Genomic DNA, 45,003 nt, shown 5'->3' on the forward strand with positions numbered 1-45,003 from the left:
TTTCGAACTGCTCAGCCGCGACCGGCGCGTGCCGAACCGCCTGGCGATTTCGCGCATGGAGGCGCTGTGCCGCGCCGTCGCCGACGATCCGCGGGTGACCAGCGGCGGGATCGCCAGCCTGCCGGCGCCCCCGGCGCGGCCGGTGCGCATTCATGTTCCCGCGCCCCGACCGTTCCGCACCCTGCGCCGCGTGATCGAGCAGGGGTACGGTCATCTGGCCCACGAAGTGCGTTATGTCCGCGATGTGGTTGCGGTCACGGTCAATTCGTCGCGCTGGGGCAAGATCGCCAGCGGTATATTACTGGTCCTGGCTTGACCCCGAGAACGCGCCGTCGCCGGGTCCGTGGCCCAGCGCAAGATAATCGTCCGACTGCATTTCGGACAGACGGCTCGCAGTGCGCTCGAACTCGAATGCCCCGTCACCCGCCACATACAGATCGTCGGGCATCGCCGCCGCGCTGGCCAGCAGCTTGGCCTTATATTCGTAGAGCGCATCGACGAGCGTCACAAAACGCGCGGCTTCATTGCGATTTTCCGGCCCCATGCGCGGGATGCCGACGATGATGACGGTGTGAAAATGGCGCGCGATCGCCAGATAGTCCGACGCACCGCGCGCTTCGGCGCACAGCCGCTTGAACGAAAAGACCGCGACGCCTTTCAGCGCTTTCGGGACATGCAGCGTCCGCCCGCCGCCCAGGTCGAGATCGAGCGAGGGTACGTGCGCGCGGTCCTCGGGCGGATAGTCGGTGAGGCGAAAGAACGCCGCCGACAACGCCGCGCTCGCTGCATCGTCGGCGGGAACGAACCAGCGCGCGCCGTCGCCCAGCCGGTCGCGGCGATAATCGGTCGGGCCGTTGAGTCCCATGACATCGAGTTTTGCCTCGACCAGCGCGATAAAGGGCAGGAAATGCTCGCGGTTGAGCCCGTCCTTGTACAGGTCGGACGGCGGCCGGTTCGACGTCGCGACCACGCACACCCCGCGGTCGATCAGCGCGGTGAACAGGCGCGAAAGGATCATCGCGTCGGCGCTGTTGTTCACCACCATCTCGTCGAACGCCAGGCAGCGCACGTCGGCGACCAGCGCGTCGGCGACCAGCGGGATCGGATCGCCCGCCTCGCTCTTGCGGACCTCGCGCATCCGCGCATGGACGTCGAGCATGAAGGCGTGGAAATGGACGCGGCGTTTGCGCGCGATCGATAGCTGGTCGTAAAACAGATCCATCAGCATCGACTTGCCGCGACCGACCGCGCCCCACAGATAAACCCCGCGCGGCGCATCGGGTTTGCGGCCGGTCAGCCGCCACAACAGGCTGCCGCGCGGCGGCACAGCTTCCAGTTCGGTTTGCAGGGCGTTCAAGCGCTCGGCAGCGGCACGCTGTTCGGGGTCGGGGCGGAGTTCGCCGCCCGCGACGAGTGCGTCATAAGCCGCCAGCACCGACATCAGCCGCGATCCTTGCTCGCCTTGCGAATGGTGCCGGCGAAGGACAGGACAATATGGCTGTCACGCTCACCCTGGACGACCAGCCCGCGCAGGAAGATCAGGCGTCCCGTTTCGCGCACCAGCTCGACGACCGCGTCCAGTGGTTCGCCGACGCGTCCCGCCCCGACGAACTGCGTCGATAGGTCGAGCGTCACCGAATGGCCGGCGTTCAGCGACCCGAACTGGTGCGACGCCGCGAACAACGCGATGTCGACGAGCGCGAGCGTCACCGCGCCATGGACATTGTCGCCCAGATTGCTGTGCTTGCGCTCGGGGATCATCCGCACCCGCGCACAGGGGCGACCATCGGGCGTCGGCGGTTCGACCCGCACCGTCAGCGGCTCGATAAAGCTGTTGAACCGCGTCGGGTCCTTCAGATCCCAGCTGAGCCAACCATCGCCCTGCGCCTCGGCACTGAAATGGTCGGCGCGGCGCGGCTCCTCGATCCCGTCGTTCACACCTGCCGCTCGGCCTCGAGCTTCTTGATCTCGGCGATCGCGCGCGCCGGGCTCAATCCCTTCGGGCAGGCGTTCGAGCAGTTCATGATCGTGTGACAACGATAGAGACGGAACGGATCTTCGAGCTCGTCGAGCCGTTCGCCGGTATATTCGTCGCGGCTGTCGGCGAGCCAGCGATAGGCCTGGAGCAGGATCGCGGGGCCCAGAAACTTGTCGCTGTTCCACCAATAACTGGGGCAGCTGGTCGAGCAGCAGGCGCACAGGATGCACTCGTAGAGGCCGTCGAGCTTTTCGCGTTCGGCGGGCGATTGCAGCCGTTCCTTGCCGCTCGGCGTCGTCGTCTTGGTTTTGAGCCACGGTTCGATCGACGCATATTGGGCGTAGAAATGGGTGAAGTCGGGGACCAGATCCTTGATCACGTCCATCGCGGGCAGCGGGGTGATCGTGATGTCACCCTTCAGATCTTCGATCGCGGTGGTGCAGGCGAGGCCGTTCTTGCCATTCATGTTCATCGAACAGCTGCCGCAAATCCCCTCGCGGCACGAACGGCGGAAGGTCAGCGACGCATCCTGCTCGCTTTTCATCTTGATGAGCGCATCGAGCACCATCGGACCGCATTTTTCCGTGTCGATCTCGAACGTGTCGAAGCGCGGGTTCTGACCACTGTCGGGATCGTAGCGATAGACTTTGAACCGTTTGACCGCCGCCGCGCCCTCGGCCTTGTGGACCTGGCCCGTCTTTTGCGGGCGGCTGTTCTTGGGCAGGCGGAATTCGGCCATGTCGCGGGCTCCCTGTGCAATTGCGGGCTGACTAGACCCGATTGGCGGCAACGACAAGGGGTGATGCGAAAGCCGCTGGCAGGGGCGCGGGCAAGGCGCTAGGGCCGCGGCGATGACCGAAAGCGCCGCCCAACCTGCTGTCACCAGCCGTCACGTTGCACGCGGGCTTGGCACCACGGTCCTCGCACGGCTGGGCGCGGTGGTCGAGATCGTTGCGCAGCCACTTTATGTGCTGATGTTCGGGCTCGCGGGATACGGCCTCTATGCCGTGCTGTGGGCTACGATCAACCTGCTCGAGAATATCTTCGACCTGGGCATGACCAGCGCGATGCAGCGCACGGTGCCGCAATCGGCGAGCGATGCCGAGGCCGCCGCGGCGCTGCGCACCGCGATGTTCTGGGGCGTCGGACCGTGCCTGATCGTCGCAGCGATCATAGCCCTGTTCGCCGCCGACCTCGCGCCGTTGCTGAACGTCGCCGAACGCGACCGGCCGCTCGTCATTCCCGCGATCCAGCTGTTCGTGTGGGCGCTGCCCTTGTGGGCGTTTGTCGAAATCGCGACGTCTGCAATGCGCGCGCGCATGGTGTTCGGCGCCGAAATCCGCCTGCGGATCGTGTGGGAGCAGATCATGCGACTGGTGTTCGCGGGGATGTTCTTTGCGGGCGGGCTGGGGCTGAAAGGCCTGTTCATCGCGCACCTCTGCTCGCTGGCGATTACCGCGATCCTGTGCGTTCGCCTGCTGCGCCGCTATTATGTATTCGGCGAACTGCTGCGCGGCGGCCGCGGCAGCGAAACGGCGCGCAACACCTTTTGGGCGGGACTGTCGATCCTGCCGTCGAACGTGATCGCGCGGCTGTTCGGCGACGCGCCGGCGCTGATCCTCAACCTGCTGCTGCCCGGCGCGGCGGGCGCGGCGGCGGCGGGCCTGTTCACGATCGCGCGCAAATTGTCGAGCGTCGTCCAGCTGGTCCGCATCGCCTTCGTCTATGTCATGGCGCCGCTGGCGGCGAGCGCCGAGCGCGAGGATCGCGCGCAAGTGGCCGACATCTATGCCTATGCCACGCGGTTGATCGCCGCGATCGCGCTGCCGCTCGCCGCGGTGCTGGCGGCGGGCAGCGCACCGCTGCTCAGCCTGTTCGGCGCCGAGGCCAGGGTTGCGCAGGCCGCGCTCGTCATCCTGCTGTTTGCGCGCGCTGTCGAAGCGGTGCTGGGCATCTCGCTGCCCGTGCTGCAAGTCGTCGCCGCTTTCCGTCACCAGCTGACCGCCAGCATCATCGGGGTGATCGTGGCCGTCGCGGCAGGCACCCTCATCGTCGGGCGGATGGACGCACTGACCGGTGTCACGCTGGCGATGTCGATCGGGCTGGTCGTCATGGGCGGCATTCCGATGGTGCAGCTGGCGTTGAACGAAAAACTCCACCCCTTTGACCGTCAGTTTCCGGCCGTGGCCATCAAGGGACTGGCGATCATGCTCGTCGCCGGCGGCGCCGCGCTGCTGGCGGGGCAATTGCCCGACGCGGTAGCGCTGCCGCTGATCGTGCTGCTCGCGGTCGGTGCGATCTGGTTGTCGCTGCGCTTTGCCCTGCCCCACGCCGACCGCACTTCGCTGGGCAAGATGGGGCGCAAGCTGCGGCTCGTCTGAAAGATTCGGTCTTATTTTGGCCGCAAAATTCGCTAGAGCGGTGCCACTTATCGTGATGCCGCACTGCGGCCAACAGGCGGAACCCATGTACCAGACCGAACTCGCGCGCAGCGGCAAGCGCCTCTTTTTCATTCGCGGCACCTATATCTATATCACCATCGCGATTTCGGTGCTGATTGCCTGGTGCAGCAAGGACTGGGGTCCGTTCCAATCGGCGTTCGGCGATTGCGCCTGGTTCTGGCTGTCGCTCGGCGTCGCCAGCGCCGGGGCGATCGTGCGCGTGTTCACCAGCGGCTGGGCCGCGCTCGGGACTTCAGGCCGCGCCAAGGTCGCCGCGGAGGCAAGCGAACTCAACACGACCGGGCCGTACAGCCTGGTGCGCAACCCCCTCTACGTCGGGCGCATCCTGAACTTCACCGGCATCGCGATGCTGTCGGGCAGCTGGGTGTTCGGCGCGATCGTTTTCCTGCTCGCGATCCTGATCTACGAACGCATTTCGATTTATGAGGAAGAATTTCTGCGCGAAAAATTCGGCGCGGCGCACGCCGAATGGGCGAAGGACGTTCCCGCGCTGCTTCCCCGCCTGCACGGCTGGGTGAAACCCAAATATCCCTTCTGGTGGAAGCGGATGATCTGGCGCGAACAGAACAAGCTGTTCCTGCTCGCCACCACCGTCTTCCTGACCTGGTTCGCGCGGCTCGACTTCAATTTCGACGCGCTGACCGCAGCGCAATGGAACTGGGTCTATGCCTATGCGGCGCTGGTCGTCGTCCGCTTTATCATCGGCGGGCTGAAAATGGCCGGCTTCTTCAAGGAATTGAGCTGAATTGATGGGGGGCGACCTCGCTCCCCTGATCGCAGTCGTCGGCAGCGACGGGTCGGGCAAGTCGACGCTGTCGGCGGACCTGCTCGCGCATATCCAGCAGAGCCGTGCGGCGGAGTCCGGCTACCTCGGTCTCGGTTCGGGCGAGCAGGGGCGGCGGATCGGACGCTGGCCGGTCATCGGCCCGCCGCTGCACCGCTTCCTCGACGGCATCGCCGACCGCTTGCGCGAGCCCGGCGAGCCGATCCCCGGCTATCTGGCCGCGCGCTATGCACTGAACAAGTCGCGGAAGCGCCGTGCCAGGTTCGACGCGCTCCTCGCGCAGCGGCGTGCAGGCAAGGTGATCGTTACCGACCGTTACCCCCAGGTCGAAGTCCCCGGCCTGCACGACGGACCGATCCTCGCGGGCATCGCGACCAGCCAGCGGCTCGCCGCGATGCAGGCCGCGGAATACGCGCTCTATGTGGAGATGGCGGCGTACCGACCGACGCTGGTGATTCGCCTGCACGTCGATGTCGATACCGTGATGGCGCGCAAGCCCGACCACGACCGTACGCTGATCACCCGCAAGGTCGAAACGGTGGCGCTGCTGCTGTTCAACGGCGCGCCGATCGTCGATATCGACGCGACGATGCCCTATGCCGAGGAGCTGGCGTTGGCGACCGCGGCCGTCGATAGAGCGTTGGCCTCCGCCTGACCCCCACCTCTCCGTTCGTGTCGAGCGAAGTCGAGACACGCTGGGTTCGTGCACGACTTCACGTGTCTCGACTTCGCTCGACACAAGCGGAAATTAGAGGCCGGTTTTGCTTGCCATAATCGTCTCAATCAGCGCGATATCGGCCGGTTTGTCGGCGTCGATGCACGCTTCGGGTTCGGACATTGGCACGACCGTCGCGGCAAGGCCGAAACGCCGGCCCGCGCGCGCGACCCCCTGTTGGATCGTGAACAGGCCGAGCAGCGCGCCGATCAGCAGCCACGGGCCGAAAGCGGCGACGATCTTCAGCCCCTTTTTGCGGTCGCGTTCGATCCGCCCCCAGAAATCGAGCAGCGGCAGCGCGCGCCGCCCGCGCAGGTAAAACAGATTGGCCCCCGACCACCAGCCGCCGCGGAACTTGAGCCAGGTGCGCCGCGATTGCGGATAGCGCGCGAACAGGACGTTCCGCTCGACCATCGCCACCGCGACGTCGCTTTGCTCTGCGCCAGCCAAGAACTCGGCGATCATCGTCGGCGTCAGCAACACATTGTCGGCGGTCGTGACCAGCACCGGCGCGTCATGCGGCGGGAGTGCGGCAGCGAGCGAGCTGCTGATGCCCCTTCCGGAATCGACAAAATGCAGATCGGCGAAGGCGGCAAGGCCCGACACGGCGGCGAGTTCGGCGCTGTTCTGCGCCAGCACCGTGATCGGCCCGACCTGCGACGAGGCGCGCAGCGCGCGTAAAACATGGACCAGCATCGGCTGGCCCACGACGGGGAGCAGCGCCTTGGTCGACACACCGCTGCCGCCAAGCAACGGATCGGGTCCGGGCCGGCTGCCGGCTAACACGATGGCGGGGATGCTGGCGGTCATCGCCAGCGCCCTACAGCGCCGGATCGCCGCGAACAAGGCGGGCGTATCGCGCGGAACGCGCCGCGCGCTGCCACCTTTTCGGCGTTCGTGCGTAGGACGGGCATGACCAGCTCGTTCACCCGCCCTGCCCTGATCTGCAACGTCCAGAGCGGCAGCCACGACGAAGCCATTCGCGCGCAGATTGAAACCGTCTGCCGCGACCATGGCGCGCCGCTTGCCGCGACCTTTGCCCTGCCTGACGACGATGTGCCGGATGCCGCGCAATTGGCCGCCGATGGCATCGACCTGTTGCTGGTGTGGACGGGCGACGGGACGATCAACGCCGCCGCGCGCAAGACGGCGGACTGGGATGGCGCGATCCTGCCGCTCCCCGGCGGCACGCTGAACCTGTTGTCAAAGGCGCTGCACGGCGACCGACCGGCGCCGGAGATTCTGGCCGACGCGCTGGCGGGCAAGGGACAGCGGCGACCGATACCGACGATCCGGTCGGATAAAAGCGAGGCGTTCATCACGGTGATCGCCGGGCCCGCCACACGCTGGGCCGAGGTGCGCGAAACGATGCGGCAGGACGGCCTGATCGAGGCGAGCCGGTCGGCACCCGACGCGCTCGACGAAATGATGAACGCGCCGGGGGTGCGCGTGGCCGGACACGACACGGCCTATCCGGCGGTGATCCTGACCCCCACGCACGGCGGTATCCGAGCCGACGGGATATTGACCGAAGGCACCGGCGACGTGCTGCGCCACGGGCTCGCCTGGCTCGGCGGCGATTTCCGCGACGGGCCGAGCGAGCCGATCACGGCGGGGGACATGGTGGTGCTGGAAAGCGACGCGCCAATCAGCCTGGAATATGACGGCGAACTGGACGAAACCGCCTCGCCCGTCACATTCACGCTCGCCTCAAGCGCGGTCGATTTCGTCGCGACGACATGACGCGGCTGTTCCATATCAGCGACCTGCATTTCGGGCTGGAGGATCGCACCGCGCTCGACTGGTTCAAGGGCTGCGTCCGCCGCGAACAGCCTGATGCCGTCCTGATCACCGGCGACCTGACCATGCGCGCGCGCAGCCATGAATTCGCGGCGGCGTGCGACTGGATCGAACGGCTCGACGTGCCGGTCACCGTCGAGGTCGGCAATCACGACCTGCCCTATTTCAATCCCTTCGCGCGCTTCTTCTGGCCTTACCGCCGCATCCGCCGGATCGAGCGGCTCGTCGAGCACGAACTCGATCTCGACCGGGTTGCGGTCGTGCCACTGAAAACCACGGCGCGCGCGCAGTGGCGGCTCGACTGGTCGAAGGGATGGGTGACCCGCCGCGCGCTCGCCAAAACCATAGCCGCGATCGACGCGCTGCCGCCGGGCAAACAGGTCATCGTCACCGCGCATCATCCGCTCGTCGAGGCGGGGACGAAGGGGCGCGCGCTGACCCGCGGCGGGCAACATGCGCTCGACACGCTGGCGTCGCGCGGCGTCGCGGCGGTGCTGACCGGCCATGTCCACGACGCCTTTGATCTTGTCGCGCGAACCGCGAACGGACCGGTGCGCATGATCGGTGCGGGAACCCTGTCACAGCGTATCCGGTCGACCCCGCCGAGCTTCAACGAACTGCGGATTGCAAGCGGCACGATCGCGCTGCGGGTGCGCAGCATCGCCGACGTGCCGACCCCGCAGATGCAGATTCCCGATGTTCCGCCCGACGCGCTGCCGCCGCGCGAGCCCGGCGAGCCGGTGGCCCCGATCCACGCCGTTCCGCCGGTCGATCCCCCGGTGCATTGACGGCGCGTCCGATCCCGTTAGGTTGCAAGAAAAAACGGGAAGAGGACAAAAGATGCTGACCAAGGGCGACGATTTCCCGCTGCACCAGAGCGCCGAGCCGATCGCCTTTGCCGGCACCGACCGCAATTTCTACGATCGCTATTTCTTCAACGGCTATGCGCCCGACGGGTCGGTATTCTTTGCCGCGGCGATGGGCTTTTATCCGCAGCTGGGGATCGTCGATGCCGCCTTTTGCGTGCTGATCGACGGGGTCCAGCATAATCTGCGCGCCAGCAGGCGGTCGGCGGGCGAGCGGCTAGATCTTGCCGTCGGTCCGATTTCGATCCGGATCGACGCGCCGCTGGAGCAGCTGACGCTGAAGATTTTGGCCAACGACGGCCCTTTATCAGGCGAGTTGCAGTTCACCGGGCGCCATTTTCCGATCGAAGAACCGCGCTTCACACGCCGCAACGGCACCCGGCTGTTCATGGACTATACGCGCATGACCCAGAACGGCCACTGGTCGGGCCGGCTGGCGGTGGGCGGCCAGCGGATCGAGGCGGGCGCCGACTGGGCGGGGACGCGCGACCGCAGCTGGGGGATACGCCCGGTCGGCGCCGCGGAACCGCAACCGCCGCCGGAGGGCAATTTTCACCAATTTTTCTGGCTGTGGACGCCGTGCAATTTTTCCGACCGCTCGCTGTTCTTTCACAGCAATGACGATGGCGCGGGCGACGCGTGGAACCGCCGCGCCGTCTTGGCCGACAGCAACGGCGGCGAGCGCCACTTCGCCGATCCGGTTTTTGCCGTTGAATGGCAGCCGGGCACGCGGCGGCTGCAGAAATTGACCGCCGACCTGGATCGCAGCACACGCCTGACCCTTACGCCTGCCGGACCGCTGTTCGCGATGAGCGGCCTCGGTTACACCCACCCGGTCTGGGGTCACGGCTTCGATCATGGCGGGCTGGAGGTTGCGCATGACCGCCTGTCCGAAGCCGAACGGGCGTGGGGCAATCCGCTGGCGATGCACGTGCAGGCGCTGGTCACTGCCGAACTCGTCGACGGCGACCGCCGCGACGTCGGTATCGGCGTCCTCGAACAATTGTTCGTCGGCCCGCACGCGCCAACCGGTCTCACCGGGCTCATGGACCCCGCCGCATGAGCTTTCCGACCTGGCCCGGGGCAATGACGGCCGAGTGGCTCGGCGCGGTTCTGGGGCACGCCGGGCGATTGCGCGGCTTTACGGCTGATCGCATCGGCACCGGCCAGATGTGCGACAGTTACCGCCTGACGCTCGACTGGGACGGCGGCGTCGATGCTCCGGCGTCCGTGGTCGCCAAATGTCCGAGCCATGACGCGGCCAGCCGCAACATCGCCAAGCTGACCGGCACCTATGTCAAGGAAGTCAGCTGGTACCGCGAGCTTGCTGCTGCCAGCGGGGTTCCGGCGCCGCACTGCTATCACTCCGAGATCGCCGACGATGACGTCGACTTCGTTTTGATCCTGTCCGACCTGACCCCGGCGCGGCAAGGCGACCAGCTGGCCGGTCTTGGCCTGGCGGGGCTCGCGCCGTGCATCGACGCGGCGGCGCGGTTGCACGCGCATTTGTGGAATGATCCGCGGCTGGCGGAGATCGCGTGGCTGGCGCGCGACAATGGCGATCTGGTACGGGCGCTTTTCCCGCAGCTGTATCAGGGATTTCGCGAGCGCTATGCCGCACGCCTCGCGCCCGAACTGCTCGACGTCGGTGCCGGGATGGTGGCGAAGCTCGACGCCTATCTGACGCGCGAGCCCGCGGCGCGGACGATCGTCCACGGCGACCTGCGCATCGACAACATCCTTTTCGCCCCCGATGGACATGCGTGCTGGCTGGTCGACTGGCAGACATTGGGCCGCGGCAGCGGCGCCACCGATCTGGCCTATCTCGTCGGCACCAGCATCGCCGACCCTTTCGAACGCGCCGCCGCCGACCGCCCGGCGTTCGACCATTGGATCGCGGCGTTGGCGGCACAGGGCATCGACCCCGACATCGCCGCGCTGTGGGACGATTATCGCGTCGGGGCGCTCAGCGGCTATTTCATGGCGGTTTTTGCATCGATGAACGTCGAACGCACCGACCGCGGCGACGAGATGTTTGCGGTGATGGCCGAGCGGCCAGCGCGGCAGGCGCTGGCGCTCGGGAGTCTGGATCTGCTCTGAACTTTGGCGATCAGGCCTCGATGCGGCGCTCGGCGAGTGCGGCGACAATGGCGTCGCAAAATGCCGGCAGATCGTCGGGACAGCGGCTGGTGATGATATTGCCGTCGACGACGACCGCCTCGTCGACGAAATCGGCGCCCGCATTGACCACGTCGGTCCGAATCGATTTGTAGCTGGTCAGGCGCTTGCCCCGGGCGAGCCCCGCTTCGATCAACAGCCACGGCGCGTGGCAGATAGCGGCAACCGGCTTGCCTGCTGCGGCGAAGTCGCGGATCAGTGCGACCGCGGCATCATCGACGCGCAGCAGATCCGGGTTGATCTGGCCACCGGGCAGCACGAGCGCGGCATAATCGTCGATCTTGACGTCGCCGATCTTCAGATCGACCTCGATCTCGTCGCCCCAATCGTCGCCGTCCCAGCCGGTAATGTCACCCAGTTGCAGCGACGCTATGTCGACGTCGGCGCCCGCGTCCTGCAGCCGCTCCAGCGGGACTTCGAGTTCGGACTGTTCGAAGCCGTCGGTGGCCATGATCAGGATGCGCTGCGATGCGAGCGGTTCGGTGTTGGCCATGAGATATTCCTTTCCAAGATGAATATCCTGAACGCTGCCGCCGCTGTGCTCGTTGCATCGTGCCGCGCGCGTTGCGGCACAGAAAAAGGGCGGCCCGTCGCCGGACCGCCCTCTCCCCCTTTTTTCGGGTCGTGATCAGAAGTGGAAGGTTACCGAACCGCGATAGCTCTGGTTCGACACATCCTTGCGACCGATCGTCGTGTCGGCGCCGATCGACAGATCGACATTGCCCGTCTTGAACGTGATCCCGCCGCCGACTTCGAACCAGTCCTTGTCGGTTCCGGCGAGGCCGAAGATGGCATTGGGTCCGGGGCCGCCGACGAAAGTGGCACCAAAAGACGCCGGGGCATCCTTGAACTCATGCACATAATCGGCGCTGAGGTGCGGCTGGAAGCTGCTCCCGCGCTTGCCCGACAGCGCAAGACCGGCACGCCCCTGGACGCTGTTGAAGCTCGACCGGTCGAGCCGAAGCGCCGGACCGCCACCATTTTCCTTGATGTCGGAAAAGCCGATGTGGCTCGCCCGCGCCGCAACGCGCGGCCCGAATTCGATCGACCCCAGATCGAAGTTCTTGGCCAGGCTGACCTCGCCGGTGACGATCAGCGACGTATCGTCGCCCGTCAGCGTAAAGGGCGTGCCCACCAGATCGGCGATCCGTGTGGTGCGCGAATCGAACGCGCCGGCGCTGAGCTGCGTCGACAGTTCGATGCCTCCGCCGAGGCCGGTCTTTCCGTACAGCGTTCCCTGATACAGGGTGCCACTGGCCTTTTGCCCGCCAACCGGCGTCGTGCCGTCGATATCGGTGTAGCTGAGCGAGAAGCCGAGTACGCCGTTGTCGCCCAGCGATTTTTCGATACCGCCCGCCAGATAGAAACCGTCGAACCGGTCGCGCCCGCCACCCGGCAGCGCGCTGGCCATCGGACGGCTGTCGCCGTCAAGATAGCCGCCCGCCAGGAAGGCGCTGGTGTCGTCGGGCAGGCGCCCCTGCTGCACCGTGACCGAATCGCTGTCCGACCGGACCTGCATCGACGCTGCGCCGACCGCGGTCATGTTGAGGTGCGCCAGTTGAACCGGTCGCCCGATCATCGCCAGCGTGCCGCCCATGTCGCCGCCGTCAAGCTGGAGCAGGCGATCGCGATAGAAGCGCGACATATTGTCCGCCGCCACCGTCGCGAGCGAGCCGCGCAGCGTTTCGGTGCGCGGCGCCCAGCTATCGAGCGTTGCGCGGATCGTCGCCGCACTCTGCAGGTCGAGCGGGCCATAGACGCCGGCCAGCGCCGCATTGCCGCGCGACTGGTCGAGCAGCTGGGCATAGGCGCCTTGGACCGCGGTTGGATCGACGACATTGCGGTAGAGGCCCGCCTGGATCTCCACCGACACGCTGTTGGGCCCGTATGTCAGCCGCGGCGTCAGAATCGCGGACAGCGAAGAGGCCGAGCCGAAAGTGCCGGTCACGCCGCCCGCAGCGGTCAGGAAGGTGAAACGGTCGCCCGCGGTGATCCGGTAGCCCGAGACCGGCGAGAACGACACTGCCCCGCCCAGCGTCGCGTTACCTGTCGAACTGCCGTTGGCAACCACCGCCAGCACGTCGGATGCGCCGCTCGGGCCGAGGTCGATGAACAGATTGCTGCCCGACGAGAGGACCAGATTGCCCGCGATCGTCAGCGTACCGGTCGTCGTCATCGTGCCGGGCGCGATGCTGCCCAGCACGCTGGTGAGAAACGGCGTGCGCACCGTGCCCGCACCGGTGAGCAGACCGGAGAGCAGGAGATAGTCGCCGGCGGTCTGGATCGTACCGTTGGTGTTAACGGTGCCGGTTAGCTGGCGAACCTCGATCAGGCTGTTGAGTGACGCGCCGCTTGCGACGTTCAGCTGCGATGTGGCGCCGGCAACAGTGAACCGGTCGACGGTGACCGACGAGTTCAAGGTGATGGCGCCCGTGTTGCGCAGCGTAACGTCGTAGTAGCGCCCCATCTCGCCGGTGGTGCGGACACCATCGACATTGTTCGGGACGAAGCCGGTCGCACCGGGCAGGCCATTGGCGATCGTCGGGGCAGGCCGCAGCGTGTCTGAATAGCCGGGGTCAGCCATCGCCGTTTCGGTCGGCGCCATGCCTTCGCCGGTGGCGAGGTCGATCACCAGCGGGCTGCTCGAATCGGTCGCGGTGTTGGGGACGCCGTTGCGAACCGCACCGGTCGCGATGTCGACGCACTCGTTGCTCGCCGGATTGGGCGAGGTACTGGGCGACTGGAAACACATTTCGCCGAATTGCGGACCATTGCCTGAATTGGTGCCGCCGAGGTTGGTCGGCAACCCGTTGACGAGCTGGCCGCCCGCAATGATATGATAGGCCGGATCCAGTTCGGTGATCCACGCCGTGCCATCTTCCCAGTTGCGATTGCCGGCCACTGCGGTGACGTAGCGATAGGGATTGTTGGCGACGATCCAGTCCCAATAGAGGAACAGCGGCTGGTAAAACGCCTGGGTGCCATAGCTGCCCTGTGGCTGGCCGGCGAAGAAGGTCGAGCCACCCGACAGCACCCCAATCACGACCGGTTTGGAAAATGTCTGGTCGAGGATCAGGGGACCACCCGAGTCGCCGGGGCCCGTGGTGCCTTCCCGCGGCAGGGCATTGTCACGGAATCCGTTGAAATCGCGGGCGTTGGCGGTCGCCGTTCCGCGCGCGGGATCGTCGAAATCGATGAAATAAAGCTGCTGCGGGCGCGACGGCGAGCCGGGCGTGCCGAACAGGAAGGTGTTACGGGTATTGAGCGAGACAAGCGCGCCCAGCATATTCTCGGCCACGCGGCGGCGGAAATCGCTGCCCGCGACGCCCGTCGACCCCACGCCATTGTTGCCATAACCGGCGATCGTCACATGGTAGCCGGTGCCGGTCGCCGGATTGATGCTGGTCGGCGTCGCCAGCGGCGAGAAGAGCAAGGCCCAGGTCGGGACATTGCCCGCCGGCGTGTCGAGCACTGCGGTCGCCACGTCCGCCTCGAGGAAACAGGATGTTGCCGATGTACACGACGCGGCCGCCCGCGACGCCGGATTCCAGAACACCTGATTGATGTTGTAAAGCGACTGCGCCTGGTTGCTCTGGAACCGGCCGGCACCACCGGCCGCCCCCAGCAACCAGCGCACCAGCTCGTCGGTCTCGCCCGGCGCGTTGGCGCGGGTGTTGGTTTCAAAGGCTACGGCGATGCCGACCCCGCCCGAACCCGCACCATAAGCCGTCGCCGCGCGCGTGTTGACACAGTGCGCGGCGAACAGGATCGTGCGCGGGTTGATCAACGTCCCGGTGCAAAGGCCTACCGACCCGCCGCCGGCATCGGTGACGACCTGGCCGATCCCGGTCACATTGGTGGGATCGCGTACGTCGGTCGGAGTGAAATTGTTGTTGATGACGATCTGCGGCGTATCGGTCGCGTCGCCCGGATCGATGAAACCCTCTCCCGTACCGGGCACGAAGCCGGCATTGTGCGCCATCTCGACCGCCCCGGTCGGCCGCGCGTCGTCATCCGGACCATAGAGGCCGGCATCTTGCGCCAGTGCCGGAACGGCCTGCGCCAGCCCGAAGAGACACACGGATGCAAGCAGTCCTCCGCGGCGCAAGCGCCGCGAATCCATCACAAAATTCATAACTACCCCCGTAGTATGTTGGGTGCGCCGCATCCGGGTCGGGGACTTGGCGCGTGGGGGTAGCTTAGCCAGTCGGCGGATTAAGACAATGGCCTATTTACCGTTGCTTAACTCTGTTCGTCGCGCCGGCACCGGAACGAGAAAGGGCGGCCCGTTGCCGGACCGCCCTTCCTTTTCCACCCGTCGGCGGAAAAAACTTAGCGCTTCGAGAACTGGAAGCTGCGGCGGGCTTTCGCCTTGCCGTACTTCTTGCGCTCGACCGCGCGGCTATCGCGGGTCAGGAAGCCGGCCGACTTCACCACGCCGCGCAACGCGGGTTCGAAACGGGTCAGCGCCTGCGCGATGCCGTGCAGCACGGCGCCCGCCTGGCCCGACAGGCCGCCGCCCTTGACGGTGGCAACAATGTCGTAGCTGCCGACGCGATCGGTCAGGCCGAACGGCTGGTTGATGACGAGGCGCAGCGTCGGGCGCGCGAAATAGACTTCCTGGTCGCGGCCGTTGATGGTGATCTTGCCCGTGCCGGGCTTGAGCCACACGCGGGCGACGGCGTCCTTGCGGCGGCCGGTTGCATAGGCGCGGCCCTGCTTGTCGACGATCTTTTCACGCAGCGGCGTGGTCGGCGCTGCAGGAGCGACGGTGCCTTCGACGGCGCCGCCGAGATCCTTGAGATCGGTCATGGTCTGTTCGTCAGCCATTATGCACCCACCTTGTTCTTGCGGTTCATCGACGCGACGTCGATCACTTCGGGGTTCTGCCCTTCATGCGGATGTTCGCTGCCGGCGAAGATACGCAGGTTGCGCATCTGCTGGCGGCCGAGCGGACCGCGCGGGATCATGCGTTCGACGGCCTTTTCGAGCACGCGCTCGGGGAAACGGCCTTCGAGGATTTTCGCCGGGCTGGTTTCCTTGATGCCGCCGGCATAGCCGGTGTGCTTGTAATAGCGCTTGTCGGCCATCTTCTTGCCGGTGAACGCCACCTTTTCGGCGTTGATGACGATGACATTGTCACCGCAATCGACGTGCGGGGTGAACGACGGCTTGTGCTTGCCGCGCAGGATGTTGGCGATGATCGTCGCGACGCGGCCCACAACCAGGCCTTCGGCGTCGATCAGCACCCATTTCTTTTCGACCGTGGCGGCGTTCGCCGAAACGGTCGTCTTGGTCAGCGCCTTCATGGCACGCTCCTTGACAGATATGGACCGGAGCAACAGCGCCCCGAAACAGTTGCGCCGCGTGTCCCTGGCGGACGCAGCGGCGCTTCGGAGCGGGCCAATGACGATTTGAAGCGCGAAAGTCAAGCGTATCGCGGCTTTGCTGACGGGTATTATGATACCTTGCCGATTTCCGGCGCCGGTTCGAGCACCCGCAAACGCTCTTCGGCCAGCATCGGTTCGCCGCCGGTCGTGGGCGTAACCCAGCTCTGCCGGCGCTCGCGCATGACCAGGCCCGTGGCCGTGTCGATCGTCCAGCGCTGGTCGATGCGGAGCGGGACGGAACCCGCGCGGCCGTCCCGTTCGACCCGGACCATGGTGCGCAGCGGTCCGTTCGCTGCCGCGTCCTCCGTCACGGCCTGGCCGATGATCGCGTTTGCCGGAACGAGCAGCGCGCGGACGTCGGCGGTTGCCAGCCGGTCGCGTTCAGCGTCCGGCAGCGCGGCGATCAAGGCGGCGAGGCGCCGCGCCTCTTCGCGGTTGCCGTTCGCCCCGACCGCCTCGACCCGTGCCGTTACGCGCACCCACACCCCTTCGGGATCGACAAGGTCAATACGGCTGCCGTCGACCGGCACCAGATAGGTAAGCCGTTCGCCGATCAGCGGTTGCAGCATCAGGGTCAGCGCGCGGGCGACCGCGGGCGGGGCGTCGGATTCGATCCGGTCGAGCACTGCCTCCAGCTGGTAGCCGCGCCCGAGCCGCTGCCATTGCAGCGTGTAGGCCAGGGTAAATATGACGGGAGACCCGTCACGACCGATTCGGCGGGTGGTAACCCGGTAGGTCATCGTGCGGCCGAGCGGCGGCGCGAATTTCACCGTTGCCACTGCCGTTGTCGGGGCATCGGCAAGCGGTTGCATGGACGGCGCAAAGAGCAGCAGCGCGGCGGCCACCGTAACCGGCAGGGTCATGCGGCGCGGCGTCCCAACCGGTGCAGCGCAGCGGCGACGATCGCGACGAGGATCGCGCCGACGACCTGATGCGCCACCGCAACCCACATCGACACGCCGGACAGCACCGTCCAGATGCCGAGCGCCATCTGGACAGCGACGACGGCGACCAGCAACCCGGCCTCGGTCCGTCCGCCGCGCCGCGCGACGCTGCGCGCGAGCAGCAACAACGCCAGCGCGGCCATCCACGACCACCAGCGGTGCAGAAAATGGATCAGGAACGGATCATGGGTCAATGCGAACCAGGCGCCGCCGTTCCAGTCGATCCCCTGCGGCACGAAATGATCGTTCATCAACGGCCAGCTGCTGGAGACATATCCCGCGTTGAGGCCGGCGACCCAGGCGCCGAGCAGCAACTGGACGAACAGGATCGCGATCACGGCAACGCCGCCACCGGTCAGCCGCGCCGGACGGGCAGTGGTGCCACGCGCCAGCCCGTCAAGATCGCGCGCGGTCCAGACCAGCCCTGCGAGCAGGAACAGCGCGGTCAGGAGATGCGCGGCGAGCCGGAAATGGCTGACGTCGGTACGATATTCGAGCCCCGAGGCGACCATCCACCAGCCGATCGCCCCTTGCAGTCCGACGAGCGACGTGATCGCCAGCAGGCGGCCGCCATAGCCCGCGGGGATCGCCCGGCGCCACGCATACCAGGCGAGCGGCACCACCATCGCCAAACCGACGACGCGGCCGAGGATGCGGTGCAGCCATTCCCAGAAGAAGATCGCCTTGAACCCGTCCAGCGACATGCCGCGGTTGATCTCCTTATATTCGGGGATCTGCTTGTATTTCTCGAACTCCTCGACCCAGTCGGCTTCGTTCAGCGGCGGCAGGACGCCCGAGACGGGCCGCCATTCGGTGATCGACAGCCCCGATTCGGTCAGCCGCGTGATCCCGCCGACCCCGACGACGACCACGACCAGCAACGCGACCGCCCACAGCCAGCGCGCGAGCGCGGCGGGGCGGGGTTGGCGGGCGGCAGGCGAGGACTGGGAGGCGGCGTTCGTCATCGCCCCGCCCTATCGGCGCTTGCCGGCCGATAGGCAAGAGGTCGGCAGCGGCGTCGGCGGGGAAATTCATGGCCGCGACAGCCGCGGGTTGTTAAGCGGCGGGCATGCTATCGCTCGCCCGCACCATCCTTGCCGCTTGCACCCTGTCGGCCGCCGCGCCAGCGAGCGCTGCCGCGGCGGCGCCCCAACCCTCCCTCTATGCGACGCTCGCTGCGCAGGAGGCGCGGGTCGCCGCGATCGGTTTCCGCCTGACCACCGAAAATGCCGGGTGGTGCGCGAAACAACAGCCGCAGTTCGGATGGGTGTGGGGCGACCCGCGGCTCTATGCGCCGGAGCGACGCGGCGAGGCGTTGGCGGCTTATGGCGCAAGCGTCGGAGATGCACCCTTCGTTGCCGCAGTGGCGCCGTCGTCGCCGGCCGCGGTTGCCGGGCTGGTGGTCGGGCAAGTGATCACAGCGCTGGACAGCAAGCCGGTTCCGTACGGCGCGGACGATCATCCCTTTGCCCGGATCACCGCGATCGAAACCGGGCTCGCCGCGCGGTCGCCGACGGCGCCGTTGTCGGTCGCATCCGGCGCGGGCGAACCGCTGACCGTCGTGCCGATGACGGGCTGCGTCAGCGATTTTCGGGTCGAGGCGGGTAACCGCGAAGGCGCGGTTGCCGACGGGCGGATGGTGCTGGTGCATCAGGGGTTGATTGCATTCGCGCCGGGCGACGACGAACTGGCCGCGGCGATCGCACACGAACTCGCGCACAACATCCTGCGCCACCGCGAACGGCTCGACGCCGCGGGGGTCGACCGCGGGCCGGGCAAACAGTTCGGCCGCAGCGCGCGGCTGTTCAAGCAGACCGAGATCGAGGCCGACCGGCTGTCGGTCTGGCTGCTCGCCGGGGCCGGCTATGATCCCGACGCCGCGGCGCGATTCTGGACGCGCTTCGGACAGCGCAAGGGGCGCCCGCTGTTCCCGCCCGGCACCCACCCCGGCTGGCGCGAGCGCGTCGCGACGCTGCAGGCCGAAGCGGCAGTGATTGCCGCCGCGCGGGCCAGCGGCGAAACGCTGCGCCCGCCGCTGGTCGATGCGCTGCCGCCCTTGGAATGAAGCGCCGCGACCCCTATCTGCACCGCAACGCTCACTCCGATCAAGGATCGACCCGATGACCCACGAAACCGCCATTTTCGCCGGAGGCTGCTTTTGGTGTACCGAAGCGGTGTTCAAATCGCTGGCCGGGGTCGAAGCGGTCGAAAGCGGCTATATCGGCGGCCATGTCGCCAATCCCACCTACAAGCAGGTGTGCAGCGGCGACACCGGCCATGCCGAGGCGATCCGCATCACCTTTGACCCGGCGGTGATCAGCCTGGACGACCTGCTTGACGTCCATTTCGCGACGCACGATCCGACGACGCTGAACCGCCAGGGCAACGACGTCGGCACCCAGTACCGCAGCGCGCTGTTCCCGCTGGATGCCGCGCAGGAAACGGCCGCGCGCGCGGCGATCGACCGCGCCGCCGCCGATTGGGCCGATCCGATCGTCACGACGATCGAAACCGCGGAGCAATGGTATCCGGCCGAGGATTATCATCAGGATTATTGGGACGGCGAAGGTCAGCGCAATCCCTATTGCATGGCGGTCATCCCGCCGAAGCTCGCCAAGTTGCGCAAGGGCTTCGCCGACCGGCTGCGCGAGGACTGAACCGCCCCGGCGGTGCCGGGCAACTGTTGCCCGATGGCCGCATGACGTCACTTTTCATTGACTTTCCAGTCCTTTTGACTAGCGGACGCCCCCGCGCTGGGGCAGAATGGGTCGAAGCGCAGTTGGGGGTCGCTGCAAGGTGCTGGTATCGCTGTTCCTGATCGGCGCGTCGATGACGACGCCCCAGATGTCGGTGCAGACCGCAAGCCAGACGATTGTCGAAAACAGCGAGGACGGCATGGCGCGTGCCGTCAACCGGATGGCCGGCGGCATCATCAGCTATGCGCGCTGGCCGAACCGGACCGCGGATAGTCCGCGGGTGATGTGTGTCGTCGGAACGCCGCGGCTGACCAATCGCCTGGCGCCCGACGTACCCGGCGCGGGATCGGTGCTGGTGCGGCGATTGAGTGCGGCGGCGGTTGTCAGCCGCAACGATTGCGACATCCTGTTTCTGGGCCGCATGACGGTCGCCGACCGCCGCCAGCTGATCGCCTGGGTTCGCGGGCGTCCGGTCCTGACGATGACCGACGACGATGCGCCGTGCATTTATGGCGCGATGTTCTGCCTGATGGAGCGCGGCGCGAGCCTGAGCTTTTCCGTCAACCTCGACGCCATCGCGCGCGGGCCGCTGCGGATCGACCCGCGGGTGCTGAGCATCGCGCGCAACGAAGGAGGGACGCCATGACCGGCCAGTCCCCCGAACGGATCGGAACACGCACCACGCTGCAGAAACTGCTGTCGCGCTTCCACTTCGGCATCACGCTGTTCGCCGTCGCGCTGTCGGGACTGACCATCCTGCTTGCCGGGGTGACCGCGCTGCGCGGCTATGCCGACCGCAATATCGAACTCGCCGCACAACTGGGCGCCTATGGCGTCGAGCCCGCGCTGGTGTTCAACGACCCGCAGGCCGCGCGCGAAGGAATTGAACCGCTCACGCGTATTCCCGGCATCGCGCGCCTGCGCGTGCTCGACGATCGCGGCGAACCGCTCGTCCAATGGGCGTCGCCGACCGCCGATCCGGCGCCGCAACTCAGTCGCTTCTTCTTTCCCCACCCCTTTTCGGTGAAGGTGCAGCGGAACGGATCGACGATCGGCGCGGTCGAGGTGTGGGGCGACAGTTCGACGCTGGTCGATTATGTCCGGCTGGGCCTGCTCGCCGGGCTCGGCTGCCTGCTCGTTACCGCATTGGGGACGATCCTTCTGGCACGGCGGTTCGAATATGAACTCGTCAAACCGCTGAACGAGATTGCCACGGTTGCGCATGATGTCCGGCTGCACCGCCGGTTCGACAAGCGCGTCAAACCGCTGGGTATCGCCGAGCTCGACCGGCTGGGCGGCGACATCAACGCGCTGCTCGACGAATTGCAAGGCTGGCAGGGAACGATGGAGAGCGAGCGGGCGATGCTGGCGCACCGCGCGTCGCACGATGCGCTGACCGCGCTGCCCAACCGCGCATCGTTCGACCAGAAACTGGCGCAGCGCATCGCCGCGGCGGCGACGCACGACGACCGGTTTGCGCTGATGTTCATCGACGCCGACAATTTCAAGGCGGCGAACGACAATTTCGGCCATGCCGCGGGCGACGCGGTGCTGGTTGCGATGTCGCAGTGCATCAAAGATTCGCTGCGCCCCGAGGATTTCGCGGCGCGGATCGGCGGCGACGAATTCATCGTCATCGTCGATCGCGTCAACGCCGAGACCATCCGCGAGGATCTGGCGAAGAGCATCCGCAATTGCGTCGCCCAGCCCGTGGCGCTGCCCGGCGGCGAAACCTATCGCGCGTCGGTCAGCGTCGGGGTCGCGCTCTATCCCGACGACGGTGCCGATGCGACCGCGCTGCTGACCGCCGCCGACGCCGCCATGTACGCCGACAAGCTGAGCAATCGTTCCCGGAAGTAACCAACGGAGAGACGCCGTGACCAATATTATCCCCCAAAAGATCAGCTCCCTGTTCCTGATCGCTTTCGCCGCGCTGTTGACGGCGTGCCAGACGGTGCCGCCGCAGACCGGTTTCACGCCCGAACAGGTCGCGGTGCTCAAGGCCGAAGGCTTTATCGACCAGGGTTTCGACTGGTCGCTGAACATGCCCGAGCGCCTGTTGTTCCAGACCAATGAAAGTGCGATTTCGGCCGAGCAGCAAGCGCAGATCGCTCGAATCGCGGCGCGGCTGGTCCGCGTCGGGATTACCAACGCCCGGGTCGAGGGGCACACCGATTCGGTCGGCGCGGCGGATTATAATCTGAAGCTGTCGAAAGCGCGCGCCGACGCGGTCGCGGCGCCGATGCAGGCGGCCGGAATGCCGCTGTCGCCTGACCGGATTGTCGGTCGCGGCGAGGATTTTCCGATGTCGAGCAACGATACCGAGGAAGGCCGGCAGGACAACCGCCGTGTCGTGGTGATCGTGTCGCCGGAATAGGCGACCGGCAGCCAATGTCCAAACCTGCCCTTTTCCTTGTCATGTTTGGCCGCTAAGCCGCTGCCCATGAAACCGATCCGCAAAGCCGTTTTTCCCGTCGCCGGTCTCGGCACGCGCTTTTTGCCCGCGACCAAGGCGATTCCCAAGGAGATGCTGCCGATCGTCGACCGCCCGCTGATCCAGTACGCCGTCGACGAGGCCCGCGAGGCCGGGATCGAGCAGATGATCTTTGTCACCGGGCGCGGCAAGAGCGCGATCGAGGATCATTTCGACATCGCGTTCGAGCTGGAAAAGACGATGTCCGAGCGCGGCAAGGACCTGTCGGTGCTGGCGCCGACGCGGCTTGGCCCCGGCAATTGCGCCTATGTCCGCCAGCAGGAGCCGATGGGGCTGGGCCACGCAATCTGGTGTGCGCGCGATATCGTCGGCGACGAACCCTTTGCCATCTTCCTGCCCGACGAGTTCATGCACGGATCGCCCGGCTGCATGAAGCAGATGGTCGACGCGTATCACAAGGTTGGCGGCAACCTGATCTCGGTGCTCGAAGTGCCGCGCGAGCAGGTGTCGAGCTATGGCGTGATCGCGCCGGGCGGGCGCGACGGGGCGCTGACCGAGGTCAAGGGGCTGGTCGAAAAGCCCGCGGTCGCCGACGCGCCGTCGAACCTGATCATTTCGGGCCGCTACATCCTGCAACCCGAAGTGATGCGGGTGCTGGAAGGACAGGAAAAGGGCGCGGGCGGCGAGATCCAGCTGACCGACGCGATGGCGACGATGATCGGCAACCAGCCGTTCCATGCGGTGACGTTCGACGGTGCGCGGTACGACTGCGGATCGAAGGCCGGGTATATCCAGGCCAATCTGGCGGTCGCGCTCGAACGTCCCGACATGGCCGACGAAGTGCGCGCCTTTGCGATCGATCTGCTGAAATAACGAGCCGCCGTTCAAGTAAGACTGCCGCTGGTTAAAGCAGGATCAGATTGGTGTGCCAGTTTCGTCATTGCGAGCGAAGCGAAGCAATCCAGAGCGGTTTACGCCACCCTGGATTGCCGCGTCGCTTCGCTCCTCGCAATGACGGTTCGAAAGGATACGATCTGACCTTGATGGTCGACGGGTTCCTTACTCGCCCTCGATATTCGGTTTCGGGAAGCTGTCGGCGCCCAGCGTCTTGTAGAGCAGGCCGCCCACCGCGCCGCCGATCAGCGGGGCGAGCCAGAACAGCCACAATTGCTGGATCGCGAGCCCGCCGACGACCAGCGCCGGACCGGTGCTGCGCGCCGGATTGACCGAGGTGTTGGTGACCGGGATCGAGATCAGGTGGATGAGCACCAGCGCGAGGCCGATCGCCAGCGGCGCGAATCCTGCCGGTGCGCGGCCGTCGGTCGACCCCATGATGATCCACAGGAAGAAGGCGGTCAGCACGATTTCGATGATGAACCCCGACCAGATATCGTAGCCGCCCGGCGATCCCGCGGCATAGCCGTTCGCTGCGAGCCCGTTGGTCGCGAGGTCATAGGCGGGATTGCCGCTGGCGATGTAGAAGAGCAGGAATGCCGCGACGATTGCGCCGAGCACCTGCGCGATGACGTAGAGCGGGATGTCGCGCGCGTCGAAGCGCCCGCCCGCCCACAGGCCGACGGTGACCGCGGGGTTGAGATGGCAACCCGAAATATGGCCGATCGCATAGGCCATGGTGACGACCGTCAAACCGAACGCGAGCGAGACGCCGAGCAGGCCGATGCCGACGTCGGGGAATGCCGCCGCCAGCACCGCGCTGCCGCACCCGCCGAAGACAAGCCAGAATGTGCCGATAAATTCGGCCAGACCCTTTTGCATATTCGTCATGTGACCCTCCTCCCCACCGGCGGCCATCGACGCCTCCGGCGCCGCACCATCCTATCAGCGCAGGGCGAAGGGGCAACCCCTTGTCGGGACGCCCGTTTTCAGGCCACCGCGACCGCCTGGACGAAGCTGGCGGCGCGCGCGTGGAGCGACTGGGCGGCGGCGGTCAGCCGCGCCGACAACTGGCCGAGCGCCTGTGCCTCGTCGCCGACCGCGGTGGCACCGCGCCCGATCTCGCGCACCCTGAGGTCGATCTCGCGCCCCGCCGCCACCGCCTGTTCGACATAGCTTGCGATCATCAGCGTCGTCGTGCCTTGGCCATCAACCGCGCGGTCGATCGCATCGGAAAAACCGTTGTTCGCATCGATCGCCTGCTCGACCTCGTCAAAGCCCGCGGCAACCTGTTCGACAATCGCGCGGATATGGTCGACATGCCGGGTGATATCGCCCGCGGCGGCGCGCGTCTGGCTGGCGAGCGTCTTGACCTCGGTCGCCACCACGGCAAAGCCGCGCCCCGCATCGCCCGCGCGCGCCGCCTCGATCCCCGCATTGAGCGCGAGCATGTTGGTGCGGCTGGCCATGTCGACGATCAGGGCCAGCATCTGTTCGATAGACTGGCTGGCCGCGCGCAGTGCCGCGGTGCGGGCGCCCGCCTGTTGCACTTTGCCATGCGCCTCGCCGCGGATCCGGCTGGCGCGCGCGCTGTCCTCGACAATCCTGGCCATCGTCGCGGCGAGCGCATGGCCGCGATCGCCCAGTTCATTGAGGCCGCCGAGCGTCTGCGCGGTGGCGCCGGCGACCGACACCGCATCGCGGCCGGTCTGGCGCGCGCGGTCGGTCAGGGTGCCGGCGACCGCCTCGACCTTGGCCGCCATGTCGGACAGCGCGGCGGTGAGCGCGGTGATCTCCTGCTGGAACTGCCGCCCGGCATCGTCGAGGTGCGAGGCGCGGGCAGCGCGTTCCTGCGCCGTTTCGACCTCGCGCAGCATCGCGAGTTTGGCCAGCTGGCCGCTGTCGAGCGTTTCGACGAAGCGGCCATCGCGGACCAGAATGAGGGTCTGCGGCCCCGCGGCGCGGGCGGCAATGCGCAGCAGCACGGTCGTCGGGCTGGATATGTCGGCGACGGGACAGGGTTCGACGAGCGACGCGATCGAACCGCCGATCGTCGGATTCTGCATCAGCGAGAACCAGAAAGGGCAAAACAGCAGTTCGCGCACCCGCCGTTCGGCGATGACGCCGATCGGGCGACTTTCCGCATCAAGCACCGCCAGCGCGCGCAGGTCGGGATGGGCACGGAACAGGTCGATCACGTCGGACATCGGCGCGTCGGCAGCGACAGCGACGGCGTCGCCCGCAGACGGTGTCAGAGCTGATTCCATGGCGGGCGTCGTTTCTTTCCTGGCAAGACGGTCGATGTCGATGCGCTGCCTAAGCGAGGTTGGTAAACACCGCTTTAACCATTTGTTTCAATGCTGTGACACAAGGCCGCAAGGCGGTGCCGGTCTGTCGCAAGCTGCTGTTCAGATCGCGCCCGCTATGCGATGAGGCGCGAGTTGCGAGGAGGAGACCGACGATGCGTGCCCCATTGATTGCGCTTGCCGCCCTGCCCCTGCTCGCCGGGTGCGTCAGCACCGTGAAATCGGTCGCGACCGCGCCGTTCAAGGCGGTCGGACAGGTTGCCGACTGGACCACGACGAGCCAGGACGAGGCCGACCGGAACCGCGGGCGCGAGATGCGCAAGCACGAGGAAAAGCTGGGCAAGCTGGCGCGCGAACGCGACAAGGCGGCGAAGAAATGCCGCGACGGCGACGCCGGCCAATGCAAGCGCGCCGAAGTGCTGGATCACGAGATCGAGGCGATGATGGCGGCGCCGCGATAGGGCTTACCGCACCCGCCGTCCCGTCCACACGACGCGGCCGACGAGCTGCACCGAGCCCATCGGCAGGTCGTCCCAGCTGCGGTAATGCGGATTATCGCTGATCACCGAAATCCGCCCCGGTCCCGGCGCGCGCGCGACGCGTTTGACCATCAGCACATCGTCCATGCGCAGCACATAGATTCCGTCGCGCAGCCGCGAGGCCGCGTCGCCGCCATCGACCAATATGTCGTCGCCATCGTTCAGGGTCGGCGCCATCGAATCGCCTTCGACCCGAATTATGCTGAGCGCGCGCGGATCGGCGCCAAGGTCGCGCAGCCATTTGGGGTCGAACGCCACCTCGCCCTCGACGGGCTCGCCTTCGACGCTGGCACCTGCGCCCGCCGAGGCGCCGATCGCCAGTTTCGGGACCAGGATCATCCCCGGGCCACGCATCCGCGCCGGGGTCGCGACGCGCTGGACCGGGCCGCCGAGCAACGCTTCGGACACGCCGAGATAGGCAGCGATTCGCCCGCGATCCGCTTCGGCAAGGCGGCGCGGCGAGCCGCGCTTGATATATTGCTGGATATAGGCGGGGTTGCGCCCGATCACCTGCGACAGACGCGCATAGTCGATGCCCTTTTCGGTCAGCAGGCGGTCGAGCGTCGTGCGCGGGTCGGCAAAAGCGTCGGTCATGGCGGTGGCGGTCCCATATTTCCTATTTCTTCCTAGCAAACGGATTTTTCCTAGACAAGTAGGAAATCGAAAGGCAGATAGGAATTATCCTATCGGGTGAGTCGCCCGGTAGCAGGCGCGGTCAGGGAGGACAGAATGGAGCAAAGGCTGGTGCAGCGGGTCGAAGCTTTTTTGCGCGAATCGGACATGCCGCCGACGGTGTTCGGACGTGCGGCGATCGGCGATCCGCGGCTGGTTTCCGACCTGCGGGCGGGGCGCGAAACGGGGATCCGTGTCACGTGCCGCGTGGAACATTTCATGAACAAATGGCGGGCGGATTTTCACACCGGGCGCGTCGCGCGCTACGTTCGGCGCCGCCGCCGATCGACCGATGCCGCGCAGATCGATACCGCGCCGAGGGTATCGGCATGATGTTCCGGTCGCCCGCCCGCGCCCCGCGTCCCGGCTGTCCGCACCGCCGCCTGCGCACCCTGGTCGCCCGCGCCTTGCCGGTCGGGCTGGCGTTGGGCGAGTCAAATTTCCGGCCGTGGGCGAGCGCCAATTTCGTCGGCGCGCGGCATATCTTTGCCTGCGCACTGCCCGCAGGCGACGACCGCGCCACCGCAGCCGCGTTGCAATCGACGCTGAACTCGGCCGAATGGCCGCTGGCCGGTCACATCGTTGCCGACGCGGTAGTCGAGCCGGAAAGCGCCGGAAAGGCGCTGCGCATCGAAATCCTGACGGTGGAGGATTGACGCCGTGCGGCGGTCAACCCACCGACTGGCGGGTCATGCGTTGCAGCGTACTCAGCGCCGCTTCGAGGGCAAAATCAACCTCGGCATCGGGCGACGTCATATCGCCCGCGTCCGCAGGCGTGTCGGCGACGTGCCGCCGCCGGGCCAGCCCGGCCTCGAGCCGCGCGACCATCGCGCCGAGCGAATTGTCGGTCGGCGCGGGCGCCGGGGGCGTCGTCATTTCAGCCGGTTGCAGCCAGGGCTCGTCGCCCGCATCCAGCTCGTCATGCGCGAGATCGACGAGCACCAGCTCGTCGGTGTCGGGCGCCTCAAAGGGTTCGGGCGCGTGATCGGGCCGGTGGTCACCGTCGGTCGGGGCAGCGCCGAGCGCGCCCAGACCGCCCGCCGGCAGATCACGACCGGCACGAATCGGCGGGCGCACCGGATCGTCGGGATGCCGGTCGACGCGGCGGCGGCGCGTCCACGATATATCGTCGACCGCATCGCTATCGTCGGCCGCCGGACGGCGAAATGGATTGCGCAGCGACGCCAGTCCGCCGGCGCCGGGGGTGCCGAGCAACAGCACGACAAAGCCGGCGACAATCGCCGCGACGGTCGCAAAGCCGAACGCCAGCAACAGCCGCGCGGCATTGCCGACCGGCGGCACGAAATAATCCGACAGCCGGTCGAGATAGAGGTTCCAGGAAATCGCCGCGACCCACGTCATCGGCATCAGCGCTGCGAACAAAAAGGTCAGCGCGGCGCCGCCGATCACCGCCGGAATCGCGGGCCGCAGCACGCGCAGCCACGGGTTCGGGGCGGTCCGGTCAGAAAAGTCGCTGCTGTCGTCCATATCGTCCAAATCCGTACGACCCGCGCGGGCCATGTGCGGTTGCCGCAAGCGCATGGTCAAGCGCGCCCGTGCAACAACCGCTGGTAAACCGGCTCGTAACGTAAAATGTTTGATGACCAGTTACGATGGGTTTCGACGAAAATCCGCGCAACGCTCCGTCGTTCCGGCCAGATGTCGCGCTGTGCCAATAATTTTGCGAGAGCGGCGGCGATCGCGGCGGGGTCGTCGGGCGCGAACAAAGTGCCGGTGCGGCCATCCTCGATCAGTTCGCGATGGCCACCGACATCCGATGCCGCGACGAGCTTGCCCTGCGCCATCGCTTCGAGCGGTTTCAGGGGGGTGACAAGGTCGGTAAGCCGCATTTTCTTCCGCGGATAGGCCAGGATGTCGATGAGCGAATAATAACGCTCGACCTGGTCGTGAGGCACGCGGCCGACAAAATGGATATGCGCCGCAGCGGGCGAGGCGGCGGCCTGCGCCTTTAGCGCCACCTCCATCGGTCCGCCGCCGACGAGCAGCAGGCGCGCCGCGGGTTGCGCCGCGACGAGCGCGGGCATCGCCGCAATCAGGTCGTCGATGCCCTCATAATCATAGAAACTGCCGATATAGCCGATCATGGCATCGTCGGCGGAGATCCCGAGCGTTTCTGCCAGCGCATCGTCGCGCGGGGGCGGATCGCCGAACAGGTCGAGGTCGACGCCGTTCGGCGAAACGGTGATCTTGTCCGCGGCGATGCCGCGCGCGACCAGATCGCCGCGCAAGCCTTCGCAGATAACCGCGACCGCATCGGCGGATCGCACCGCATGTGTTTCGAGCATCTTGGTGAGGCGATAACGCAGGCTGCCCTCGCGGCCCGTGCCGTTGCCGACCGCCGCATCCTCCCAAAAGGCGCGAATTTCGTAGATGACGGGGATGCCAAGTTTTTTGCCGGCGCGGAGCGCGGCGAGTCCGTCCATCACCGGCGAATGGGCGTGGAGCAGGTCGGGTTGCCATTGCTGCGCCAGCGCTTCGACCCGCTTCGCCAGCGCGCCGATTTCGCGCCATTCGCGGATCGGCGCGCGAGCAGGCGTGATCGGCGCTGTGCGGTAAAAGGTCAGCCCGTCGACCGTCTCGCTATCCGGTCCCGGTTCGGGATGGCGGACCCCGGTGACGCCCGCAACGGCCCATCCCTTTGCCTGCTGCGCCTTCATCAGCGCGCGGGTGCGAAAGGTGTAGCCGCTGTGCGCGGGCAGACTATGATCGAGGACGTGGAGGATGCGGGTCATCGTCGGGGGTCTTTGGCAGAGAAGGCTTAACGCGGCGTCAACCCCGATAGCGTAGCGGGAGCCGACATGGTCGACAATTTTTCCATTGGCCTCACGCACTTGCTGATGGCGATCGCGCTCTGGCGCCTGCTTTATCGCGACGATCTTGACCGCGAGGTCAGCCCGCGCCTGCAATGGCAGCAGCGCCGCGACACCGAAGCCGCCGACACGGACGCCCGGCCCGATGCGTGACATTGCGTTCATCGCTTTCCTGTTCGCCTTTATCGGGCTCGGCTTTCGCAAGCCGTTCCTGTTCGTGCTGTGCTTTTGCTATATCGACATCGTCGCGCCGCAGCGGCTGAGCTATTTTCTGATCAATTCGATCCCGATCTCGCTGATCGTGTTCGGGCTGGCGATCGTCGGCTGGCTGGCGATCGACGACAAACGCGACACGCGCTGGTCGGGGCGGCAGTTCCTGCTGGTCGCGCTGTTGATATATTGCGGCCTGACAACGTCGCAGGCCGATTTCCCGGTCGAGGCGGCGGACAAATGGAGCTGGGTATGGAAAGCGTTGATCTGGGCGATTTTCCTGCCGCTGACGCTGCGCACCAAGCTGCGGATCGAATCGCTGGCGCTGATCATGCTGCTGTCGGCGGCGTCGATCGCGATCGCGGGGGGGATCAAGACCGCGGCGGGCGGCGGCGGTTATGGTTCGCTGCAACTGCTGCTCAACGAAAATTACGGGCTGTACGAAGGGTCGATCATGTCGACCGTCGGCATTGCGATCATCCCGCTGATCCTGTGGTATCGCCGCCACGGCACGATCTTTCCGCCCGACTGGCGGGTGACGACATTCTGTTTCGCGCTGTGTTTCGCCTGCATGTTGCTGCCGATCGGGACGCAGGCGCGGACCGGGCTGGTCTGCCTGGCGGTGCTGGCGGTGCTGTCGCTGCGCGCGGTCCAGCACCGGTTTCTCTATATCGCCGGTGCCGGATTGCTGGCGATCGCCGCTATCCCGTTTCTGCCGCAGAGCTTTACCGAGCGGATGGAGACGATCCAGGGGTACAAGTCCGACCAGTCGGCATCGACGCGCGTCGCGGTGTGGGCGTGGACGTGGGAATATGCCAAGGACAATCCGTTCGGCGGCGGATTCGAAGCCTATATCCAGAACCGGCTGCGCGTTGAAACGACGGGATCGCGCTATGACCCCGACAATCCCCAGAATGCCGAGACGGCGGTGCATGACGAACAGTCGCGCGCCTATCACTCGAGCTATTTCGAGATGCTGGGCGAACAGGGCTATCCCGGGCTGGCGCTGTGGTTGCTGCTGCACATCGTCGGCATCGTCCAGATGGAGCGGCTCAGGCGCCGTTACCTGAAAACGCGGCGCGCCGAGGAACAATGGATCGCGCCGCTGGCGACCGCGCTCCAGCACGGCCACATCGTCTATATGGTCGGATCGCTGTTCGTCGGCATCGCGTTCCAGCCGTTCATCTACATGATGCTGGCGCTGGAGATGGGTCTGTCGACCTATTGCCGCCGCCGCGAGCAGGAAGCGGGGTGGCGGCCGCTGACCGCGCGTCCGGCGCAGGTTCCGGCGCGGCATCCGGCGGCAAGTCCCTAGCGTTCCCCATCTGCTCGTCATCCCGGCGAATGCCGGGATGACGAGCAGATGGGAACTATCGGCCGGGCAACGCGCTATCCCCGCATGCCCTCCCCCGGCCTGATCCACGTCGACGACAGCTTGCCCGGTATCAGCCGCGAACGCGTCGGCGAGGGTTGGCGGTATCGCGATCCGCAAGGCCGGATCATCCGCGACCGCGACGAGATCGCCCGGCTGAACGCGATCGCGCTGCCCCCGGCCTATGAAGACGCGTGGTTTTGTCCGGCCGCCAACGGGCATATCCTGGCCACGGGTTACGACGCGCGCGGGCGCAAGCAATATCGCTATCACCCCGATTTCCGGCTGGCGCGCGAGGCCGACAAATATGACCGCTGCGCCGCCTTCGGTCACGCGTTGCCGCTGCTCCGTGCGCGGCTCGAAAGCGATCTGGCGCGGCGGACGCTGTGTCAGGAACGCGTCGTCGGCGCAGTCGTCCGGCTGCTCGACCTTGCGGCGCTGCGCGTCGGCAACGAACAATATGTCGCGGCGAACAAGAGTTTCGGCGCGACGACGCTGCGCCGCCGCCATGCCAGACTGACCGGCCGGACGCTTCGCCTCAGTTACCGCGCCAAGGGCGGCGCCCGGCGGGAAGTCGCGATCAGCGACCGCAATATCACGACGCTGGTCCGCCGGTTACAGGACCTGCCGGGACAGCATCTGTTCCAATATGAGGATGCGGGTGGCGTCTGCGCGGTCGGGTCGGATGACGTCAACGCCTATATCCGCGAGGCAATGGGCGGCGATTTCAGCGCCAAGCATTTCCGCACCTGGACCGCGAGCGTCGAGGCCTTTGCCTTCCTGTACGACGCGCCCGAACCGCCGATATTGAAAGCGATGGTCGAACATGTCGCCGACCGATTGGGCAACACGCCGGCGATCGCACGCAAATCCTATGTCCACCCCGCGATGATCGACGCGGCGCAGACGCGCGGAGATTTCGCCGCCGCCGTCGGCCGCCTGCCGCGCGCGACCAAATATCTTTCGCGTTACGAACGCGGATTTTTGACCTATCTGGAGCAGGCGCCCGATGCCGCGGCGCTGCTTCGTTCCGCCTGACCACATCCACGAGGACCGACTTGACCTTTTCCATCCTTGCCGCGGCGACCGCCGCCGCCAAGCCCGCATCGACCAAGCCCGCCGCCGCGACCAACCCGATCGAGGACATCCGCCTGTGGTGGGACAGCAGCGTCGCGTGGGTGAACAGCCACTGGTTGCAGATCGGGATCGCGATTGCGGCGGGCCTTGCCATTTATTTCCTGCTGTCGATGGTCCGCGGCTTTGCGCTGAAGCGCGCGCAGGCGGCGCCGGGCGAATTCACCCTGACCCACATCGTCGGCCGGGTGCTGCACAAAACCAAGTCGTTCGTGCTCGCCATTGTCGCGCTGCGGCTGGTCGCGGGCTATGCCCAGCCACCCGCGGTGATCATGCAGATCATCCAGTTCGTCTTCACCGTTTCGGTCGTGTTGCAGGTCGCCATCTGGGCGCGCGAAATCATCCTGGGGCTGATCCAGCGCCGCGCTTCAGACGGCCATAATGAAACGCTGTCGAACGCGATGGGGATCATCCGTCTGTTGATCAGCATCGCGCTGTTTGCGATCGCAGCGATCGTCATCCTCGACAATATGGGGGTCAATGTCACCGGGCTGGTCGCGGGTCTGGGCATCGGCGGCATCGCCATTGGCCTGGCCGCGCAGGGTATTTTTTCGGACCTGTTCGCGTCGCTTTCGATCATTTTCGATCGCCCGTTCCGCGTCGGCGAGACGATCCGGTACGACACCAGCACCGCGACGGTCGAACGCATCGGCCTGAAAAGCACGCGTTTGCGCTCGATCAACGGCGAATTGCTGGTGGTGTCGAACACCAACCTCCTGTCCAAGGAAATCACCAATTTTGCCCATCTCCACCGGCGACGCGTCACCTTTCTGATCAGCGTCATCTATCAGACGACCCCGACGATGCTGCGCGACCTTCCCGCGCTGCTCGAGGCGCAGGTTCAGGCGGCGGGGCACGAGTTCATCCGGTCGAGCTTTGTCACCTTTGGGCAATCGAGCCTGGATTTCGAATTGCTGTTCGATGTGTACAGCGAGGATTTCGGTGTTGTTACCGCGGCGCGGACCGATGTCGGCATCCGCGTGTTCGAGGCGATGGCCGAAGCGGGTTATGAATTCGCCTATCCCACCCAGACCACCTTCACCGCCGCCCCCGACGGGACGATGATTCTGCCCTATGCCGAAAGCGTGACGATGAAGCAGCCCGTGGAGGGCAAAGACTGACGCTACGGCGCCGTAGCCAAAGCCCTTGGCCCTTGTGCAACGCGGCAGGAGAGGCCTAGAACGCGCCCCGAACCGGAATATAGGGGATGACAAATGGCCACCATCACGCCGCAGGAATTGCAGACCAGGGTCGGCGAGCATCTGGGCACGTCGGACTGGGTGCTGGTCGATCAGGAAATGATCAACAAGTTTGCCGACGCGACCGGCGACCACCAGTTCATCCATATCGACGAGGAAAAGGCGAAGCTGACGCCGTTCGGCGGCACCATCGCGCACGGGTTCCTGACCCTGTCGCTGATGCCGATGTTGGGCCAGAGCACCGACGGGCCGAAGGTCGGCGGCGTCAAGATGGGCGTCAATTACGGCTGCAACAAAGTCCGCTTCCTGTCGCCCGTCCGTTCGGGCAAGCGCGTGCGCAGCCACATCAAACTGCTCGAGCTGGAAGAAAAGCGCCCCGGCCAGTGGCAGCAGACCAACGAAGTGACCGTCGAGATCGAGGGCGAGGAAAAGCCCGCCCTGATCGCCGAATGGATCAGCCAGTTTTTCGTTTGACGTAGTTAAGCCCCTCCCCTTCAGGGGAGGGGTTGGGGTGGGGTCCCTCGCCCTTGCGCTAGGCCGATGGACCCCACCCGCTGCGACCAGGCAGCAAGCTGCCAAGTCTCGCTGCCCTCCCCTGAAGGGGAGGGATGGAATTGTTAGGAGAAATATCATGCGTGACGCCGTCATCGTTTCCACCGCCCGCACCCCGCTGACCAAGGCGGCGCGCGGATCGTTCAACAACACGCTCGCGCCGACGCTGGGCTCTTTCTCGGTCAAGGCCGCGGTCGAGCGCGCGGGCCTGGAGGGCGGCGAAATCGACGACGTCGTGTTCGGCGCCGCGATGCAGCAGGGGTCGCAGACGATGAACGTCGCGCGGCTGATCGCGCTGCGGTCGGGCCTGCCCGTCACCGTCCCCGGCATGTCGATCGACCGCCAATGCTCGTCGGGCCTGATGACGATCGCGACCGCCGCAAAGCAGATCATCGTCGACCGCCAGGACATCTGCGTCGCGGGCGGCATCGAGAGCATCTCGAAAGTCAGCGGCAGCGGCAAGGTGTTCATCGAGACCGATGCCGAGCTGATCGCGATGCACAAGGACACCTATATGCCGATGATCGGCACCGCCGAGGTCGTCGCCAAGCGTTACAATATCAGCCGCGAAGTGCAGGACGAATATTCGCTCCAGTCGCAGCAGCGCACCGCCGCCGCGCAGGCCGCGGGCAAATATGACGACGAGATCGTCGCCTGCAACGCCACGATGGCGGTGATGGACAAGGAAACCAAGGAAGTCAGCTTCAAGGACGTCGTCGCCGACAAGGACGAGTGCAACCGTCCCGACACGACGCTGGAAGGGCTCGCCAGCCTGAAGCCGGTGATGGGCGAAGGCCACACGATCACCGCCGGCAATGCCAGCCAGCTCGCCGACGGGTCGTCGGCGTGCGTCGTGATGGAAGCCAAGGTCGCCGAAAAGCGCGGGCTCCAGCCGCTCGGCCGTTATGTGGGCATGGCGGTCGCGGGCACCGAGCCCGACGAAATGGGCATCGGCCCGGTGTTTGCGATCCCCAAGCTGCTCGAACGCTTCGAGCTCAAGATGGACGACATCGGCCTGTGGGAACTCAACGAAGCATTCGCGGTGCAGGTGCTCTATTGCCGCGACAAGCTGGGCATTCCGAACGAACTGCTCAACGTCAACGGCGGCTCGATCTCGATCGGCCACCCGTTCGGCATGACCGGCGCGCGCTGCGTCGGCCACGCGCTGATCGAAGGCAAACGTCGCGGCGTCAAATATGCCGTCGTCACCATGTGCATCGGTGGCGGCCAGGGCGCAGCGGGTCTGTTCGAGGTCTTCTGATGCGCCTCGGCGCCCCGCGTATCGAGCCGGTCGATTTGGGCCGGCTCGATGCCGACCAGCGCGCCGCGCTCGAACCTTTCCTTTCCACCGAGGGTGGAAAGGTCGGGGGCGGCAAGATCCTCAATATCTTCCGCACCCTCGCCCATGCACCGAAGGCGCTGACCGCGTTCCTTGGCTGGGGCAACTACATCCTGTCGAAGCGCAATGCGCTGAGCCCCCGGGATCGCGAACTCGTCATCCTGCGCACCGGCTATAATTGCCGGTCGGGCTATGAATGGACGCAGCACAAGCGCATCGGGCTCGACTGCGGTCTGACCGAAGCCGAGGTTGCGCGGATCAAGGCGGGGCCGGATGCGGGCGGCTGGAGCGAGCTTGACCAAGCCATGCTGCGCGCCACCGACGAGCTGACCGGCCACCATTTCGTCACCGATGCGACCTGGGCGGCGCTGGCACCGCTCGGCGACAAGGGCCGCATGGATCTGGTGATGACGGTCGGCCAGTACACGCAGGTTTCCATGATATTGAACAGCTTCGGCGTTCAGGTCGAGGACGGCTGGGACGTCGACCCAGACCTTCGCAAATAGAGCAAGGAGAGAGAAACATGGCCATCGGCATCATCGCCACGCTGCGCGTGCAGCCCGGCAAGGAAGCGGAATTCGAGGGCGTGTTCGCCGAACTGGCGCCCGCGGTCGCCGCGAACGAGCCCGGCAACAGCTATTACCGCCTGTTTCGCGCCGAAGAAGCGGGCGTGTACAAGGTGCTCGAATGTTATGACGACGAGGCCGCAGTCGACGCCCACCGCGCGTCGGACCATTTCCGCACGCTGGGCGCGAAACTGGGGCCGTGCCTGGCGGGGGCGCCGGAGATCGAGAAGCTGAGCGGGGTTTGAGGGGGTTTCGTCCCTCTCCCCTTGCGGGAGAGGGTTGCGCAGACTTGCGAACTTGTTCGCTAGTCGAAGCTGGGTGAGGGGTTGCGGTCGCTTGCGACCGCGCGAGCCTCACGCTCGCCAACCCCTCATCCAACTATGCCTAGTCACTTCGTGACAAGGCTTCGTATCCTTCTCCCGCAAGGGGAGAAGGGACAATTACGGTATCTCCGCAATCTCCCCCGCCCGGTCGCCCAGCACATAACGCGGCCCCGCCCCGCGCTGCGCCGCCTTGTCCTGTGCATTGTACAGCCCACACTTCTTCAACGACAGACATCCGCAGCCGATGCACTGGTCGAGCAGCCCGCGCGTGCGCGTCAGCGCCGCGATCTGCGCGTCGATGCGTGCGCGCAGCCCGGTGCTGATCCGCGTCCAGTCGGCGGCATTGGGTGTCCGCCCGGCGGGCAGCCGCGCCAGCTCGGCGGCGATTTCGTCGAGGCTCAGCCCCATTTGCTGCGCGATCAGGATGAACGACACGCGGCGGATGTCGGCGCGCAGAAAGCGGCGCTGGCCACCGCGCGTGCGCAGCGCGTCGAGCAATCCTTTAGCCTCGTAGAAACGGATCGCCGACACTGCGACGCCGGTACGCGCGGCGAGTTCGCCGATCGCGATCAGGTCGGTGCGGTGAATGCTACCTCCTAGCCGTCATTGCGAGGAGCCGCAGGCGACGCGGCAATCCAGAGGGTGCGTAAACCGCTCTGGATTGCTTCGCTCCGCTCGCAATGACGATCACATATTGATCTAAACTTCACTTCAGCTTTTATAGGCCCTTGCGTCAACCCCAATCAGGAGCCTGTCCGTGACGCACGCCTTTATCGAACATGTCAATCTGACCGTCAGCGATCCCGATCGCACCGCCACCCTGTTGTCGGCGATCTTCGGCTGGCACGAACGCTGGCGCGGCCCGGCGCGCGACGGCGGCCGCACGATCCACCTCGGCAGCGATGCTGCCTATGTCGCGCTCTACACCGGTCCCGACGGACAACATGCGGGGATCCGCTATCCCAAGGGCGAACCGCTCAACCATGTCGGGGTGCAGGTCGACGATCTCGACGCGGTCGAGGCGCGGGTCGTGGCCGCGGGCCTCGCTCCCTTCAACCACGCCGATTATGAACCCGGCCGCCGCTTCTATTTCTTCGACCCCGACGGCATCGAATATGAGGTGGTGAGCTATTCCGACCGCGCGCGCGGTTGAGGCGGGCAACAATGGCGCGCCTGCCGCGTTGAAGGTTCATCGAGGGAAAAGGAGCAACATCGATGAGCGACGATATCAAAAAGCAGTTCTGGAAAGCCCTCGCCGACAGCCCCTATGTCATGGTCGGCAAGACCGGCAGCGGCGAGCATCATATCCCGATGAACGCCCAGCTCGACGAGGATGCCGACAGCGCCTTCTGGTTCTTTACCTCGACCGACAACCGGCTGGCGAACGGCGGCCCGGCGATGGCACAGTTCGCGTCGAAGGGCCACGACCTGTTCGCGTGCATTTCGGGCACGCTGGTCCGCGAAAGCGACCGTGCGGTGCTCGACAGGCTGTGGAGCAACGGCGTCGCCGCGTGGTACGACGGCGGCAAGGACGATCCGAACCTGGTCCTGCTCCGCTTTGACCTGGGCGATGCCGAAATCTGGACCGCCGATGTCGGGATCAAGGGCATGTTCAAGCTGATGACCGGCATGAAGATGAAGGAAAGCGACCTCGGCAAACATGCCGAGGTGGCGCTGTAGAACTATCCTCCCTGTCGCGCAGCGATGGGGAGGTGGCAGTCCGAAGGACTGACGGAGGGCCATGGCGCGGCCGTCGCGAAGCCCCTCCACCACCGCTCCGCGGCGGTCCCGCTGGCGCTGCGCGCCGTCTGCGACTCCCCCATCGCTTCGCGACAGGGAGGATAGCATCAAGCAACCGGCGGGCCGATCCGCCCGCCGCGATATTCGAACCCGCCCTCGCGGTCCTCCGCGAGATGGGTAGGCCCGCCGAGATCGACCCATTTCGCCCGCTGGGCGAGGACAAAGGCGGGCAGGATCGCGAGACTGGTCGATACCGCACTGCCCACCATGATCGCCAGTCCCGCCGCATCCGCCGCGTCGGCGATGCGCAGCGCCTCGGTCAGCCCGCCCGTCTGGTCGAGCTTGATATGGAGCCCGTCGTAAAAGGCGCCGATGCGCGCCACATCGGCGGCGGTCTGACAGCTTTCGTCGGCGACAAACGGCACCGGCGCATAGACAGGATCGAGCAGCGCATCGGCGCCCACCGGCACCGGCTGTTCGATCATTTCGACGCCAAGGTCGGCGAGCGCTTCGGCCTCGCTCAATATGTCCGCCTCGCCCCAGCGCGCGGCGGCGTCGACGATCAGCCGGGCGTTGGGCGCGCCCTTGCGCGCGCCCGTGACGCGCAGCCGGTCGTTGTCGCCGGTCCATTCTATCCGCAGCAGGCCATATCCGTCGGCCTCTGCCGTCGCCGCCTGTTCGGCCATCGCGCCGGGGCTGCCGGGCAACAGGGTGTATGCGGTCACCCGCGCGGTCGGCGCCGCGTCGCATCCCGCCAGCTGCCACAGCCGCAGACCTTTTTCCTTGGCCTCGAGCTCCCACAGCGCGCAGTCGAGCGCATTGCGCGCCGCCCCCGGCGGCAAGAGCTCCTGCACCGCCGCACGCGCCGCCGCGGTGTCGAGCCCGCCAAGGTGCGCCGCGGCGCGGAGGATCTGGTCGCGGCACGTGGCGGCGTCCTCGCCCAGCGCCGCGACCGGCGTCCCCTCGCCGCGCCCGATCGCGCCTTCGCCCGCCACTTCGGCCACGATGACGTCGATATGGGCACCATGCACCGCGACAAAGCCTGCCGCGATCGGCCAGCGTTCGACGCGCGCGCTTCTCAGTTGGATCGTCATCCCCCGATCATAAGCGAAGACTGCCATCCCACAACATCGTCATTGCGAGCGAAGCGAAGCAATCCAGGGCGGTGCCGGGCCACCCTGGATTGCTTCGCTTCGCTCGCAATGACCGACAAAATGTCTATGGTCGAAAGAATGACCGGCAAATCCCTTTCCCAACGCATCGGCGACCTCGGCCGCCATCTCGCGGTCGAGGCGCACGCCGCTTGGCTCGCTGCGCGCGACCCGCGCGTACCGATGCTCGCGCGCCTGCTCGCGGTGGCGGTCGCTGCCTATGCGCTGTCGCCGATCGACCTGATCCCCGATTTCATTCCGCTACTGGGCTGGCTCGACGATCTGCTCATCGTCCCGCTCGGGCTGTGGGCGGTCCGCCACCTGATCCCCGACGCGCTATGGGCCGAACTGCACGCCGCCGCCGAGGCCGCAAGCGCCCGCCCGTCGAGCCGCGCGGGCATGGTGTTCATCCTGCTGCTGTGGGCGGGGTTGCTCCATCTGGTCTATTGGGCGGTGCGCACGTCGCCGATGCACTGAGCGCGCGATTACCCGTATGTCTGCTTTGGGGTGGTTAGCTGCCGCTTGGCGGCAGCTGCCAATTGCCCGGCATTTCAGAAAAATGGCCCCACGATGACCATTGGTCGTCGCTTCCGGTTGCTCGTGTCGCCAGTCGCCATTCTGGCGGATCAGGAAAGCCGTGCCAAACTGACTGCATCAGCAGCAGTTCCTCGCCATCATGCGTAGCGAAAAATGCGACGTCAGCGCCAAGAAGCTTTTCAATTTCAATGCCGAATACAGATGCGCCTGTGTTGCGCATCGACGCCCACTCAATAGCCTTTGCCGCTCGCTCACGGAATCCAGTCAGTTGCGCTTCCGCGATCACATCGGAAGCATCCCAAGGATCGGCTTCCCAATCGTTTGAAGCGGAATTCATTCGTTCGGCTTGGGACATCAGCGCCTCCCATGCAGACATTACAATGACCTGAAAGCGCCCGCAATTGGTCGCTTCCGGCCGCCTCACCCCCCGTTGCTACGGATCCACCCCTCAACCACTGGCGCAATATCCTCGCGCCATTTGCGGCCGTTGAAGATGCCGTAATGGCCGACAGTCTTGGCCATCAGATATTTCTTCTTCTCCGCGGGCAGCGATTTGGCCAGCGTCAGTGCCGCCTTGGTCTGGCCGATCCCCGAAATATCGTCGCGCTCGCCCTCGATCGCCAACAGCGCAATATCCTCGATCGCGTTGAGGTCGACCGGCTTGCCGCGATGCAGCATCTCGCCCTTGGGCAGCGCGTGGCGCTGGAATACCAGGTCGACGGTCTGGAGATAGAATTCGGCGGTCATGTCGCACACCGAACGATATTCGTCGTAAAATTCCTTGGTCTTGTCGGCCTCTTCGCCGTCGCCGTCGACCAGATGTTTGAACATCGCCCAATGGCTCATCATATGATTGCCGAGGTTCATCGACATGAACCCGGCCAGTTGCAGGAAGCCCGGATAGACGCGGCGACCCGCACCCGGATACCAGGCCGGAACGGTAACGATGACATTCTCCTGAAACCACGCATAAGGACGCGTCATCGCGTGCTGATTGACCGCGGTCGGTGCCTTGCGCGTGTCGATCGGTCCGCCCATCATCGTCAGCGTCTTGGGGCGGCATTCATGCTTGTCGGCGGCCATGATCGCCGCCGCCGCGAGCGCGGGGACCGACGGCTGGCACACCGCCAGCACATGCGCGCCGGGGCCGATATGCTCCAGCCAGCCGATCAGATAATCGATATAATCGTCGAGGTCGAACTTGCCCGCCTCCAGCGGCACGTTGCGCGCGTCGCGCCAGTCGGTGATCCACACATCATGCCCCGGCAGCATCCGTTCGACCGTGCCGCGCAGCAAGGTCGCATAATGGCCCGACATCGGCGCGACGATCAGCAGCTTGGGCGCGTCTTTTGTCCCTTTGTGCTTGAAATGCTTGAGCTGGCCAAAGGGTTTGCGCGCTTCGATGACCTCGGTGACCGGCACCGCCTCGCCGTCGACAATCGTTTCATAGAGGTCGAACTCAGGCTTGCCGCGCGGCGCCGCGGCGTGCGCAAACACTTCCAGCGCCGACGCGAACATCGGACCGCCGCCGAAATAACCCAGCGGATTGGCGGGGTGCTGCATCGCCTGCGCCCCCGCGGTCGCCAGCGCGCTCGCGCCCGCCAGCCAACTCTTCTGCATTTCGAAAGCGTGATACAGCATTGTCGTTCGGTTCCTTGCCCCGGCGCTCTGCGGCGCCCGTTTGTCGGACCAGTCTAGGGCATCCATTTCATTGTGCAATGCGTCATAATCGCGCCGCACGCGCGGCGGCGGTCCCGATCCTGTACGCCCCGCCATGCAGCAGCGCTTCAAAGCGCATGAAGCGAAAGGCCATTCTCTGCCGTTGAGCGCGCACCGCGCCGCTGCTAGGGGCGAAGCGATGGCCAGCGCCCCCGACCCCAATCCTGTCCCGGCGCCCGCCGGTCCCCGCCGCAAACTCGGCAGTCTGCGGATGATCTGGCGCTATGCCAGCGCCTACCCGCTGCAATTGCTGATCGCTGCGGTGGCGCTGGGCGTCGCAGCGCTCGCGACCTTGGCGATTCCGTGGCAGTTCAAGGAGATGATCGACAGCGGCTTTGTCGCCGGCGGCGGCGATGTCGCGCCGCATTTCCGCCTGTTCTATGCGATCGTACTGACGCTTGCCGTCGCCACCGCGCTGCGTTTCTATTTCGTCAGCTGGCTGGGCGAACGCACCGTCGCCGACATCCGCCAGGCGGTTCAGCGCAACCTGCTCCGGCTCGCCCCCGGCTTTTTCGAAGAAAACCGCCCGTCCGAAATCGCCTCGCGCATGACATCGGACACCACGATCATCGAACAGGTCGTCGGCACCACCGTCTCGGTCGCGCTCCGCAACACCGTGATGGGCATCGGCGGCATCGCCTATCTGTTCACCCTGTCGCCAAAACTGACCGGCGGCATCCTGCTCGGCATTCCGGTGATCATCATGCCGATCGTCCTGCTCGGCCGGCGTCTCCAGAATGTCGCGCGGTCGAGCCAGGACCGCGTCGCCGACATCGGCGCCACCACCTCCGAACAATTGGGCGCGATGAAGATCGTTCAGGCCTTCGGGCAGGAGGAGCGCGAGGCGGGCCGCTTTGCGGCGGCGGTCGAGGCGACCTTTGCCACCGCCAAGCGCCGCATTCGCCTGCGCGCCATCATGACCGCGATCGTAATCGGCCTGCTGTTCGGCGCCATCACCACGTTGCTCTGGTACGGGGCCGAAGGCGTTGCCGCAGGCACGATTACCGGCGGCACGATCGCCGCCTTCGTGCTCACCGGTGGGCTCGTCGCGGGCGCGTTCGGCGCCCTCACCGAAGTTTATGGCGACCTGCTGCGCGCCGCGGGCGCCGCCGAGCGGCTGTCCGAGCTGCTCAACGCCGAGCCCGGCATTGCGCCGCCGGCGCGGCCCTGCGCTTTCCCCGAACCCCCGCGCGGCACGCTGGAATTCGCCAACGTCGAATTTCACTATCCGACACGCCCCGACGCCCCCGCCCTTCACGGTTTCAGCCTGGCAATCCAGCCGCGCGAAACGGTCGCAATCGTCGGCCCGTCGGGCGCCGGCAAATCGACCTTGTTCCAGCTCGCCGAGCGTTTCTACGATCCGCAAGCGGGGCAAATCCTGCTCGACGGCGTCCCGCTCACTGACGCCGATCCCGCCGACATTCGCGCCCGCATCGCCATGGTGCCGCAGGAAACCGTGATCTTCGCCGCCTCGGCGCGCGACAATCTGCGCTACGGCAACTGGGATGCGACCGACGACCAGCTGTGGGACGCCGCACGCGCTGCCAATGCCGAGGAATTTCTGCGCAAGCTTCCGCAAGGTCTCGACACTTTCATGGGCGAGGGCGGCGCGCGGCTGTCGGGCGGCCAGCGCCAACGCGTCGCGATCGCCCGCGCGCTGCTCCGCCGCGCGCCGTTGCTGCTGCTCGACGAGGCGACCTCGGCGCTCGACGCCGAATCCGAAAAGCTGGTGCAGGATGCACTCGAAACGCTGATGCACGACCGCACGACAGTGGTTATCGCGCACCGGCTCGCCACCGTCCGTGCCGCCGACCGGATCATCGTCATGGACGAAGGCCGCATCGTCGAGGAAGGCAAACACGACGCGCTCGTCGCTGCCGATGGCCTCTACGCCCGCCTCGCGCGGCTGCAATTTCAGGACAATCTTGCCCCCGCCTGACAGGCAAACGACCGAAGGATCCCGTGATGCTCTACGAAATGACGATCCCGGCTTACCGTAACGGCCTGCGCGCGCTTTCTGGGCAGCTCGACAAGGCGCGCGCATGGGGCGCGGACAACGACATCGGCGATCTGCAACTGATCGTCGCGCGCCTCGCGCCCGATATGTTTCCGCTGGCGTCGCAAGTGCGTTTCAGCTGCCTTCAGGCACTCCAGCCGCCGACCCGCCTCGGCGCCGCCGGGGCGCCTGACCTGACCGATGACGCAACCGATTTTGCTGGGCTTCAAGCGCAGATTGCGACGACGCTCGCCTGGCTAGACACCTTGGACGCGGCCGTTCTGGACACCGATCCCGACCGCGAGGTCAGCTTCGATCTGCCCAACGGCATGACCTTCGACATGACCGCGCGCACCTATGTCCGCGACTGGGCACAGCCGCAGTTCTATTTCCATCTTGTCGCAGCCTATACGATCCTCCGCCATATGGGCATACCGCTCGGCAAGGTCGATTATGTCGGTTACATGATGGCCTATCTGCGCCCCGGGACCGCGCCTGCCGCCTGATCGCGGCGGCACGGCCCCGGCGTCAGATAACCGCAGCATATTGGTGGATTCCGGGAAAGGCGAGCTTGGTTCCGCCGTTGCGCCGGATCGCCGCAATCGCCTGGTCGACGCGCAGATACCGTGCGCGCGCTTCCGGCTCAAAGTGCAGCGTCGCCGCTTCGGGTCGGTCCGACGCCACTTTCACCAACCGCCCCAGCTGGGCCAGATCGACCGCCTCGCCGTTCCAGCGGATGACGTCGGCGCGGTCGATCGTCACCCGGTTCTCGTCAAGGACGACGGCGGGTCCGGGATCGACGCCGGGCAGGCTTATGTCGACGCTGTGCGTCGGGCGCGGAATGGTGATGATGAACATGACCAGCATCACCAGCATCACGTCGATCAGCGGTGTCGTGTTGATCAGCGGGCTCGCATTGGGATCGGTGCGGAAAATGCTGCGGCGTCGGCGCATGGTCTTTCTCCCCTAAGGGCGCAGCCGATGCTGTCTTTCCCGACCGGCGAGCGGCAGCGCATTCGTTGATCCTGCGCCCGAGTCCGCTCGACCGGACGCCCGATCGTTCTGTTATAGTATAACATTATATCGATCTGACAAGCGAAACCCGCGATCCGGAAACCAGGCGGTGTGCGTCATGCGTTTCCCGAACGATTGGCGCAAAAAGAAAGGGCGGCACCTTGCGGTACCGCCCTTCTTTTTCTTCCAGTCCCGGTCGGGAATGGAAACCCGTCTTACATGCCCGAGTTCGGACCGTAAGTGATTTCCACGCGACGGTTCTGGTCGTTGCGCACGCCGTCGGCGGTGGCAACGGCGGGACGGCTTTCGCCGAAGCCCTGCGCGCTGATCGCACCATCCGAGATACCGCGAGCGGTCAGATAGCTGCGGACCGATGCGTTGCGGCGGTTCGACAGGCCGACGTTGTAGGTCGCCGAACCCGAACGGTCAGCGTGACCGGCGAGCATGATCTGCGTACCCGAGCAACCGCGGTTGTAGGCGCTGATCGCATTGTCGAGCGTCGCGGCCGCTTCCGGCGTGATGTTCGACTGATCCCAGTCGAAGTACACGATATATTCGATCTCGATCGAACTGATCCACTCGCCGCCCGATTTCACGACATCCTTCGCTCGGTCGGTGATTTGCATATAGCCTTCGCCGTCGATCGTGCTGACGTCGCCGGT

The 45,003-nt window shown here is 66.0% G+C and carries 51 protein-coding genes (1 of these 51 only partly in view); 30 read left to right on the forward strand and 21 right to left on the reverse strand.

Annotated elements, in window-relative coordinates; all coding sequences use genetic code 11:
- A protein-coding gene (locus IR187_RS07115; RefSeq protein WP_228765610.1) for a polysaccharide deacetylase family protein crosses the window boundary here: on the forward strand, nucleotides 1-316 show its end. Its footprint begins 662 nt before the window's first position; only the last 316 of its 978 coding nucleotides appear in the window; its start codon lies off the left edge, out of view; its stop codon occupies nucleotides 314-316.
- Here IR187_RS07115 and zapE read toward each other — a convergent pair.
- The 3 genes from zapE to IR187_RS07130 are packed head-to-tail and all read right to left on the reverse strand — an operon-like array spanning nucleotide 299 to nucleotide 2,717.
- A complete protein-coding gene (zapE, locus tag IR187_RS07120; RefSeq protein WP_194953955.1) occupies nucleotides 299-1,444 on the reverse strand; it encodes a cell division protein ZapE in 1,146 nt (381 codons plus the stop codon). The two genes, IR187_RS07115 and zapE, sit on opposite strands and share 18 nt — an antisense overlap.
- Complete coding sequence (locus IR187_RS07125; protein ID WP_324187654.1) at nucleotides 1,441-1,938, reverse strand: PaaI family thioesterase; 498 nt, start codon at nucleotides 1,936-1,938, stop codon at nucleotides 1,441-1,443. Before IR187_RS07125 ends, zapE begins: the two co-directional genes overlap by 4 nt.
- Nucleotides 1,935-2,717 carry a succinate dehydrogenase iron-sulfur subunit gene (locus IR187_RS07130; protein WP_194953912.1) on the reverse strand — a complete coding sequence of 261 codons (783 nt, stop codon included), beginning with the start codon at nucleotides 2,715-2,717 and terminating at the stop codon, nucleotides 1,935-1,937. The genes IR187_RS07125 and IR187_RS07130 overlap by 4 nt, the downstream gene beginning before the upstream one ends.
- A 112-nt stretch (nucleotides 2,718-2,829) precedes the next feature.
- On the opposite strand from IR187_RS07130, the gene IR187_RS07135 reads away from it, so the two are divergent.
- The 3 genes from IR187_RS07135 to IR187_RS07145 all read left to right on the forward strand — a co-directional run bounded on the left by IR187_RS07135 (nucleotide 2,830) and on the right by IR187_RS07145 (nucleotide 5,879).
- The gene (locus IR187_RS07135) at nucleotides 2,830-4,359 is read left to right on the forward strand and encodes a lipopolysaccharide biosynthesis protein (RefSeq protein ID WP_194953913.1); all 1,530 of its coding nucleotides are present in this window, start codon (nucleotides 2,830-2,832) and stop codon (nucleotides 4,357-4,359) included.
- Nucleotides 4,360-4,444: 85 nt separating this feature from the next.
- A complete protein-coding gene (locus IR187_RS07140) occupies nucleotides 4,445-5,185 on the forward strand; it encodes a methyltransferase family protein (protein WP_194953914.1) in 741 nt (246 codons plus the stop codon).
- Nucleotide 5,186: 1 nt separating this feature from the next.
- Nucleotides 5,187-5,879: a nucleoside/nucleotide kinase family protein gene (locus IR187_RS07145; protein ID WP_194953915.1), complete on the forward strand. Its 693-nt coding sequence runs from the start codon at nucleotides 5,187-5,189 to the stop codon at nucleotides 5,877-5,879.
- Nucleotides 5,880-5,972: 93 nt separating this feature from the next.
- Here IR187_RS07145 and IR187_RS07150 read toward each other — a convergent pair whose 3' ends face one another.
- On the reverse strand, nucleotides 5,973-6,749 hold the full coding sequence (locus tag IR187_RS07150) for a nucleotidyltransferase family protein (protein WP_194953916.1): 777 nt from the start codon (nucleotides 6,747-6,749) through the stop codon (nucleotides 5,973-5,975).
- 102 nt (nucleotides 6,750-6,851) lie between these two features.
- Here IR187_RS07150 and IR187_RS07155 point away from each other — a divergent pair, with 102 nt between their 5' ends.
- Genes IR187_RS07155 through IR187_RS07170 form a run of 4 tightly spaced genes read left to right on the forward strand, consistent with a single transcriptional unit; the run spans nucleotide 6,852 to nucleotide 10,705 of the window.
- Entirely contained in the window at nucleotides 6,852-7,682 is an 831-nt protein-coding gene (locus IR187_RS07155; RefSeq protein WP_194953917.1) for a diacylglycerol/lipid kinase family protein, read from the forward strand.
- Complete coding sequence (locus IR187_RS07160) at nucleotides 7,679-8,527, forward strand: metallophosphoesterase family protein (protein WP_194953918.1); 849 nt, start codon at nucleotides 7,679-7,681, stop codon at nucleotides 8,525-8,527. The genes IR187_RS07155 and IR187_RS07160 overlap by 4 nt, the downstream gene beginning before the upstream one ends.
- Before the next feature lie 52 nt (nucleotides 8,528-8,579).
- Nucleotides 8,580-9,668 carry a hypothetical protein gene (locus IR187_RS07165; RefSeq protein ID WP_194953919.1) on the forward strand — a complete coding sequence of 363 codons (1,089 nt, stop codon included), beginning with the start codon at nucleotides 8,580-8,582 and terminating at the stop codon, nucleotides 9,666-9,668.
- A complete protein-coding gene (locus IR187_RS07170; protein ID WP_194953920.1) occupies nucleotides 9,665-10,705 on the forward strand; it encodes a phosphotransferase family protein in 1,041 nt (346 codons plus the stop codon). The genes IR187_RS07165 and IR187_RS07170 overlap by 4 nt, the downstream gene beginning before the upstream one ends.
- Before the next feature lie 10 nt (nucleotides 10,706-10,715).
- Here the strand turns inward: IR187_RS07170 and IR187_RS07175 are convergent, their stop codons facing one another.
- From IR187_RS07175 to IR187_RS07200, 6 genes are all read right to left on the reverse strand, one after another.
- Nucleotides 10,716-11,276, reverse strand: a complete 561-nt coding sequence (locus tag IR187_RS07175; protein ID WP_194953921.1) for a type 1 glutamine amidotransferase domain-containing protein — start codon at nucleotides 11,274-11,276, stop codon at nucleotides 10,716-10,718.
- 135 nt (nucleotides 11,277-11,411) lie between these two features.
- Nucleotides 11,412-14,918: an autotransporter domain-containing protein gene (locus IR187_RS07180; protein WP_228765611.1), complete on the reverse strand. Its 3,507-nt coding sequence runs from the start codon at nucleotides 14,916-14,918 to the stop codon at nucleotides 11,412-11,414.
- A gap of 197 nt (nucleotides 14,919-15,115) precedes the next feature.
- A complete protein-coding gene (gene rpsI, locus IR187_RS07185; protein ID WP_194953922.1) occupies nucleotides 15,116-15,613 on the reverse strand; it encodes a 30S ribosomal protein S9 in 498 nt (165 codons plus the stop codon).
- Nucleotides 15,613-16,092, reverse strand: a complete 480-nt coding sequence (rplM, locus tag IR187_RS07190; RefSeq protein ID WP_194953923.1) for a 50S ribosomal protein L13 — start codon at nucleotides 16,090-16,092, stop codon at nucleotides 15,613-15,615. The genes rpsI and rplM overlap by 1 nt, the downstream gene beginning before the upstream one ends.
- Nucleotides 16,093-16,241: 149 nt before the next feature.
- Nucleotides 16,242-17,036, reverse strand: a complete 795-nt coding sequence (locus IR187_RS07195; RefSeq protein ID WP_194953924.1) for a hypothetical protein — start codon at nucleotides 17,034-17,036, stop codon at nucleotides 16,242-16,244.
- A complete protein-coding gene (locus IR187_RS07200; RefSeq protein WP_194953925.1) occupies nucleotides 17,033-18,082 on the reverse strand; it encodes a COX15/CtaA family protein in 1,050 nt (349 codons plus the stop codon). The genes IR187_RS07195 and IR187_RS07200 overlap by 4 nt, the downstream gene beginning before the upstream one ends.
- Before the next feature lie 104 nt (nucleotides 18,083-18,186).
- On the opposite strand from IR187_RS07200, the gene IR187_RS07205 reads away from it, so the two are divergent.
- The 6 genes from IR187_RS07205 to galU all read left to right on the forward strand — a co-directional run bounded on the left by IR187_RS07205 (nucleotide 18,187) and on the right by galU (nucleotide 23,120).
- Entirely contained in the window at nucleotides 18,187-19,182 is a 996-nt protein-coding gene (locus IR187_RS07205; RefSeq protein ID WP_194953926.1) for a M48 family metallopeptidase, read from the forward strand.
- Between the two features lie 55 nt (nucleotides 19,183-19,237).
- Entirely contained in the window at nucleotides 19,238-19,774 is a 537-nt protein-coding gene (msrA, locus tag IR187_RS07210; protein WP_194953927.1) for a peptide-methionine (S)-S-oxide reductase MsrA, read from the forward strand.
- A gap of 106 nt (nucleotides 19,775-19,880) precedes the next feature.
- The gene (locus IR187_RS07215) at nucleotides 19,881-20,459 is read left to right on the forward strand and encodes a YfiR family protein (RefSeq protein ID WP_228765612.1); all 579 of its coding nucleotides are present in this window, start codon (nucleotides 19,881-19,883) and stop codon (nucleotides 20,457-20,459) included.
- Complete coding sequence (locus IR187_RS07220) at nucleotides 20,456-21,673, forward strand: diguanylate cyclase domain-containing protein (protein WP_194953928.1); 1,218 nt, start codon at nucleotides 20,456-20,458, stop codon at nucleotides 21,671-21,673. The genes IR187_RS07215 and IR187_RS07220 overlap by 4 nt, the downstream gene beginning before the upstream one ends.
- A 16-nt stretch (nucleotides 21,674-21,689) precedes the next feature.
- Nucleotides 21,690-22,190 (forward strand): OmpA family protein, encoded by a 501-nt coding sequence (locus tag IR187_RS07225; RefSeq protein ID WP_194953929.1) that lies wholly within the window; start codon nucleotides 21,690-21,692, stop codon nucleotides 22,188-22,190.
- A 66-nt stretch (nucleotides 22,191-22,256) separates the two neighbouring features.
- Complete coding sequence (gene galU / locus IR187_RS07230; protein WP_194953930.1) at nucleotides 22,257-23,120, forward strand: UTP--glucose-1-phosphate uridylyltransferase GalU; 864 nt, start codon at nucleotides 22,257-22,259, stop codon at nucleotides 23,118-23,120.
- Nucleotides 23,121-23,306: 186 nt separating this feature from the next.
- Here galU and aqpZ read toward each other — a convergent pair whose 3' ends face one another.
- Both aqpZ and IR187_RS07240 read right to left on the reverse strand, forming a co-directional pair.
- A complete protein-coding gene (gene aqpZ, locus IR187_RS07235; protein ID WP_194953931.1) occupies nucleotides 23,307-24,032 on the reverse strand; it encodes an aquaporin Z in 726 nt (241 codons plus the stop codon).
- Between the two features lie 98 nt (nucleotides 24,033-24,130).
- Nucleotides 24,131-25,408, reverse strand: a complete 1,278-nt coding sequence (locus IR187_RS07240; RefSeq protein ID WP_228765613.1) for a methyl-accepting chemotaxis protein — start codon at nucleotides 25,406-25,408, stop codon at nucleotides 24,131-24,133.
- Between the two features lie 194 nt (nucleotides 25,409-25,602).
- On the opposite strand from IR187_RS07240, the gene IR187_RS07245 reads away from it, so the two are divergent.
- Nucleotides 25,603-25,908 (forward strand): hypothetical protein, encoded by a 306-nt coding sequence (locus IR187_RS07245; RefSeq protein ID WP_194953932.1) that lies wholly within the window; start codon nucleotides 25,603-25,605, stop codon nucleotides 25,906-25,908.
- 3 nt (nucleotides 25,909-25,911) lie between these two features.
- Here IR187_RS07245 and IR187_RS07250 read toward each other — a convergent pair whose 3' ends face one another.
- Nucleotides 25,912-26,580 carry a S24 family peptidase gene (locus tag IR187_RS07250; protein WP_194953933.1) on the reverse strand — a complete coding sequence of 223 codons (669 nt, stop codon included), beginning with the start codon at nucleotides 26,578-26,580 and terminating at the stop codon, nucleotides 25,912-25,914.
- 135 nt (nucleotides 26,581-26,715) lie between these two features.
- Between IR187_RS07250 and IR187_RS07255 the strand changes: the two genes are divergently transcribed.
- Together IR187_RS07255 and IR187_RS07260 are read left to right on the forward strand one after the other, a co-directional pair.
- Nucleotides 26,716-26,991: a hypothetical protein gene (locus IR187_RS07255; RefSeq protein WP_194953964.1), complete on the forward strand. Its 276-nt coding sequence runs from the start codon at nucleotides 26,716-26,718 to the stop codon at nucleotides 26,989-26,991.
- The gene (locus tag IR187_RS07260) at nucleotides 26,988-27,314 is read left to right on the forward strand and encodes a hypothetical protein (protein ID WP_228765614.1); all 327 of its coding nucleotides are present in this window, start codon (nucleotides 26,988-26,990) and stop codon (nucleotides 27,312-27,314) included. The genes IR187_RS07255 and IR187_RS07260 overlap by 4 nt, the downstream gene beginning before the upstream one ends.
- 13 nt (nucleotides 27,315-27,327) lie before the next feature.
- Here the strand turns inward: IR187_RS07260 and IR187_RS07265 are convergent, their stop codons facing one another.
- Both IR187_RS07265 and IR187_RS07270 read right to left on the reverse strand, forming a co-directional pair.
- Nucleotides 27,328-28,146, reverse strand: a complete 819-nt coding sequence (locus IR187_RS07265) for a hypothetical protein (RefSeq protein WP_194953934.1) — start codon at nucleotides 28,144-28,146, stop codon at nucleotides 27,328-27,330.
- Between the two features lie 56 nt (nucleotides 28,147-28,202).
- Nucleotides 28,203-29,411, reverse strand: a complete 1,209-nt coding sequence (locus IR187_RS07270; protein ID WP_194953935.1) for a TIGR04063 family PEP-CTERM/XrtA system glycosyltransferase — start codon at nucleotides 29,409-29,411, stop codon at nucleotides 28,203-28,205.
- A 66-nt stretch (nucleotides 29,412-29,477) separates the two neighbouring features.
- Between IR187_RS07270 and IR187_RS07275 the strand changes: the two genes are divergently transcribed.
- From IR187_RS07275 to IR187_RS07310, 8 genes are all read left to right on the forward strand, one after another.
- Nucleotides 29,478-29,642 (forward strand): hypothetical protein, encoded by a 165-nt coding sequence (locus tag IR187_RS07275; protein WP_194953936.1) that lies wholly within the window; start codon nucleotides 29,478-29,480, stop codon nucleotides 29,640-29,642.
- Nucleotides 29,635-31,014, forward strand: coding sequence for a putative O-glycosylation ligase, exosortase A system-associated (locus IR187_RS07280; protein ID WP_194953937.1), 1,380 nt, complete (start codon nucleotides 29,635-29,637; stop codon nucleotides 31,012-31,014). Before IR187_RS07275 ends, IR187_RS07280 begins: the two co-directional genes overlap by 8 nt.
- 84 nt (nucleotides 31,015-31,098) lie before the next feature.
- On the forward strand, nucleotides 31,099-32,109 hold the full coding sequence (locus tag IR187_RS07285) for a DNA topoisomerase IB (RefSeq protein ID WP_194953938.1): 1,011 nt from the start codon (nucleotides 31,099-31,101) through the stop codon (nucleotides 32,107-32,109).
- Between the two features lie 20 nt (nucleotides 32,110-32,129).
- Nucleotides 32,130-33,326 carry a mechanosensitive ion channel family protein gene (locus IR187_RS07290; protein WP_194953939.1) on the forward strand — a complete coding sequence of 399 codons (1,197 nt, stop codon included), beginning with the start codon at nucleotides 32,130-32,132 and terminating at the stop codon, nucleotides 33,324-33,326.
- A gap of 93 nt (nucleotides 33,327-33,419) precedes the next feature.
- Nucleotides 33,420-33,878: a MaoC family dehydratase gene (locus tag IR187_RS07295; RefSeq protein ID WP_194953940.1), complete on the forward strand. Its 459-nt coding sequence runs from the start codon at nucleotides 33,420-33,422 to the stop codon at nucleotides 33,876-33,878.
- A 157-nt stretch (nucleotides 33,879-34,035) separates the two neighbouring features.
- Nucleotides 34,036-35,217 (forward strand): acetyl-CoA C-acyltransferase, encoded by a 1,182-nt coding sequence (locus IR187_RS07300; protein WP_194953941.1) that lies wholly within the window; start codon nucleotides 34,036-34,038, stop codon nucleotides 35,215-35,217.
- On the forward strand, nucleotides 35,217-35,801 hold the full coding sequence (locus IR187_RS07305) for a carboxymuconolactone decarboxylase family protein (RefSeq protein ID WP_194953942.1): 585 nt from the start codon (nucleotides 35,217-35,219) through the stop codon (nucleotides 35,799-35,801). The genes IR187_RS07300 and IR187_RS07305 overlap by 1 nt, the downstream gene beginning before the upstream one ends.
- 17 nt (nucleotides 35,802-35,818) lie before the next feature.
- Nucleotides 35,819-36,106, forward strand: coding sequence for a putative quinol monooxygenase (locus IR187_RS07310; protein ID WP_194953943.1), 288 nt, complete (start codon nucleotides 35,819-35,821; stop codon nucleotides 36,104-36,106).
- A 195-nt stretch (nucleotides 36,107-36,301) separates the two neighbouring features.
- On the opposite strand, the gene soxR is transcribed toward IR187_RS07310, so the two are convergent.
- On the reverse strand, nucleotides 36,302-36,772 hold the full coding sequence (gene soxR / locus IR187_RS07315) for a redox-sensitive transcriptional activator SoxR (RefSeq protein WP_194953961.1): 471 nt from the start codon (nucleotides 36,770-36,772) through the stop codon (nucleotides 36,302-36,304).
- A 169-nt stretch (nucleotides 36,773-36,941) separates the two neighbouring features.
- On the opposite strand from soxR, the gene IR187_RS07320 reads away from it, so the two are divergent.
- Nucleotides 36,942-37,337 carry a VOC family protein gene (locus IR187_RS07320; protein ID WP_194953944.1) on the forward strand — a complete coding sequence of 132 codons (396 nt, stop codon included), beginning with the start codon at nucleotides 36,942-36,944 and terminating at the stop codon, nucleotides 37,335-37,337.
- 62 nt (nucleotides 37,338-37,399) lie between these two features.
- Complete coding sequence (locus IR187_RS07325; RefSeq protein ID WP_194953945.1) at nucleotides 37,400-37,864, forward strand: pyridoxamine 5'-phosphate oxidase family protein; 465 nt, start codon at nucleotides 37,400-37,402, stop codon at nucleotides 37,862-37,864.
- 167 nt (nucleotides 37,865-38,031) lie between these two features.
- Here the strand turns inward: IR187_RS07325 and IR187_RS07330 are convergent, their stop codons facing one another.
- A complete protein-coding gene (locus IR187_RS07330; RefSeq protein WP_407699075.1) occupies nucleotides 38,032-39,045 on the reverse strand; it encodes an enolase C-terminal domain-like protein in 1,014 nt (337 codons plus the stop codon).
- 111 nt (nucleotides 39,046-39,156) lie between these two features.
- Between IR187_RS07330 and IR187_RS07335 the strand changes: the two genes are divergently transcribed.
- Nucleotides 39,157-39,552: a YkvA family protein gene (locus IR187_RS07335; RefSeq protein WP_228765615.1), complete on the forward strand. Its 396-nt coding sequence runs from the start codon at nucleotides 39,157-39,159 to the stop codon at nucleotides 39,550-39,552.
- Between the two features lie 34 nt (nucleotides 39,553-39,586).
- Here IR187_RS07335 and IR187_RS07340 read toward each other — a convergent pair whose 3' ends face one another.
- Nucleotides 39,587-39,967, reverse strand: a complete 381-nt coding sequence (locus IR187_RS07340; protein ID WP_194953947.1) for a hypothetical protein — start codon at nucleotides 39,965-39,967, stop codon at nucleotides 39,587-39,589.
- A gap of 65 nt (nucleotides 39,968-40,032) precedes the next feature.
- Complete coding sequence (locus IR187_RS07345) at nucleotides 40,033-41,253, reverse strand: polyhydroxyalkanoate depolymerase (RefSeq protein WP_194953948.1); 1,221 nt, start codon at nucleotides 41,251-41,253, stop codon at nucleotides 40,033-40,035.
- 217 nt (nucleotides 41,254-41,470) lie between these two features.
- Between IR187_RS07345 and IR187_RS07350 the strand changes: the two genes are divergently transcribed.
- Nucleotides 41,471-43,270, forward strand: a complete 1,800-nt coding sequence (locus IR187_RS07350; RefSeq protein ID WP_194953949.1) for an ABC transporter transmembrane domain-containing protein — start codon at nucleotides 41,471-41,473, stop codon at nucleotides 43,268-43,270.
- A gap of 26 nt (nucleotides 43,271-43,296) precedes the next feature.
- A complete protein-coding gene (locus IR187_RS07355; RefSeq protein ID WP_194953950.1) occupies nucleotides 43,297-43,833 on the forward strand; it encodes a DUF1993 domain-containing protein in 537 nt (178 codons plus the stop codon).
- A gap of 22 nt (nucleotides 43,834-43,855) precedes the next feature.
- Here the strand turns inward: IR187_RS07355 and IR187_RS07360 are convergent, their stop codons facing one another.
- Both IR187_RS07360 and IR187_RS07365 read right to left on the reverse strand, forming a co-directional pair.
- A complete protein-coding gene (locus IR187_RS07360) occupies nucleotides 43,856-44,281 on the reverse strand; it encodes an ExbD/TolR family protein (protein WP_194953951.1) in 426 nt (141 codons plus the stop codon).
- A 275-nt stretch (nucleotides 44,282-44,556) separates the two neighbouring features.
- Nucleotides 44,557-45,003 (reverse strand): OmpA family protein (locus tag IR187_RS07365; protein ID WP_228765616.1); only part of this gene is annotated, 447 nt, incomplete at its 5' end.

Source organism: Sphingopyxis solisilvae (assembly GCF_015475875.1).
In the GTDB taxonomy this organism is placed as follows: Bacteria; Pseudomonadota; Alphaproteobacteria; order Sphingomonadales; family Sphingomonadaceae; genus Sphingopyxis; species Sphingopyxis solisilvae.

Coding starts and splice junctions, on each gene's coding strand:
- IR187_RS07175 (WP_194953921.1), bottom strand. CDS start 11,276: ATGGCCAACACCGAACCGCTCGCATCGCAGCGCATCCTGATCATGGCC.
- IR187_RS07170 (WP_194953920.1), top strand. CDS start 9,665: ATGAGCTTTCCGACCTGGCCCGGGGCAATGACGGCCGAGTGGCTCGGC.
- IR187_RS07155 (WP_194953917.1), top strand. CDS start 6,852: ATGACCAGCTCGTTCACCCGCCCTGCCCTGATCTGCAACGTCCAGAGC.
- IR187_RS07270 (WP_194953935.1), bottom strand. CDS start 29,411: ATGACCCGCATCCTCCACGTCCTCGATCATAGTCTGCCCGCGCACAGC.
- IR187_RS07265 (WP_194953934.1), bottom strand. CDS start 28,146: ATGGACGACAGCAGCGACTTTTCTGACCGGACCGCCCCGAACCCGTGG.
- IR187_RS07355 (WP_194953950.1), top strand. CDS start 43,297: ATGCTCTACGAAATGACGATCCCGGCTTACCGTAACGGCCTGCGCGCG.
- IR187_RS07260 (WP_228765614.1), top strand. CDS start 26,988: ATGATGTTCCGGTCGCCCGCCCGCGCCCCGCGTCCCGGCTGTCCGCAC.
- IR187_RS07180 (WP_228765611.1), bottom strand. CDS start 14,918: ATGAATTTTGTGATGGATTCGCGGCGCTTGCGCCGCGGAGGACTGCTT.
- IR187_RS07160 (WP_194953918.1), top strand. CDS start 7,679: ATGACGCGGCTGTTCCATATCAGCGACCTGCATTTCGGGCTGGAGGAT.
- IR187_RS07345 (WP_194953948.1), bottom strand. CDS start 41,253: ATGCTGTATCACGCTTTCGAAATGCAGAAGAGTTGGCTGGCGGGCGCG.
- IR187_RS07335 (WP_228765615.1), top strand. CDS start 39,157: ATGACCGGCAAATCCCTTTCCCAACGCATCGGCGACCTCGGCCGCCAT.
- IR187_RS07245 (WP_194953932.1), top strand. CDS start 25,603: ATGCGTGCCCCATTGATTGCGCTTGCCGCCCTGCCCCTGCTCGCCGGG.
- IR187_RS07340 (WP_194953947.1), bottom strand. CDS start 39,967: ATGTCCCAAGCCGAACGAATGAATTCCGCTTCAAACGATTGGGAAGCC.
- rpsI (WP_194953922.1), bottom strand. CDS start 15,613: ATGGCTGACGAACAGACCATGACCGATCTCAAGGATCTCGGCGGCGCC.
- IR187_RS07205 (WP_194953926.1), top strand. CDS start 18,187: ATGCTATCGCTCGCCCGCACCATCCTTGCCGCTTGCACCCTGTCGGCC.
- IR187_RS07360 (WP_194953951.1), bottom strand. CDS start 44,281: ATGCGCCGACGCCGCAGCATTTTCCGCACCGATCCCAATGCGAGCCCG.
- IR187_RS07200 (WP_194953925.1), bottom strand. CDS start 18,082: ATGACGAACGCCGCCTCCCAGTCCTCGCCTGCCGCCCGCCAACCCCGC.
- IR187_RS07220 (WP_194953928.1), top strand. CDS start 20,456: ATGACCGGCCAGTCCCCCGAACGGATCGGAACACGCACCACGCTGCAG.
- IR187_RS07310 (WP_194953943.1), top strand. CDS start 35,819: ATGGCCATCGGCATCATCGCCACGCTGCGCGTGCAGCCCGGCAAGGAA.
- aqpZ (WP_194953931.1), bottom strand. CDS start 24,032: ATGACGAATATGCAAAAGGGTCTGGCCGAATTTATCGGCACATTCTGG.
- IR187_RS07195 (WP_194953924.1), bottom strand. CDS start 17,036: ATGACCCTGCCGGTTACGGTGGCCGCCGCGCTGCTGCTCTTTGCGCCG.
- IR187_RS07255 (WP_194953964.1), top strand. CDS start 26,716: ATGGAGCAAAGGCTGGTGCAGCGGGTCGAAGCTTTTTTGCGCGAATCG.
- IR187_RS07280 (WP_194953937.1), top strand. CDS start 29,635: ATGCGTGACATTGCGTTCATCGCTTTCCTGTTCGCCTTTATCGGGCTC.
- IR187_RS07135 (WP_194953913.1), top strand. CDS start 2,830: ATGACCGAAAGCGCCGCCCAACCTGCTGTCACCAGCCGTCACGTTGCA.
- IR187_RS07295 (WP_194953940.1), top strand. CDS start 33,420: ATGGCCACCATCACGCCGCAGGAATTGCAGACCAGGGTCGGCGAGCAT.
- IR187_RS07350 (WP_194953949.1), top strand. CDS start 41,471: ATGGCCAGCGCCCCCGACCCCAATCCTGTCCCGGCGCCCGCCGGTCCC.
- msrA (WP_194953927.1), top strand. CDS start 19,238: ATGACCCACGAAACCGCCATTTTCGCCGGAGGCTGCTTTTGGTGTACC.
- IR187_RS07165 (WP_194953919.1), top strand. CDS start 8,580: ATGCTGACCAAGGGCGACGATTTCCCGCTGCACCAGAGCGCCGAGCCG.
- IR187_RS07275 (WP_194953936.1), top strand. CDS start 29,478: ATGGTCGACAATTTTTCCATTGGCCTCACGCACTTGCTGATGGCGATC.
- galU (WP_194953930.1), top strand. CDS start 22,257: ATGAAACCGATCCGCAAAGCCGTTTTTCCCGTCGCCGGTCTCGGCACG.
- IR187_RS07140 (WP_194953914.1), top strand. CDS start 4,445: ATGTACCAGACCGAACTCGCGCGCAGCGGCAAGCGCCTCTTTTTCATT.
- IR187_RS07305 (WP_194953942.1), top strand. CDS start 35,217: ATGCGCCTCGGCGCCCCGCGTATCGAGCCGGTCGATTTGGGCCGGCTC.
- IR187_RS07215 (WP_228765612.1), top strand. CDS start 19,881: ATGGGTCGAAGCGCAGTTGGGGGTCGCTGCAAGGTGCTGGTATCGCTG.
- IR187_RS07150 (WP_194953916.1), bottom strand. CDS start 6,749: ATGACCGCCAGCATCCCCGCCATCGTGTTAGCCGGCAGCCGGCCCGGA.
- IR187_RS07250 (WP_194953933.1), bottom strand. CDS start 26,580: ATGACCGACGCTTTTGCCGACCCGCGCACGACGCTCGACCGCCTGCTG.
- IR187_RS07330 (WP_407699075.1), bottom strand. CDS start 39,045: ATGGCAGTCTTCGCTTATGATCGGGGGATGACGATCCAACTGAGAAGC.
- IR187_RS07285 (WP_194953938.1), top strand. CDS start 31,099: ATGCCCTCCCCCGGCCTGATCCACGTCGACGACAGCTTGCCCGGTATC.
- IR187_RS07240 (WP_228765613.1), bottom strand. CDS start 25,408: ATGGAATCAGCTCTGACACCGTCTGCGGGCGACGCCGTCGCTGTCGCT.
- IR187_RS07130 (WP_194953912.1), bottom strand. CDS start 2,717: ATGGCCGAATTCCGCCTGCCCAAGAACAGCCGCCCGCAAAAGACGGGC.
- IR187_RS07325 (WP_194953945.1), top strand. CDS start 37,400: ATGAGCGACGATATCAAAAAGCAGTTCTGGAAAGCCCTCGCCGACAGC.
- rplM (WP_194953923.1), bottom strand. CDS start 16,092: ATGAAGGCGCTGACCAAGACGACCGTTTCGGCGAACGCCGCCACGGTC.
- IR187_RS07300 (WP_194953941.1), top strand. CDS start 34,036: ATGCGTGACGCCGTCATCGTTTCCACCGCCCGCACCCCGCTGACCAAG.